The organism is Bradyrhizobium sp. P5_C11_2, from assembly GCF_054049755.1.
In genome coordinates this window covers 1-40,643 of sequence record NZ_JBFULT010000010.1, presented here as the reverse complement: position 1 = coordinate 40,643, position 40,643 = coordinate 1, and the positions used below count along the sequence as shown (strand labels likewise).

General features: G+C 64.1%; 36 protein-coding genes and 5 pseudogenes. 22 read left to right on the top strand and 19 right to left on the bottom strand.

The window, feature by feature from the left end:
- Positions 1 to 417: 417 nt before the first annotated feature.
- From ACXJL8_RS02330 to ACXJL8_RS02310, 5 genes are all read left to right on the top strand, one after another.
- Positions 418 to 1,827, top strand: coding sequence for a site-specific DNA-methyltransferase (locus ACXJL8_RS02330; protein ID WP_456684570.1), 1,410 nt, complete (start codon positions 418 to 420; stop codon positions 1,825 to 1,827).
- 10 nt (positions 1,828 to 1,837) lie between these two features.
- Positions 1,838 to 2,374: a DUF5681 domain-containing protein gene (locus ACXJL8_RS02325; protein ID WP_456684569.1), complete on the top strand. Its 537-nt coding sequence runs from the start codon at positions 1,838 to 1,840 to the stop codon at positions 2,372 to 2,374.
- A complete protein-coding gene (gene terL, locus ACXJL8_RS02320) occupies positions 2,367 to 3,986 on the top strand; it encodes a phage terminase large subunit (protein WP_456684568.1) in 1,620 nt (539 codons plus the stop codon). The genes ACXJL8_RS02325 and terL overlap by 8 nt, the downstream gene beginning before the upstream one ends.
- A 917-nt stretch (positions 3,987 to 4,903) precedes the next feature.
- Positions 4,904 to 5,218 (top strand): hypothetical protein, encoded by a 315-nt coding sequence (locus tag ACXJL8_RS02315; RefSeq protein WP_456684567.1) that lies wholly within the window; start codon positions 4,904 to 4,906, stop codon positions 5,216 to 5,218.
- A complete protein-coding gene (locus ACXJL8_RS02310) occupies positions 5,218 to 5,610 on the top strand; it encodes an HNH endonuclease signature motif containing protein (protein ID WP_456684566.1) in 393 nt (130 codons plus the stop codon). The genes ACXJL8_RS02315 and ACXJL8_RS02310 overlap by 1 nt, the downstream gene beginning before the upstream one ends.
- Positions 5,611 to 6,042: 432 nt before the next feature.
- Here the strand turns inward: ACXJL8_RS02310 and rfbH are convergent, their stop codons facing one another.
- The 5 genes from rfbH to rfbG form a co-directional block, all read right to left on the bottom strand.
- Positions 6,043 to 7,359, bottom strand: coding sequence for a lipopolysaccharide biosynthesis protein RfbH (rfbH, locus tag ACXJL8_RS02305; protein WP_456684565.1), 1,317 nt, complete (start codon positions 7,357 to 7,359; stop codon positions 6,043 to 6,045).
- A 161-nt stretch (positions 7,360 to 7,520) separates the two neighbouring features.
- Positions 7,521 to 8,060: a dTDP-4-dehydrorhamnose 3,5-epimerase family protein gene (locus tag ACXJL8_RS02300; RefSeq protein ID WP_456684564.1), complete on the bottom strand. Its 540-nt coding sequence runs from the start codon at positions 8,058 to 8,060 to the stop codon at positions 7,521 to 7,523.
- Positions 8,060 to 8,995 (bottom strand): NAD-dependent epimerase/dehydratase family protein, encoded by a 936-nt coding sequence (locus tag ACXJL8_RS02295; protein WP_456684563.1) that lies wholly within the window; start codon positions 8,993 to 8,995, stop codon positions 8,060 to 8,062. The genes ACXJL8_RS02300 and ACXJL8_RS02295 overlap by 1 nt, the downstream gene beginning before the upstream one ends.
- Complete coding sequence (gene rfbF, locus ACXJL8_RS02290) at positions 8,959 to 9,729, bottom strand: glucose-1-phosphate cytidylyltransferase (protein WP_456684562.1); 771 nt, start codon at positions 9,727 to 9,729, stop codon at positions 8,959 to 8,961. The genes ACXJL8_RS02295 and rfbF overlap by 37 nt, the downstream gene beginning before the upstream one ends.
- A 58-nt stretch (positions 9,730 to 9,787) precedes the next feature.
- On the bottom strand, positions 9,788 to 10,876 hold the full coding sequence (gene rfbG / locus ACXJL8_RS02285) for a CDP-glucose 4,6-dehydratase (protein ID WP_456684561.1): 1,089 nt from the start codon (positions 10,874 to 10,876) through the stop codon (positions 9,788 to 9,790).
- A 213-nt stretch (positions 10,877 to 11,089) separates the two neighbouring features.
- Here rfbG and ACXJL8_RS02280 point away from each other — a divergent pair, with 213 nt between their 5' ends.
- The 6 genes and pseudogenes from ACXJL8_RS02280 (at position 11,090) to ACXJL8_RS02255 (ending at position 15,945) form a co-directional block, all read left to right on the top strand.
- Complete coding sequence (locus tag ACXJL8_RS02280) at positions 11,090 to 11,926, top strand: hypothetical protein (protein WP_456684560.1); 837 nt, start codon at positions 11,090 to 11,092, stop codon at positions 11,924 to 11,926.
- 302 nt (positions 11,927 to 12,228) lie between these two features.
- Positions 12,229 to 13,287, top strand: coding sequence for a DUF707 domain-containing protein (locus ACXJL8_RS02275; protein WP_456684559.1), 1,059 nt, complete (start codon positions 12,229 to 12,231; stop codon positions 13,285 to 13,287).
- A 194-nt stretch (positions 13,288 to 13,481) separates the two neighbouring features.
- Positions 13,482 to 13,712: a hypothetical protein gene (locus ACXJL8_RS02270; protein WP_456684558.1), complete on the top strand. Its 231-nt coding sequence runs from the start codon at positions 13,482 to 13,484 to the stop codon at positions 13,710 to 13,712.
- Between the two features lie 68 nt (positions 13,713 to 13,780).
- Positions 13,781 to 14,713: an NAD-dependent epimerase/dehydratase family protein gene (locus ACXJL8_RS02265; protein WP_456684557.1), complete on the top strand. Its 933-nt coding sequence runs from the start codon at positions 13,781 to 13,783 to the stop codon at positions 14,711 to 14,713.
- Between the two features lie 82 nt (positions 14,714 to 14,795).
- A complete protein-coding gene (locus tag ACXJL8_RS02260) occupies positions 14,796 to 15,032 on the top strand; it encodes a hypothetical protein (protein WP_456684556.1) in 237 nt (78 codons plus the stop codon).
- Positions 15,019 to 15,945 (top strand): annotated as a pseudogene (locus ACXJL8_RS02255) (NAD-dependent epimerase/dehydratase family protein). Before ACXJL8_RS02260 ends, ACXJL8_RS02255 begins: the two are co-directional and overlap by 14 nt.
- A gap of 172 nt (positions 15,946 to 16,117) precedes the next feature.
- Here ACXJL8_RS02255 and ACXJL8_RS02250 read toward each other — a convergent pair.
- From ACXJL8_RS02250 to ACXJL8_RS02225, 6 genes and pseudogenes are all read right to left on the bottom strand, one after another.
- Positions 16,118 to 17,533: a phosphomannomutase gene (locus ACXJL8_RS02250; protein ID WP_456684555.1), complete on the bottom strand. Its 1,416-nt coding sequence runs from the start codon at positions 17,531 to 17,533 to the stop codon at positions 16,118 to 16,120.
- Between the two features lie 187 nt (positions 17,534 to 17,720).
- The gene (locus ACXJL8_RS02245; RefSeq protein WP_456684554.1) at positions 17,721 to 18,041 is read right to left on the bottom strand and encodes a hypothetical protein; all 321 of its coding nucleotides are present in this window, start codon (positions 18,039 to 18,041) and stop codon (positions 17,721 to 17,723) included.
- A 14-nt stretch (positions 18,042 to 18,055) separates the two neighbouring features.
- Positions 18,056 to 18,808, bottom strand: coding sequence for an FkbM family methyltransferase (locus ACXJL8_RS02240; RefSeq protein ID WP_456684553.1), 753 nt, complete (start codon positions 18,806 to 18,808; stop codon positions 18,056 to 18,058).
- A gap of 49 nt (positions 18,809 to 18,857) precedes the next feature.
- Entirely contained in the window at positions 18,858 to 19,199 is a 342-nt protein-coding gene (locus ACXJL8_RS02235) for a hypothetical protein (RefSeq protein WP_456684552.1), read from the bottom strand.
- Between the two features lie 126 nt (positions 19,200 to 19,325).
- Entirely contained in the window at positions 19,326 to 20,120 is a 795-nt protein-coding gene (locus ACXJL8_RS02230; RefSeq protein ID WP_456684551.1) for an ABC transporter permease, read from the bottom strand.
- Between the two features lie 729 nt (positions 20,121 to 20,849).
- Positions 20,850 to 21,134: pseudogene (locus ACXJL8_RS02225) on the bottom strand (integrase core domain-containing protein); the annotation flags it as partial.
- 248 nt (positions 21,135 to 21,382) lie between these two features.
- Between ACXJL8_RS02225 and ACXJL8_RS02220 the strand changes: the two are divergent.
- Complete coding sequence (locus tag ACXJL8_RS02220) at positions 21,383 to 22,609, top strand: IS110 family RNA-guided transposase (RefSeq protein ID WP_456684550.1); 1,227 nt, start codon at positions 21,383 to 21,385, stop codon at positions 22,607 to 22,609.
- A 95-nt stretch (positions 22,610 to 22,704) separates the two neighbouring features.
- On the opposite strand, the pseudogene ACXJL8_RS02215 reads toward ACXJL8_RS02220, so the two are convergent.
- Positions 22,705 to 23,442: pseudogene (locus ACXJL8_RS02215) on the bottom strand (DDE-type integrase/transposase/recombinase); the annotation flags it as partial.
- A 138-nt stretch (positions 23,443 to 23,580) separates the two neighbouring features.
- On the opposite strand from ACXJL8_RS02215, the gene ACXJL8_RS02210 reads away from it, so the two are divergent.
- A complete protein-coding gene (locus tag ACXJL8_RS02210) occupies positions 23,581 to 24,528 on the top strand; it encodes an IS110 family RNA-guided transposase (protein WP_456684549.1) in 948 nt (315 codons plus the stop codon).
- Positions 24,529 to 24,640: 112 nt separating this feature from the next.
- Here ACXJL8_RS02210 and ACXJL8_RS02205 read toward each other — a convergent pair.
- Positions 24,641 to 25,762, bottom strand: a pseudogene (locus tag ACXJL8_RS02205) (type I secretion system permease/ATPase); the annotation flags it as partial.
- Positions 25,763 to 26,283: 521 nt separating this feature from the next.
- On the opposite strand from ACXJL8_RS02205, the gene ACXJL8_RS02200 reads away from it, so the two are divergent.
- From ACXJL8_RS02200 to ACXJL8_RS02180, 5 genes are all read left to right on the top strand, one after another.
- Positions 26,284 to 26,808 (top strand): hypothetical protein, encoded by a 525-nt coding sequence (locus ACXJL8_RS02200; protein WP_456684548.1) that lies wholly within the window; start codon positions 26,284 to 26,286, stop codon positions 26,806 to 26,808.
- A gap of 166 nt (positions 26,809 to 26,974) precedes the next feature.
- Positions 26,975 to 27,220, top strand: coding sequence for a FitA-like ribbon-helix-helix domain-containing protein (locus ACXJL8_RS02195; protein ID WP_456684547.1), 246 nt, complete (start codon positions 26,975 to 26,977; stop codon positions 27,218 to 27,220).
- Positions 27,217 to 27,636, top strand: coding sequence for a PIN domain-containing protein (locus tag ACXJL8_RS02190; RefSeq protein WP_456684546.1), 420 nt, complete (start codon positions 27,217 to 27,219; stop codon positions 27,634 to 27,636). The genes ACXJL8_RS02195 and ACXJL8_RS02190 overlap by 4 nt, the downstream gene beginning before the upstream one ends.
- 423 nt (positions 27,637 to 28,059) lie before the next feature.
- On the top strand, positions 28,060 to 29,412 hold the full coding sequence (locus ACXJL8_RS02185) for an IS701 family transposase (RefSeq protein WP_456684545.1): 1,353 nt from the start codon (positions 28,060 to 28,062) through the stop codon (positions 29,410 to 29,412).
- 152 nt (positions 29,413 to 29,564) lie between these two features.
- Positions 29,565 to 30,194 (top strand): hypothetical protein, encoded by a 630-nt coding sequence (locus tag ACXJL8_RS02180; protein ID WP_456684544.1) that lies wholly within the window; start codon positions 29,565 to 29,567, stop codon positions 30,192 to 30,194.
- Positions 30,195 to 30,669: 475 nt separating this feature from the next.
- Here ACXJL8_RS02180 and ACXJL8_RS02175 read toward each other — a convergent pair whose 3' ends face one another.
- Entirely contained in the window at positions 30,670 to 31,875 is a 1,206-nt protein-coding gene (locus ACXJL8_RS02175; protein ID WP_456684543.1) for an HNH endonuclease, read from the bottom strand.
- A 617-nt stretch (positions 31,876 to 32,492) separates the two neighbouring features.
- On the opposite strand from ACXJL8_RS02175, the gene ACXJL8_RS02170 reads away from it, so the two are divergent.
- A complete protein-coding gene (locus tag ACXJL8_RS02170; protein ID WP_456684542.1) occupies positions 32,493 to 32,780 on the top strand; it encodes a hypothetical protein in 288 nt (95 codons plus the stop codon).
- A gap of 143 nt (positions 32,781 to 32,923) precedes the next feature.
- On the opposite strand, the gene ACXJL8_RS02165 is transcribed toward ACXJL8_RS02170, so the two are convergent.
- Both ACXJL8_RS02165 and ACXJL8_RS02160 read right to left on the bottom strand, forming a co-directional pair.
- Positions 32,924 to 33,214: a hypothetical protein gene (locus ACXJL8_RS02165; protein ID WP_456684541.1), complete on the bottom strand. Its 291-nt coding sequence runs from the start codon at positions 33,212 to 33,214 to the stop codon at positions 32,924 to 32,926.
- Between the two features lie 43 nt (positions 33,215 to 33,257).
- Complete coding sequence (locus ACXJL8_RS02160; protein WP_456684540.1) at positions 33,258 to 34,568, bottom strand: alpha/beta hydrolase; 1,311 nt, start codon at positions 34,566 to 34,568, stop codon at positions 33,258 to 33,260.
- Between the two features lie 314 nt (positions 34,569 to 34,882).
- On the opposite strand from ACXJL8_RS02160, the pseudogene ACXJL8_RS02155 reads away from it, so the two are divergent.
- Positions 34,883 to 35,168: pseudogene (locus ACXJL8_RS02155) on the top strand (IS66 family transposase); the annotation flags it as partial.
- Positions 35,169 to 35,421: 253 nt separating this feature from the next.
- Here ACXJL8_RS02155 and ACXJL8_RS02150 read toward each other — a convergent pair.
- The 3 genes from ACXJL8_RS02150 to ACXJL8_RS02140 form a co-directional block, all read right to left on the bottom strand.
- Entirely contained in the window at positions 35,422 to 36,015 is a 594-nt protein-coding gene (locus ACXJL8_RS02150; protein ID WP_456684539.1) for a hypothetical protein, read from the bottom strand.
- A 182-nt stretch (positions 36,016 to 36,197) separates the two neighbouring features.
- Positions 36,198 to 37,043 (bottom strand): hypothetical protein, encoded by an 846-nt coding sequence (locus ACXJL8_RS02145; protein WP_456684538.1) that lies wholly within the window; start codon positions 37,041 to 37,043, stop codon positions 36,198 to 36,200.
- Between the two features lie 667 nt (positions 37,044 to 37,710).
- Complete coding sequence (locus ACXJL8_RS02140; RefSeq protein WP_456684537.1) at positions 37,711 to 38,328, bottom strand: IS110 family RNA-guided transposase; 618 nt, start codon at positions 38,326 to 38,328, stop codon at positions 37,711 to 37,713.
- Between the two features lie 582 nt (positions 38,329 to 38,910).
- On the opposite strand from ACXJL8_RS02140, the gene ACXJL8_RS02135 reads away from it, so the two are divergent.
- Positions 38,911 to 40,086, top strand: a complete 1,176-nt coding sequence (locus ACXJL8_RS02135) for an FkbM family methyltransferase (protein ID WP_456684536.1) — start codon at positions 38,911 to 38,913, stop codon at positions 40,084 to 40,086.
- Between the two features lie 214 nt (positions 40,087 to 40,300).
- A partial coding sequence (locus tag ACXJL8_RS02130; RefSeq protein ID WP_456684535.1) for a hypothetical protein occupies positions 40,301 to 40,643 on the top strand: 343 nt, incomplete at its 3' end.

Sequence of the window (40,643 nt, the reverse complement as noted above, 5' to 3'; positions counted from 1 at the left end):
CTATTTGTCTGCCTGATACCTGCAGATCAAGAAAATAAAAATTGCATACTATTTGCGCCGCCGCTTCGAAACGGTTTGATTTTCCCTGCCCGCAAGACCATTCCGGTCGTCCCGCCTAATTTAAGCGCTGGTCATTGACAAGCCGATCGGCGGGCGGTAGCTCGGAGCTCAACCCTGATCTATGCGGGGCCGTTGGAATTCGCTGGGTTCCGCACCGTCTGGGTGCAACCCGTCGTAATCCTACCCTTCAAGGAACTTCCCGCAGTGCGGGAAGTCCGGGCATTCTGACTCCGCCTCTGTCTGGCGGACGAGGGCAGCGCGGAACTGACTCGGACGTGCTGCAGCGCTGAGCTGCAGACCGCTCGAGGCTGAGTTCCCTCACCCCTTCGTCCTGTCGGCCGCGGAGCTCATTTCCCCATGTCTTCTCATGTCTCTCCGATCCGGACCCGCCACCGTGCGGTTTCGCCGGTCCCGTCGTCGAACTCCGGTTCGGCTGCGCCCGGATCCAACCTTACCGTCACAAACCAGCCCACCGCCGCGATTCAGCCGTCGAAGCAGGCGGTGCGCAAACGTGGCCGGGGACAGGTCGAGCGCCTGGCCGCCAACATCGAGCGGTTCGGCTGCCTCGTCCCGATCCTCGTCACGGGTCGCGGCGAGATCATCGACGGCCACGCGATCTACGAGGCCTGCCGGCGGTTGGGTCACACGACCGTCGCCACCATCATCGTCGACCATCTCTCCGAGGATGAAGTCAGGGCGCTTCGCCTCTCACTCAATCGCATCACCGAGAGCAGCTCCTGGGATCCAGACGCACTAAAGCGCGAATTCACTCACCTGCTGGCCTTCGAGCCTGATCTCGTCGCGTTTAGCGGCTTCGATATGCCCGAGATCGATCTCGCTCTCAGCGCCATGGTCGTCGACGATTCCGATCCGGCCGACGCGATCCCGGAGCTGCAGGGAGAGCCCGTCTCTCGCACCGGTGATCTGTGGGTCTTCGGCGAGCACAAACTCCTATGCGGAAACGCTCGTGAACCGGAAAGCTACGCGGTTTTGCTCGCCGGTCAGCGCGCACAGAAGGTGACGACCGATCCGCCTTACGGCTGCTCGATCCGCAATCACGTCAGCAGCTCGCACGGCGAGTTCGTCGAGGGCTCTGGCATGAGCGAGGGTCAGGCTGAGGCGTACTTCGAATCCTTTCTCGACGCGATGATCCCGCACGTCGCGGATGGCGCGATCGTCGAGATGTTCATCGACTGGCGCGGCATGCAGGCGCTGGTGAGCGCTTCCCGCGGCGCGGGCCTTCAACAGCTCACGACCTGCGTGTGGGACAAGGGCCTGGGCGGCATGGGCTCGCTGTATCGCCAGCAGGCCGAGTTCGTGCTGGTCATGAAATGCGGGGCCGCCCGGCACATCAACAATGTCGCGCTGGGTCGGCACGGCCGCAATCGTACGACGATCTGGTCGGCGCGCGGCCTGAACGGGTTCGGGCCAGGACGGGAGGCGGCGCTCGCCCTGCACCCGACCGTGAAGCCGGTCGGCCTGATCGCCGAGGCTCTTCTCGATACCTCGCTGCGCGGCGGCCGGATCTTGGATCCATTTTGCGGCTCCGGCACGACCTTGCTCGCGTGTCACCGGACCGGAAGGATCGGTTACGGGATCGAACTCGACCCCGCCTACGTCGACGTCGCCGTCAGACGGATGGAGGCGCTGACGGGCTCGCCGGCCCGCCACGCTGCCACCGGGCTCACCTTCGCACAGGAAGCGGAGCGGCGTGCGCAGGAACCGAAACCTGCGCGGGCGGCTGATGCCGTCGCGGTAGAGGCGTGAGGAGGCCCCGATGTCTGACGATGCGATCAGGGCCAACGGTACCGAAGCCACTCACGCCGACGAATCTGTATCCGAGATGCCCGCGCGGGAAGAGGCTGCGGGCGGGCATGGACCGCAGGCCCGCACGGCGACCGGGCGCTTCCGCCCCGGCCAATCGGGAAATTCTCGAGGCCGGCCTCGCAAGGAACCCGAGCCTGTCTTCGCGATGATGGCGCGCGTCCTGGGCGAAGCCGTCCCGCTCACGCGCGGCGGCAAGGTTGTCGAGATGTCGTGCAGCGAAGCGATCTTTCGCGCGATGTGCCACAGGGCGATGACCGATCCGCGCCTGGGCAGGGAGGTCTTCCGGCTGGCCATAGCCAGGGAGGCCGCCGTCGATACCGCCGATATCGACGCACGCTTGGCGCAGGGCGAGGCGGCCCTCGCAAATTTCATCGCGCGGGTGCGGCGCCAAGCTCGAATCGACCTCACGGCCGAGAGCGAGACCGAGCAAGATTCTGTTGGCGACAACGACAATCCCCCATCCGATCCGGGGGCGAGCCATGAGTGAATCGATCGACATGATGTCGGCGGCGCTGCGCGCCGACCTCGCGCTCTTCGTCGAGCAGGCCTTCGCCACGCTCGAGCCAGGTACGGCATTCTCACCGAACTGGCACTACGAGCACCTGTGCTGGGCGCTGATGCGTGTGCTGCGCGGCGAGGTGCGCCGGCTGATCATCAACGTACCGCCTCGGTCCGGCAAATCGATCATCGCGAGCGTCGCGCTCCCGATGTTTGCCGTAGGGCACGCTCCGAACCGCCGGATCATCTGCGTGTCTCACACCGAGGATCTCGCGCGGAAGTTCAGCATCGATCGGCGCGCGATCGCTCAGTCGTCCTGGTTCGGTGCGGCCTTTCCCGCCTTTCGTCCGACGGGACGGCGCCCGCGCGATCTGGAACTGACTACGACACAGCGCGGTTCCGTATTGGCGGCCGGCATGGGCGGGGCGGTCCTCGGGCGCGGTGCCGATCTCATCGTGATCGACGACCCGATCAAAGCCGTGGACGCACTGTCGCAGGCCGAGCGTCGGCGGGTCAACGAGGCGTTCGACAGCACGTTGCTGACGCGCCTGAACGACAAGCAGCGCGGCGCCATCGTGATCGTGATGCAGCGGCTGCATGCCGATGATCTCGTCGGTCATGTCGTCGAGCGGGATGACTGGGAGGTGGTCTCGCTGCCCGCGATCGCGACCGAGGACGCCTGTCATCGCCTGAGCGATGTGCCCGGGGATTTCTATCGCCGCCCCGCCGGTGAACTGTTGCACCCGGCGCGCGAGCCGATGGCTGTCCTCGAGGAGATGCGACGAGCCCAGGGCTCGTTGACGTTCCAGGCCCAGTATCAGCAGGATCCCACGCCGGCCGGCGGCAACGTGATCCGCCGCGAATGGCTGCGCACCTACGATATCCCCCCAGCCCGATTCGATCGGATCGTGGTATCCTGGGACACCGCCTCCACGCTGTCGGAGGCCAGCGACTGGTCTGTGGGAACCGTATGGGGTGCAGTCGGGCTCGACTATTATCTGCTCGACGTGGTCCGCGATCGCTTAGAGGCGCCCGATCTGCGCGAATCGATCATCGCGCTCACCGAGAGGTGGCGCGCGGATGTGACCTTGATCGAGAAGACCCACCTCGGGCACGCCTTGCTGCAAGATCTGCGTCGCTCTGGGGCTCTCGCGCCGATCCTCATCGAGCCGCGCTACGACAAGGAAGCGCGGTTGTTAGCTCAATCGGCTCGGTTCGAAGCGGGTCAGGTTCATCTGCCCGCCAAGGCGCCCTGGCTGGGGGCCTTTGTCGGAGAGCTGCTCTCGTTCCCGAATGGGCGCCATGACGATCAAGTCGATGCGACGACGCAAGCGTTGCATCACTTGACGGCACATCGCGCGCGGGTCGAGCCGCGGGTCCGGCGGAGCCGTGACAGCATCCGGGGCTTGCGCGCCTCTCGGCAAGTCGCCGCCACCGCAGCTGCAGCCCGCGACGCGGCCGCCGATGACAGGCCGGACTCCGGATCGAGCGGACCGCGCATCATCCGGATGCCCGCATCAACCGCGACTCCGATGCCCGACGAGAGCGAAGTCCGCGGTCGCCCGCGGCGGCGTTCTGCGGGTGACGAACGCACGGCATGAGGGGCCGCTCCCACCTGCAGATCTCCGGTAGGCCGGCGTACGACCACGCGTCAGATCTCGCAGTCGCCGCGATCACAGACGTCTGATCCTGATCGAGCTCCAGCCTTCAGTGAGTGGGACGACACCGCATCAGTACGGCGTTGCCCATGCGGAGACAGGATCAGGTGCTGGAACATCAAAGTGCGTTTCAGAGACGCCGGGAAAGGAGCGGTCAGGTCCCGCTCGACCGACCTTTGTAGATTCGCAGCCGCCGTCTTGGGTAGCAGCTTCGAGCGGACGCTCGAACCGCAGATGATCTTCCAGCGATCGAATCGATGCCGTTGCTCCAACATTCGACTGGACTCCGACAGCGATTGGAGCGTGAATGAGTGCGCTACGAAGCATACGGCTTCGCGAAATCTAGGCGAGAAAACCGTGACGATGGCTGGCTCAAGTGTTTCACCTATGCGCCTACGGTTGACCTGCAGCCAGAAATGACTCGCCTCGTAATGCGGACCTTCTCCGATCCGATCGCGGCGGTGGCGTCGAGCTGAGGCGGACTGCGCGAAAGCAGGCGTGCAAATTCGGCGATCGGGTCGCCCCGCAGGCTCATCAGGCCGCGTGCGGGGTCATGGCAGTGGCGGGGCAGATCCCGCCGCCAGCCCGAGGCGCGCCATGTACTCCCGTTGTCCAAGTCAGCTCGGCTCTCTCCTGTCTGCGTTCGACCGTCATTCCGGAGAGCAGGCGGTTCGCCGGCCTTCGGCTGGATGCCTGACGCTATCCTCCACCCCGGCGGCTTGAGGGTGGTCATGTCGAACCGCAGGATTTCGTGGGCCGCGGCGCTCCGTGAATTGAAGACCGATCGTGTCGTCCGTTGCGCAGTACGCGAGGAGCGCTTGCGCACGAGCGCAGGTCTGCGCGGTGCGCCGAGTCTCGCCATGAGCGTTTGGCGCGGACGCTCCGGTCGCCGCTACGTCGTGGTCATCCAGCCCCTCAATTCTCCCGATTTGGTTGCGGATCAGGCGGCCGTCATCCTCGCGGTCGCTCGCGATCCACACGGGCAGGCCAACCTCGTCGCGGCCCGCGCTTGCGAGGCCGGCGATCCGGGCTTCCTCGGCTGGCTGGCCGCCTGTGCCAATCTTGGCGCCGGCGAGGTGCACGCATACCGGCTGTCCGAGGCGCGGTCTGAGCGCATGGCGATCGCGGCGGACCTGAACGGGCCAAGGCCGGATGCCATTGCGGAGATGGCGTGATGGCGCGCCGCGAGTTCAGCAAGGCGGTGCTGCGTGCCGCTCTCACCCGCGCGGACGGGCGCTGCGAGGGGCAGCTCACGGATGAAAGTCGCTGTCCATGCAGATTGCAGATCGGGCGCTTCCAATTTGACCACATCGTTCCCGCCGCCCTGACGGACGACGCCTCTTTGGACAATTGTCAGGTGCTGTGCCGCCCCTGCCATGCGGCCAAAACGGTGAACGATGTCGGCGTGATCGCTCGGGTGCGACGGATTCGCGATCGACATGCGGGCATCGCTGACCCACACCGCCGGCTTTTGCCAGGCAGCAGGGCTAGCCCGTTCAAGCGGCTGATCGGCGGCGGGATCATCCGCCGTGAAACCGGCGAGCGGCTAGATCGGGGCGAGCGATGAGAAGCTGCTGATCCGTGCCTTCCGCCGAGCAGGCACGCGTGAGCACAGCATTTCGGCCTTCCTATCGCATTCTGCATCGACAATCGTTGACTAAGGTAGAGGTCGCGTCTGCTCCTTTGTCGATTCTTGTCTCGACGAATGCTCGGGAAATTCGCTGGCCTTCACCTCATATGCAGGTGAACATCCGCGGCATCCCCCATCCTTCCTAACAATTACTGCGATGCGGGAGTTCGTTGCATATGGATGTCGCCAATGTTCGGCGGGTAACGGCACGACTGGAGTTGAATTTGCCGTGCTTCAGTCTTGAGCTGCGGCCGGCTGAAATTCTCTTTCCACCTGACGCTCTGTAATCCTGTGGATCAATATTGGGATGATTCTTAGGAATTATTCGATGATCTGAACATTCCAAAAAGCACGCCGAACTTCAGCTCTTCAGCCGCCGAGATCACGCGTGACCGTCAAGAGCATGTCGGCCATGTAGTCGAGCATTGGCTCGGTGACGCCCGGCCAGACCCCGATCCAGAAGCTGTCTCGCATGATCTTGTCGGTATGCGTCAGGATCCCGTGCACCCGGTACGTTACATCCCGGAAAGCGGGTTGCCGGGTCAGGTTCCCGGCGAAGAGTAGCCGGGTCCCGACCCGCTTCTCCTCGAGCCGCGCCACCAGGGCATTCCGGTCGATGCCCGCTCCGTCCCGCACCGTCAGCAAATAGCCGAACCAGCTCGGCTCGGAGCCCGGCGTGGCCACGGGCAGATGATACAGCCGGTCGAGACCGCGTTCCCGCAACCGCCGCTCGAGACCGTCGAAGTTCTCGCGACGGCGCGCGACGAAATGATCGAGCTTGGCAAGCTGGCTCACCCCGAGAGCGGCCTGCATGTCGGTCATCTTCAAATTGTAGCCGATGTGGCTGTACGTATACTTGTGATCGTAGCCGTGCGGAAGGTCACCAAGCTTCCAGCCGTAGCGGTTATTGCACGTGTTGCTGACCCCGGGTTTGCAGTAGCAATCCCGGCCCCAGTCCCGAAAGGACTCGGCGATCTTGGCGAGGGGGCCGCGCTCCATCAGCACGGCCCCGCCCTCCCCCGTAGTGATGTGGTGGGCAGGGTAGAAGCTGAGGGTCGCGAGGTCTCCGAAGGTGCCCACGCCCTGGCCGCCGATCTTCGCGCCGAACGCGTCACAGCAATCCTCCACCAGCAGGAGACCGTGGCGGCGGCAGAGTTCGGCCACTCGCACCGCGTCGAAGGGGTTCCCGAGGGAATGCGCGATCATGACGGCGCGGGTCTGCGGCGTGATCGCCGCCTCGAGGAGTGCGACATCGACGTTGTGCGTCTCGAGGTCGACATCGACGAAGACGGGGACGCATCCGGCCTGGACGATCGGTGCGACCGTCGTGGGGAAGCCGGCCGCCACGGTGATTACCTCGTCGCCCGGCCTGATCCGGCGCTCCCCGAGCTTCGGCGAGGTCAGCGTCGCGAAGGCGAGCAGGTTCGCGGCGGACCCCGAGACGGTGAGCTTCGCGTAGCGGCGGCCGAAGGCGGCGGCCAGCTCGGTCTCGAACCGGTCGGCATAGCGCCCCGCGGTCAACCACATATCGAGGGACGCGTCGATCAGGTGGGCACAATCCTCCGCGTCCATGACCTTGCCGGACGGGGGGATGTAGGTCTCTCCGGGCACGAACGGCGCTTGCGCGCGCGCTTCGAAATGGGTCCGGGCGAGGGTCAGGACTTCTTCGCGCAGGGCGTCGGTCATCGGCTTACGGCCTCTTCTCGTCCAACATCCCGGACGCGGCAGCGCGTCCGGGTTGCAACATCGCTCCAGTCGCCAGCATTGGCTTTTCGTGGAGTGCGCGCTGCGTGTTCATTCGTGTCCAAGCACCAGCTCTCTGGTGCGCGGGACGTCCCATCGGCCGCTCAGAACGGGGTGACGAAGGCGTCGAGACCGGGGTGTCCGCGGTCCCGCTCCGAGAGGATAGGCCGCGGGATGCTCCAATCGAAGCTGAAGCTGTCCCAGCGGATTCCCCGGTCGGCGTCCGGGGCGTGAACTGAGGTCACCAGGTACAGGAGCGTCGCCTGCGCTGAGCGCACGGCGAAGCCGTGAGCGCAGCCCTCCGGCACGTAGACGCCCGTGGGGCCATCGCCGCCGATCTCCAGGGCGACCGCACGGCCGTAGGTGGGCGACCCGCGCCGGAGGTCGAGGACGACATCCGTCGCAGTGCCCGTGAGGCACCAGACGAGCTTCGCGTGCTGGTGGGGCGGGACCTGGAAATGCATGCCGCGGATCACATCGCGCACCGACGTGGAGCAGTACACCTCCTTGAAGTCAGCCCTGATGCCATGGGCCGCGAGGCCGGGAGCATGCATGAGCTTGTGGAAGCTCCCGCGCGGGTCGTGGCCGCCCGGCGCGTGGAGGGAGACGACATCCGCGAGGTCGGTTGGATGCGGGTCGAACATCAGGGTGACTTTCCTAAGAGCCCGCCGAGCCCCGTCTCCAGATCGATCGCGGCGGACCAGCCGGGGAGGAGCGGACCGAGCCACGGACGTATCACCTCGCGGGGACGGTAGGGCCGTCCTCCCCAGTTGGCCAGGACCGGGCGCCCGCCGAGGTGCTCGATCCGGGCGACCAAGCTCCGGAGAGAGAGCGTCTCCGGCCCGCACAGAGCGAAGCTCTCGCGCGTTCCCGCTGCCGCAGCGCGGACGCGCGCCAGCCCGACGCGGACGCCCGCGACGACGTCATCCACGTGCAGGAGGTTGATGCTCTGCTCGCCCGGCGAAAGGTCGAGGCGGGTGCCAGCCCGCTGGGCCTGGAGCAGGGCCGAGACGAGCTTGCCCCGAAGATCCTCCGGCCCGTAGGTATCGGTGAGCTTCAAGGTCAGGACGGCGAAGCCCTCCGCCTCGATGTAGTAGGCGGCGATGTCCTCGAAGGCCTGTTTGGTCGCCGCGTAGAGCGTCGCTGGATTGTAGCGATCGCCGTCGAATTGTTGCCAGACCGTGCCAAAATTCACGAGGCGGGTCACCCCGCAGCGCGCCATCGCGTCTAGAAGCTGCGTGCCGAACAGCAGATTAGCCTCGACGAGCGGGATGATGTGGGCGGGTCCGTGAATCCCGACGAACATGGTTGCCGCATGGATCACGGCGTCGGGCGCGAAGGCGCGCACCAGATCGTACAGGCCGTCCGTCGAACCATCGTGGCGTAGGATCGTCGCCCGCGGATCGACGCGGGCGACATCCGAGCGCGCCCGCACGAGGGCGCCAACCGCGCAGCCGGCATCGGCCAGTCCTCGCACGAGCCGGCCGCCGACGAATCCGGTCCCGCCCGTGACGAGCAGGCGCTCCGGCGGCCCGAACGGCTCTACCAAGTCTTCCACGGTGCCCGCCGGGACGCCCATAGCGTCTCGAGATTCGTCCTGTCCCGCAGCGTGTCCATGGCTTGCCAGAAGCCGTCATGGATGAACGCTTGAAGCTCGCCCGCGCGCGCCAGATGCTCGAGCGGGACCCGCTCCCAGATGGTGTCGTCCCCTTCGACCAGATCGATCACCGAGGGCGAGAGCAGGAAGAACCCGCCGTTGATCCAGCCGCCCTCATTGGCGGGCTTCTCCTCGAAGGCCGTGACTTGCGTGTCCTCGAGGGCGAGATATCCAAAGCGCTTGTCCGGGCGAACCGCCGTGACCGTGGCCTGCTTGCCATGGGCTCGGTGAAAGGCGATCTGGGCCGTGAAATCGACGTCGCACACGCCGTCGCCGTAGGTGAGGGCGAACATCTCCTCGCCCTCTAGGTGGTGACGGACCCGCCTGAGCCGGCCGCCCGTCATGCTGGTCTCTCCCGTATCCACGAGCGTCACGGTCCACGGTTCGGCGGTCTTCCGATGGATCTCCATCCGGTTGTCCGCGACATGAAACGTGACGTCGCTCATGTGCAAGAAGTAGTTCGCGAAATATTCTTTGATGATGTAGCCCTTGTAGCCGAGGCAGATCACGAAATCGTTGATGCCGTGCTGGCTGTAGCCCTTCATAATGTGCCAGAGGATTGGCCGACCGCCGATCTCGACCATGGGCTTCGGGCGCGTCGTGGTCTCCTCGGACAGGCGCGTCCCGAGACCGCCTGCCAGGATGACGGCCTTCATCGCCCGGTCTCCGGCCCAGCGCGCTCGGTGCGAAGGCGGAACGGATCGGCAGGTGCGGTCACGGATGGTTCCTCCCGCTCGGTGCCGCCGCCACGGCCCGGCGATAGGCGGCGATCTGTGTCTCGACGAGATCCCGGGCGGCTGTCGGCTCCTCGCAATAGCTGCGGTACCATATCATCGTCTTCTGCACCGTGGACGCGAAGTCGAGCGAGGGGCGCCACCCTAGATTCGCCTCCGCCTTCGCGGTGTCCAGCTTGAGGATGCTTGCCTCGGCGACGGTCGCGGGTTCAATCACGACCGGGATCGGTTCGCCGCCCCACGCCGCGAGGGCCTGCTCGACGAGGCGCCGCACTGTCACCTCGCTCGCCCGGGGTGGACCGAAATTCCAGGCCCCGGCCGCACCGTCGTCGCCCGCGAGGAGGCGCTCGCCGAGGAGGAGGTAGCCGTGCAGGAGTTCGAGCACGTGCTGCCAGGGCCGGACGGCCTCCGGATGACGCAGCACCAGCGGTGCGCGCGCGCGGATCGCCCGCACGAGATCGGGGACGAGGCGGTCCTCCGACCAGTCGCCGCCGCCGATGACGTTACCGCCCCGCGCCGTGGCTAGCCGCAGGCCGGAGCCCGTCAGCAGGGTCTGACGGTAGCTGGATGCCACGATCTCGGCCGCGGCCTTGCTCGCGCTGTAGGGATCTTTGCCGCCGAGCGGATCCGTCTCGCGATAACCCCAGACCCACTCTCGGTTCTCGTAGCACTTGTCGGACGTGACACAGACAACGGCCCGCACCGTCTCTGTGTGCCGCGCCGCTTCCAGCACGTGGGCCGTCCCGATCGCGTTGACCGCGAAGGTTCCGAGTGGATCCGCGTAGGAGCGGCGCACCAGCGACTGCGCCGCCAAATGGAAGACGATCTCCGGGCGGAAGCCGCCGAGCGCGGTCTGAACAGCATCGAAGTCGCGGATGTCGACGATCTCGGAGCGCATGCGGCTGCCGAGATCGAGATCCCGGAAGAGGTTGAACCTGTCGGGCTCGGGCGCGAGCGCCAATCCGGCCACCTCCGCCCCGTCCCGAAGGAGACAGGACGCGAGCCAAGCGCCCTTGAAGCCCGTATGTCCTGTCACTAGGACGCGCACACCGCGATAGGAATTAAACATCGAGACTGGATCCTGCCTGAAGCATTGCACTCCGGCATGGTAGATAAATGGTTAACTGAAACAGTGTACCACCCAGCCTCGCGACGTTTCTGCAGCCGACGGGGGCTCAGCAAGCCTCGATCGATCGGCGCCGGAAGAATTCCGAGTTGGCAACCATAAGGTGGGCAATTATCGCAAGATTCGATCAGGGCGATGTAGCCGGGGTGATGTAACGTGCACAATATCTCGAATACAGAGCATGCGCATCCTTGCGCGAAATCGCGCGACGCGGGTGTGGCTGCGGCTGCGCTGAAAGATCTGATGCCCAAGCTCGCGGGTCTGAGGCCGGGCAAGATCGCCGTCGTCACGCCCTATTATCGGGAGAGCCTCCAGGAACTCCTCCTGGCGCACCAGAGCGTCATGGCGCAGGATGCCGCTGTCACGCACATCATGGTGGCGGACGGGCACCCGAATCCGGCGGTCGCGGGCTGGAATTGTCAGCATCTTGTCCTGCCCTCGGCGCACGGTGACGCCGGGAATTTCGCGCGGGGCGTCGGCGCRCTCCACGCCTTTCAAGGTGGAGCGGAGTGCGTGTGCTTCCTCGACGCCGACAATTGGCTCGAGCCGAACCACGCTTCGAGCCTCTACAGTGCCATCACAGCGACGGAATCCGATGTCGGGGTCAGCCGCAGGGCCCTGCGGCGACTCGACGGGAGCGTGCTGGACCCCCTGGATCCGGAGAGCGATGGATTCCGGTTTGCCGATACCGGCACCGTGATGCTGCGCCGGTCGGCGCTCGAAATTGCTGCGCTGTGGGCGACCCTGCCGGCCGAACTCAGCGGTGCCGGGGACCAGTTCATCTGGGCGGCGGTAAACAATCGGGGGTTTAAAGTGGCACGGACCGATACCCCGAGCATGAATTATAAGACGAGATGGGCTGTTCATTACGTGGGACGCGGAGAGGTCCCGCCGCGCGGCGCCGTCGATCTCACGATCGTGCGGAAATCGGAGGCTCACTGGCAGGCCCTCACGGACGCGGAGCGTCGGCGTATCATCCTCGGCCACCGGTGAGGGCGATCGATGGCAAGGCGACGACCTCGTGCTGCCGCCGCACGGTGGGTACCTCGGTCCGCTGAATGCCATCGATGCCGTGCGCGCGATCCGGGACGTCCAGTCCGGCGTGGCGCCGCATCGCGCCGTTTGATCCGGAGTGGGGATCCCATCGAGCGTCAGGATCGATGTCCGCCTGAACGGGTGGATATCGTAAAGGCCGGATGCAGGATCCGGGTCGCGAAGCGGGCTGGCGAGAAAATGCAGGTCAATTACTTGGCGCAAAAATTCGCGTTATACTGTTCGATGGGTCTGAATGAATCATGAGCGCAAATTCGACGGCGGTTTCGCCTGAAAATTGGATCGATCGGGTCGCAGATCATCCCTGGATTTTCGGAAGATTAGATGGTCTGCTGATATCGCCTTACGTGCTGCTGTATCGCGACGGGCACATTGGTGGTCTCGACGACCGCCGCTTCCGGCGCTGGACAGCCCAGGGTGGCGGTGTCGCGTTCCTCGACGAGGCCGGCGCCTGCGCGATGACGTTCCTGATGGGCGAGCCGGGTCCCGAATCCCGAACGCTCCTCGTCGAGAACGCCGCGCAGGCCGATGCCGTCCATTGCCTGATCGAGACCGCGTCGTTGCTCACGGAGCCGGAAAAGGAGATTGCCTGCACGCTGGCGCCTCTTTCGCAGCGACGGCCAAACCTCGTCGTCCTCCGTGCCGGGACGGAGTCGGTGCATCCGTCGTGGCCCCGGGACATCGCAAACTGCGACCGGAACTGGGATCTCTGCATCAGCTGGTACGACAGCGCCGAGAGCTTCTCAGGCTGCGAGCCGGCAGAGTACAGCGTCCTGCAGAACACGACGCGAAAATACCAGAGCTTGCACAAGCTCCTGTACCCCGGCAGCCCTCTACTCCACTACGACTACGTCGCCTTTCCCGACGACGACATTCAAATGAGTTGGCGCGACATCAACCACATGTTCGAGATAGCGCGCTGTCACAACCTGGCCCTGTGCCAGCCCGCCGTGCATCCTGCGAGCTTCTTCTCGCATCAGATCACCGTTCAGCAGGCGGACAAACGGCTTCGCTTCACGAATTTCGTCGAGGTCATGTTTCCGATCTTCTCGCGTTCCGCGCTCGGGCGCTGCCAGGGCAGTTTTCTGCTGTCCGGCAGCAGCTGGGGACTCGATCAGCTCTGGCCGAGGCTCCTCGGCGGCCATCGCTACCAGATCGGGATCATCGACGCTGTCGCGGTCAAGCATATGCGTCCGGTCGGAAACTCGTACGACATCGCGGGCGCGTTCGCCGACAAGCATCGGCTCATCCAAACATTCGCCGCCCCCGAGGATTACCGGGAATTCGGCCTGATTGTATGATGCACGTCCCCTGTGCTCCGGCGGACGGGCACGGGACGCGGGGCGGCCGGGACGCCGTCCGCATTCGGGCCGGCTGCGCGTCGTCGGCCGCCACGCCCGGCACCGTCGAGCGGAGTGGCAGACCGGAGTGGCCGCAAGTGCCCCCTGGAATGCCTCCGCTTCGTAGCTAGGGTCCGTCGACGAAGAGACGGACGATGAAGAAGAGCCGGTTCTCGAATGCGGTGCTCTACGACCCGTTCGAGGCAATCATCGCGGCGGGAGCGTATGGTGCGAAGTTGTGCGGCGCGGGCGGCGGCGGCTTCTTCCTCGCGCTCATTGATCCGGATCGGCTTCCGGCGCTGACCGAGCAGGTGGCGCCGCTGTCCGTCGTTCCAATCTGCATCGATGTCGACGTCTCCACCTTGATCTATCGTCAGACTCGCTGAGCGGCGACCTCAGATCATTCCAGACATGCCGTAGGCGGCCTGAGGTCTCATCGCGACGAGAGGCGACGATGCGAATTCTGATCACTGGCGGCGCTGGTTATATCGGGACGATCCTGGTGCCGATGCTCCTCGAGCGCGGACACCACGTGACGGTGCTCGACACGTTCAAATCTGGCGCGCCAGACCTGTTCTCGGCTTGCCAGTACGACACGTTCGAGCCGATCAAGGGCGACGCGCGCGATGCGCGCATCCTCGACGAGCTGATCCCGAAGCACGACGTGCTCATCCCCCTCGCGGCCCTAGTCGGCGCCCCCCTGTGCAAGGTGGACACGATCGGGGCCACGACGCTGAACCGCGACGCAGTGATCGCCCTGGTCCAGCGCGCGGGCGGCGAGCAGAGGATTGTCTACCCGACGACCAATTCGGGCTACGGCGTCGGCCAGGCGGGCAAGTTCTGCACCGAGGACTCGCCCCTGCGGCCGATCTCGCTCTACGGCACCACCAAGGTCGAGGCCGAGAAGGCCGTGCTCGACAGTGGGCGCGGCGTCAGCCTGCGGCTGGCGACAGTGTTCGGCATGGCGCCGCGCATGCGCCTTGACCTCCTCGTCAACGACTTCACGCACAGGGCCGTGACCGACCGCGCGCTGCTGGTCTTCGAGGGTCACTTCAAGCGCAGCTACATCCACCTCCGCGACGTCGCCAAAGGCTTCATCCACGCGATGGACAATCACGACCGGATGCGCAGTGAGGCGTACAATCTCGGCCTGTCGAGCGCCAACCTGTCGAAGCTGGAACTCTGCGCGCGCATCAAGACGCACGTCCCGAATTTCGTCTACGTCGAGGGCCCGATCGGCGAGGATCCAGACAAGCGCGACTACATCGTGTCCAACGCGAAGCTAGAGGCGACCGGCTGGTTCCCCGATTTCGACCTCGACCGGGGAATCAAGGAGCTGATCAAGGGCTTCCGGATGATCCGCAACTCGCGATTCGCCAACGTGTGATGCGAACGGCTCCAGTCCAGCAGCGATCGCCCCGCCGGGCGCCCCGACAAGTCGGCCGGCGCGCGAACGGACCGAGGTGCCCATGAGCGCGATCGTCGATTTTCTCACGCAGACCCGCGACACCTTCCAGGCGGCCATCGACGATTCCCGCTTCAAGGCAATCCTCGCCGAGATCGCCGACATGGTGACAGCGTCCCTGCGCGGTGGCGGCAAGCTCCTGACCATCGGCAACGGCGGGAGCGCCGGCGACGGGCTGCGGCCGACGATCGCGTGGTATCGCGAGGCCTATCGCGACGGGGCTCACCATGCCGGGGCCTGAGCGCGACATCGTCATCGGGGCGGACGGCTTCCTTGGGCGCAACCTCGTCCCGCGGCTCCGGGCCGAGGGCCGCGAGGTCGTCGGGATCGGTCGGGCGGCGGGCGACCTCTCCGAGTGGGCGAATGTCGAGCGGGCTTTGCGCGCCGCGCCCCCGGCCGCCCGGATCTTCCACGTGGTTACCCGCCAGCGCACCGGCGCGGTGCAGTACGACATCCAGGGCGAGCTCCTGGCGATCAACGCCCGGGTCCACCTGAACGTCCTCGAGGCGTGGCGCCTGTACCACCCGTAGGCCAAGCTCGTCTCCACGGGCTCGTCCTGCACGTATCCCGAATCGGCGGAGCCGCTTTCCGAGGCGCGCTTCGGCCAGGAGCCCACGCACCCGTCCGTGATCGGGTACGGGCTCGCCAAGCAGGTCCTGGCGACGGGCTCGGCGGCCTACGCGCACCAGTACGGCCTGAGCTTCCTGCACTGCGTGCTGGCGACGCTCTACGGCCCGCACGACAACAAGGTCTCCGACCGCAGCCACTTCGTCGGCGCCCTGCTCGACCGGGCCGTGCGGGAGAAGGCAGCGGGCGCGCAGCAGTTCGAGGTCTGGGGCAACCCGCAGACCGTCCGCGAGGTGCTGTACGTCGACGACCAGATCGACGCGATCCTGGCGGCCGACCGGGCGTTCAACAACGAGATCCTCAACCGCGCCGCCAACACGCCCGTCACCGTCGAGGCGGTGGCGCGGGCGGCTCTGGCCGCCCTCGACTGGTCCGTCCCCCTGGTGAGCCCGCCCGGCTCGTTCCAGGGCGCGGCCTACAAGATGCTCGACTCGATGCGGTTCCTCGACCGGACCGGCTGGCGGCCGCGCATCGATCTCGAAGCGGGCCTGCGCAGGCTCGCCGCGGCGGAATACGCCGACCGGTAGCGAGCCGCCGCATTCGGTTGTCGGAGGCCCAGGCCCGGTCTCGCTCGCGCGGCCCTGTCTTCCGTGCTGCTGCCTCGGGGGAGGCGAACGCCGCCAGCGCGCCTTCGAGAAATCTCCAGGTGACGCTGGCGACGCGCGATGCGAGGGCGTCGCTCCAGGGCCTCTCGGGGGTTCAGGCCTTCGCCATGGAGGCCGCGGCGGCATGAAGCCCCCAGCGGACGAGGTCATGCGCCTCCTGCGCCGTCTTGGCCTCTGCGTAGCACCGCAGCTCGGGTGCATTTCCCGAGGCTCGGAAATGGATCGTGCGCCCGCCATTGAGCCCGATCCGAATCCCGTCCTGCTGGTCGAGCGAGTCCGGTGACCCGATCGGCTCGAGGAAGGCGGCCCTGAAGTCCGCATCCCGCAGTCGTTCGAGGAAAGCGGCGCTCGCCTCGGAAGGGGTGTTCGGCAGGCGATCGCTGGCCATCTCCCCGGCATCGAGGGACGCCACGAGATCCGCCAGGGAAGTGCCGGCTGCGCGGGCTGCGGCGAGGGTGGCCAGGATCGGCAGCATCGCATCGCGCGTGGCCAGGGCGGGCAGTGTCCTGCCGTCGACGGTAACGTCCGATCCGAGCAGGAACCCACCGTTCGCCTCGAACCCGACGACGATCCGCGCCCCGGCAGACGTCGCCTGCTCCATGCCGGCGATGACGAAGGGCGAGCCGACCTTTGTGCGCACAACCGTCCGGAAGCCCCCGGACTGCTCGAGGGCCGAGCCGGCCGTGACCGGCACCACCACGGTGTCGGCGCCGAGGTAACGGGCGGTGATGAGCCCGAGCACGTCGCCCCGCAGGATCTGGCCCGTGCCGTCGGCCACCAGCGGCCGGTCGGCGTCGCCGTCCGTGGTCACGAGCGCGTCGAAGGCGCCCGGCGCCATGACGTCCCGGATGAAGGCGATGTCCTCGGGACGATGGGCCTCGGTATCGATCGGCACGAAGATCTGCGACCGGCCGATCGGCGTCACCTGCGCGCCGAAGGCGGCGAGCAGATCGGAAAGCAGGTCGCGGGCGACCGAGCTCTGCTGATAGACCGCGATGCGCAGGCCCTTCAGGATGCCCGGCGCGAAGGCGGTCCCGTAGCGCTGCTGATAGCGCGTGATGGCGTCGGGCTCGGGCGTAGCGGACGACGCAGCCGGTTTATCGTCGCCGGCCGGGACGTCCGCCAGGGCGGATAGGATCGCCGCCTCGTCGGCTTTGGTGATCTCGCCGTCGGGGCGGTAGAATTTCAGGCCGTTGCGATCCTCAGGGATGTGGCTGCCCGTGACCATGACCGCGTAGGCGCCCCGCCGCATCGCTTCGAGGGCCAGGGCTGGGGTGGGCAGCGCGCCGCAATCGATCGCGGTGAAGCCGGCGGCCGCGGCCGCCTCCGCCACCGTGGCCGCGATGCCGGGGCTGCTGTCGCGCAGATCCCGCCCGATCACGACGTGGCGGCGGTCACCGTCTGCCGAGACGGATCGAAGGAACGCGCTGGCATAGGCATAGCTCGGTCCGCCGACGAGGTCCGTCACGAGACCCCGCAGGCCGCTCGTCCCGAATTTCAGACTGCTCACGGTCGCTCCATCATCTCCGCATCGATGCACACGTCCGAGATCGATGCCGCAAACCGCGAGCGATCACAACGCCGCCCACCGGAATGCTGCTCTCGCTGAGGCCGAGGTTTCTTCTCCGTCGGACGCGCCCGGTGGGGGCCGCTCCGGGGCCGAATCCCCAGCGCGCCGTACCGCATCGGTCATAACATCAAGAGGCCGTCAGCTGCTGTTCGAGATGCGCGCGAAGGATCGAGTAGTGTCGGACGAGTTCGTCGAGCCGCTCCGCGTTCGCCGTGCCGGTCGCCGCCGAATCGAGTGGCGGACGGTAGGCGGCCGCGTAATGGGCGGCCTGCGCCTTGAGCTTCGTAGCGACGAAGTCCAGATCGGCCGACCAGACGGCTTCCGCCCGGACTAGTTGGAGGCGCCTGGAGATCTCGAGCCAGTTCAGATCGAGGGCGATGCCGCTGCCCATCTCCTTGAACAGGTCGAACATCGAATCGAGGATCGCGATCGCGGTCTGCGCCGACATGGCCCTGCCCTCCGTCAGGACCGCGCGGCCACGAGGTCGGGGCGCGCGTACCAGTCGTCGAACAGGGAGAGCTGACGGAACCGCCGCCGGTAGCCCTGACCGGTCAGCAGCGCGTCGATCGACTCGCGGCTGGCCGAGAAATTGTGCTCGACGCTGATCAGCGCGATGTCGTGACGCGTGAAATCGAAGCTCTGCAGCACGTCGAACTCGCCGCCTTCGACGTCGATGCTCATATAGTCGATCCGCCGGGGCGCGCGGGCCTCCGCCAGGAACCGCTCCAGCGAGATCGTGACGACCGGGTATTGCCGGCGGTCCTGCCGGAACTGCGCGTGGAAGTCGCCGCCGGCGAAATCCTCCATCCCGGAGAGTTCACCGATGTTGACCTCGTTGAACAGGACCTCGATCCCGTCGGTCTTGTAGACGCACTTGTCAGAAATGTAGCAGGCGCGGTTCTTCCGCAGCGCCGCATGCCAGGCCCGGGCCGGCTCCGCGAGGGCGCCTTGCCAGGCGTAGGTCTTCTCCAGCAGGAGCGTGTTGCTGAGGCTGACGCCGTCGCAGGCGCCGAACTCCACGAAGTAGCCGTTGCGCTTCTCCTGCAGCTCGTACAGCACCCACAGGTCCTGCAGCAGCTGTGCGTTGGAATACGGCGCCATCCGCGTGGCGAAGGACAGGAAGTCGAGTTCGGCGTCGAGGATGTGCGGCCGCGCGTCCAGATTGTCCCTCAGGTTGATCAGGGCATTGAACACCGTCAGGAGTTCGACATCCATGGTCTTCGGCTCCAGTCCTCGGACGGAATCGCGCGCGAGCTTTGGGATTTCAGCTGCGTGCCGACGTTTGCACCCGCGTGCGCGTGGCTGCCAGGATCCGGTTCGATCCTTCGAACAGGACACCGTGCTGGAGCGCGGCGGGTCCCTGATCCGGTACGGTGCGCGCCGCGTTGCGGATCGCGGACAGGAAGCGCTTGCGACTGAACCCGTAGGGCCGCAGGCTCCCGATGAGCGCGTCAATCAGGGTCGACGTCGCCTCGGACCGCGCCCGGGCCAGATCGCGCTCGCGCAAGACGGCGTCGCGCTCGGCCTTGAGGAGGGTCAATTCGACCTGCTGCTGCTGGATCCGGCGGATGTAGGCGGTCTCGATGGCATGAACGGCATTCGTCATCGTGCAGCAGCCCTGACCCGGAGCGGGTTAACATTTCGATGCCGAACCATCGGTCGGCGGCGCCCGGGCGGATGATCACGCCGGCTTCGGATTGCGCGGCTGTCAGCTACAGGCGCAACCCCCTGCTCATCCCTGCATCTTGCTGACGACGTGCTTGACGAGTAGAAGGCCGATGCTGGCGCAGGTCAGCCCGAACATGATCACGTACAGATAATCCACTTGGATGCCTGCATAGGGATAGTAGGCGGACCTGACCCACTCTGCCAATTGCATGGCGGGGTTGTACTTCATCCAGTAATATACCTTGTCGGGCATGTAACTCGGAAGGAACATAACACCGCTGGAGACGTACAGGATGATGCTGAACAGCGCGTAGCCGATCAGCCAGCCAGGAAAGAAGCCGATGATCGCCACGTTGATCGTCCCGATCCCGACGCCCAGGATGATGGCGGCGAGGTAGCCGCACATCGCCGTAAAGGGTTGCGCGGGGATCGGGTCGGTCCCGATGACGATCAGAATGGAGCAGACGACCAGCAGCGCGAGGAAGCCGGTCACGATCTCCACGAGGATGCGGGCGAGGATCACGTCGAACAGCTTGACCTGCGGGTAGTAGGTCAGCGGCCGGTTCATGATCACCGCCTTCATAACCTCGCGGGAAATATACTGGAAGACCAGGACCGGAACCGCACCCGTCGCGAAAAACAGAGCCCGATTGTCGCCGAGCGGCGCCGCCAGCTTCTGGAAGGTGTAGATGGCGATCAGCATGAAGACATGCACGCAGGGCCAGAGCACGACCACGCCGTAGCCCCAGAGCGAGGCGCCGAAACGGGTGCGCATATCCCGCAGCATTAGGGCGTGCAGGACGTGCAGGTAGGATTCTACGGGGCTCTTCGACGTGGCGGCGTTGGGCAAAGTCGGCATCGGGGATCAATCCCTACTGGTCCCCTGCTCTGTGCCGACAAAAATTAGGCCAAAGTGCGTTGGAAGGCGCGAGACGCTCTGCGATTTGAACGCTCGGTTTTGGAACCGGCTTGGTTCGTGCACTCATGCAACCAATTGTTGTTGCTTGTGTTTTCTTCCTGAGTTCGGCGTTTCCAGCGAAGGAAGATTGCGTCGCGGAGATGGTCGGGCTACTGTCACGCAGATTGCGCCCGATCAAGACTTCGCAGCGGTCGTCACCGGCCGGGACCGATCGGAAGAACGCCCGGGTATATGCTTCGCTTGGGTCGCCCAGGAGATCTGTTACGAGCCCCCGGAGGCCACTCGTCCCGAATTTCAGACTGCTCACGGCGCTTCCATCTGGCCCGGCGCTGTCATGCGCTCCTACGGCGGTGATGCCGTGAAATGCTCTCAATCACACCACCCGGCGGGCGGGTGCGACGCCCGAATGCGGTCTCCGCTCTTACGGAGCGTAATCCTTTTAACCTCTGCCAACGCCGCGCGCCTTGCTCCGATCCACCAGCCGCGCAGTGGTGAATGGCTTCGTTTTGCCAAATGACAGACGGGAGGCCGCCCAACTGGCTGTGCTACTGTGCGAAGCGAAGCGCCTGAGGCCTCCACGCAGGTCGAGATCTCGGTCCAGCTCGATGGATCGGGTTCTATCCGACCACCTCCTCCTGAGCATAGTCTGCTTGCGGCAGCAGAAAGCCTTCAACCAAAATGCCGGCAGGTGCGCTCGACAGCGCGACCATTCCAGGTGTATGGTCCCGGAATGTGGTGTGACGGATCGAGCCTGAAGCGTTCGGGCTCTTTGGTCCAGACCTGAAGGACATGCTCGTAGGGCGTGAGACCGCGCAGGGTCTTCAGCCGACGGGCATAGTTGTAGGCGTCGACGAACAGCTGCAGGTGCGCCCGGAGTTGTTCGTGGGTCTCGTAGTGGTAGCGCTTGACCGTGGCGTCCTTGATGGTGCGGTTCATCCGCTCGACTTGACCGTTATCGGGCATGATGGCCCCGGTGCCCTCGCGTTCTGCTGATCGTCAGATGAGCGTTATGGTGAGCCCATCCGGGACACGGGGCACCGGGAGCACGCGAGTGCGGGCAGGCCGACGCTTGTACCATGGGCTGCGAGCCCGAGCCGTTATTTGGCCGCCCCTGCGGCTCGCCCGGATGCGCTGCGAGCGCGGATCCGTAGTTGCCGTGTTGCCCGCCAGCTCCCGTGAACGAGGCACGAGGAGACAGGCTCATGCGAGTTGTGGGATTGGACATCCACCGCATCTTCGCCGAGGCGGTGCTGCTGGATGATGGAACGGTCCGACGTCTTGGCCGGATCGGCATGACGCGCGATCACCTGACGGCGTTCGCCAAGTCACTGACCCATGACGACCACGTCGTGGTCGAGGCGACGGGCAACGCCAGCGCGGTCGCCGAGGTGATCCGGCCGCATGTCGGCCGGGTCGTGATCGCCAACCCCCGCCAGGTGCGCCTCATCGCGGAGGCGCGGATCAAGACCGACGTGATCGACGCCACCGTGCTGGCCCGGCTCTATGCCAGCGGGTTCCTGCCCGAGGTCTGGATCCCAGACGAGGCGACGCTCGGTCTGCGGCGCCAGGTGACGCGCCGCACGCAGATCGTACGGCAAAGGACGCGGCTCAAGACCATCGTGCAGTCGATCTTGCACGCGCATCTCGTGCCGCCTTGTCCGCATGCCGATCTGTTTGGGCCGCGCGGGCGGACCTGGCTCCTGGTGCAGCCAGTGCCGCCGGACGAAAGCGATGCGATCACCCGGCATCTGCGCGAGTACGACCGGCTGAGCGAGGACCTGAAGGTCGTCGAGCGTGAGCTTGCTCGGGCGGCGCGCACCGACGCGAACGTCACGCGGCTGATGACGATCCCGGGCGTCGATATGGTGGTGGCCGTCGGGCTCATTGCCGCGATCGGGCCCGTGGCACGGTTCTCCGGTCCAGATCGCCTCGTTGCCTATCTCGGGCTGAACCCGAGCGTACATCAGTCTGGCTCTGGCAAGCCGCGGCATGGGCGCATCACAAAGCAGGGCCGCACGCACGCGCGCACCATGCTGGTGGAGGCGGCTTGGCAGGCGGTGCGAGGACCCGGGCCGCTGCGCGCCTTCTTCCAGCGCGTATCAGCACGACGCGGACCCCACATCGCCGCGGTGGCGGTCGCGCGCAAGCTTGCGGTGATCATCTGGCACCTGCTCACGCGGGGGGAGGATTACGCGTGGGTGCGTCCAGCGCTGCACGCCAAGAAGCTGCGCGAGTTGGAACTGCGTTCGGGTGAGCCGGCTCGGCGCGGCCAGCGTGGGTCAGCCTACGCCTACAACCTGACCCGCGTGCGCCAGGAAGAACGGCGACGCGTCGAGCAGGCGGAGGTTGCCTATCGGCGGCTGACCGAAGGCTGGAGCCGACGTGGACGGCGGGTGCCCACGGGCGCCGCAAAGGAGGAGCGACTATGAGGACGGCGCGGCCGGGCTTGCACCTCAAACCCGGCTCTTCGTCACGTGGTCACCCGTGGGCGGCAGAAAAATAGCACGATCCGCGAAGAAAGGGGCTGTTCAACCTCATCCGTGGTCCAGGGATGGTTGGGCTTGGTCAGACGATGCTCAATGCCGTGCTCGTGGCAGACGCGGTCGAATATGTGCCGGCTGTAGAGGGCTGTCGGGCCTGAGCGGTTGCGCGGGGCATGGCAGAATTGCACCCCATTGTCGGTCAGCACCGTGTGGATCTCGTACGGCACGAACGTGACCAGCGCGTGGAGGAAGTCCGATGCCGTGTAGCGGTTGGCTTCTGCCTCCAGCTTGGCGAACGCCAGCTTTGAGGTTCGGTCGATAGCCACAAACAGGTAGAGCTTTCCTTCCTTTGTCCTGACCTCGGCGATGTCGATGTGGACGTAGCCGATGGGGTAATCGGCAAAGCGCTTCTTCTTGGGCTTGTCGCCCTCCATCTCCGGTAGGCGGCTGATGCCGTGCCGCTCAAGGCAGCGGTGGAGTGACGAGCGGGTCAGGTGCGGGATCGTGGGCTGCAGGCCGTAGAGGCAGTCGTCCAGCGGCAGCAGGGTATGCCGGCGGAAGGCGACGATGATCGCCTCGTCCTCCGGTGTCAGGACCGTCGACCGAGCTTCTATCGGCCCCATGGCGGCATCGGCCGTCGACTGCCGTCCGCGCCATTTCTGGATCGTCGTCGAGCTGACGCCGTAGCGCTTGGCCGCCGCTCTCACACTCTCTTGACGTAGCTGTATTGCGCGACGGATCGCCTTGTATCTTGAAGTTGCCCGCTGGCGCGAAGCCAGCGAGGCTACATGGTGAGGGTCAGCCCGCGTTCGCCTTGGGCTTGTGAGCCCGTGACAGAGCAAGGTGCGGCCCTCACTCCCACAGTCCCGAACCCGGACAGCCGCTCGGGCCCGAGCCCGCATTTGCAAGGTAGGGTCATGGACGAACAACGCACCATCTTCGTCGGCATCGATGTGTCCAAGGACCGTCTCGACGTTCACCTCAGACCCTCGGGCGAGGCCTTCCATGTCGCTCGGGACACCAAGGGGCTGGAGGTTCTCGCGCGCCGCTTTGGTAGCCTTCCAGTTGCCCTTGTCGTCCTGGAAGCCACGGGCGGCTTCGAGGCGAGCGTGGCTGCCGTGCTCGCAGCGGCCGGACTGCCGCTCTGCATCGTCAACCCGCGCCAGATCCGCGACTTCGCCAGAGCCATGGGCCGCCTGGCCAAGACCGACACGCTCGACGCTGAGGTGATCGCCCTCTTTGCCGAGCGCATGAGACCGCCGGCTAGACCCCTGCCGGAACCGGAGAGAAGCCAATTCGCCGAGCTCGTGAGCCGGCGGCGACAGATCCTCGGGATGATCAACATGGAGACGAACCGTCGTGATCAAGCTGTCGACGGGCAGCTGATCCGAAGGCTCAGCCGCCACATCGCCTTTCTGGAGAGGGAGCTGTCGGAACTCGACCGCGACATCGGCCAAGCCATCAAAGCCTCTCCGGTCTGGTGCGAGACAGAGACATTGCTCAAGTCAGTCCCCGGAGTAGGCGACGTCACCGCGCGCACGCTTCTGGCTCAGCTGCCTGAACTCGGCACGATTGGGCGCCACCAGCTCGCGGCTCTCGTCGGCATCGCCCCGATCAACCGCGACTCGGGCCTGATGCGGGGCCRCAGGTYTATCGCGGGCGGGCGAACCTCTGTGCGAGGTGTGCTGTACATGGCTGCCCTGACCGCGATCCGACGAGGCTCTTCCTTCCGGCCCTTCTATGAGCGGCTCACCCAGCGTGGCCGACCAAGGAAGGTTGCCCTCGTGGCGGTGATGCGAAAGCTTCTGGTGACGCTCAACGCCATCGTCCGCGACCGCACACCCTGGCGGCCACTGACCACTTGACCTTCAACACAGCCGCTCCGTCGTGCGGGCGCTGCCGTGGAGAATTTGGCCCATAACGCATCCCTCGCCGCATGGTGGTCAACCGTACCACCACATCGCGGGATCAAACACCTAGGCTCGACTTGCCCGAGGCCGAGGGACCGATCACGCCCATCGCTTGGCCGGCCGCGAGCCGGAAGCTGGCGTCGTACACCACGGCGCGCCGCGTGCCCGGCGGCATCAGGCTGACCGCCTCGACCGTGAGACTCGTGCGCGGGGCCGGCAGGGCGAGCGGCTCGGCACCCGCCGGCAGCCGGTCGAGGACGAGCGACAGACGGGTCCAGCTCTGGCGGGCGGCCACGAAACCCTTCCAGTTGGCGATGGCGAGTTCGGCCGGCGCGAGGGCGCGCGCGACCAGGATCGAGGCGGCGATGATGATGCCGCCAGAGACCTGGTTGTTGATCACCAGCCACGCCCCGAGCGCCAGCACGCCCGATTGCAGGGCCATGCGGCAGGCTTTCGAGACTGCGCCGAGGCCGCCGGCGACGTCGACGCTGCGCTGCTGGGCGTCCGTGCAGTTGTGGTGGGCCGCCTGCCAGCGCCGGCACAGTGCGCGCTCCAGGCCCATGGCGGCGATCACCTCGGCGTTGCGGCGTGCTGCCTCGGACACGGCTTGGCGGCGCCCGGCATGCGCGGCAGACGCCCGGGTCGGGCCGCGGGTGGCCAGATCGGTGAGCAGGGTCAAGCTGGCCAGGAGCACGGCGCCGCCGATGGCGACGGCGCCGATCAGCGGGTGGAACAGGAAGCACAACGCTACGTAGACCGGCAACCAGGGTAGATCGAACAGGGCGGCGGGTCCGGAGCCGCTCAGGAAGGCGCGGATCTGGTCGAGGTCGCGCAGAGGCTGGCCGGCTTCCTCGGGCCGGGCTCCGCGCAGGGGCGCCTGCACGCTCAAGGAGAACACGCGTCGGCCGACGTCGGCGTCGAGCGCGGCGCCGATCCGGGCGAGGATGCGCGCGCGCAGGGCTTCTAGCGCGCCTTGAGCGGCGAACAGGGTGAGCGCGAGCACGCACAGGCCGACCAGCGTCGGGATTGAGCGGCTCGGGATGACGCGGTCGTAGATCTCCAGCATGAAGAACGACCCGGTCAGGGTGAGCAGGTTGAGCAGCCCGCTTATCCCGGCCACGGCGAGGAAGGCGGTCGTGCTGCGCCGCAAGGCGCCGTGCAGCTCGCCCGATGGCCGGTCCTGTCTCAAAGCTTCCCCCCAAAGTGCGTGACGACGCTGGATGCCGCGCACAGTGTACAAACCTGCACGGAACAGCCACTCGTCAGTCCGTATTAGGTGCTTGTTTAGCACCGCGGAGAATATGTCATCATTGATTTGAATGGTGCTRCGATCAAAATTGCCTGCTCTTGCACCGTGGTGACTACGCAGGCGACCGTCGGTGTATATCTAGACACACAGATTAGCCTCTGCGCGTCCCAGCATCGAATAAAGTCCGCATCGCCATTGCGCGTACGAAATCCGTCATTTTTGAGACCTGCCGCTCTGTTCATGCAAGTGAACAGTGCATCCCCGCCACGGCGGTACAGCAAATGCTCTGCGGCGGCAGGCGATCGCCTGCGCTTCTGAGGCGCGAGGGCGTGATGCTCTCGAGTCCAGCCGGGCCGAGGTCCTGACCGATCAGACTGACATGCTGGCCGACGAGGACTGGATGGTAGACCACGCCTTCGGGTACACACGTTGCGCGACGTCTACCGCTTGGGATGCACCGAATGAGGCTCATTCAGATCACATCGCCTGAAGGGGCTGTTTCGTTATTGAACGTTGATCAAATCAAAATCATCATCCCATTTGGAGATGGCAACGGCTGTACAATACAAATGATTGGAGATCCGGATTGGAAGAAATACAAATGCGGTTTGAATTATCATGTTTTCATTGAGCATTTGAAAAATTTTAGCGTCGACGTTTGTTATCCTGAAAACGAATTGCCGGCCAAAATAGCCGAAAATGATGCCAACGTTGAAGTGGAACCGCTTCATGAAAGCAGCGATCATCTGTCGGTCATCGAAAATTTGACCAATGAACTTGAAGCGGAGAGGTCGCGAGCGCTGGGATTTAGGATTGTTCTTTGCTCTGTTCTGACAAGTATTGGGCGAAGATCGCTCGACTCGAAGAGGTTTTCATCGATAATCACAAAGGCGATTGAGGACGTTCCCATCAGTGGACCGTCATCGTCGCGGAGCGCGGTGCTCCAATTAGGTGAGCAGATGGTACTTCGTAGCACCGGTAGGTGACACGATCTCCCTGCGTTAAAGGTTGCGGCTTGAGCGCGGAGCGATTTCCGCTTGCGTAGGGGCAAGCGCAACAGGATCTGACCGATCCTCCGGCCAGGTGTTGCCCGCCGGAGTTGATGTGGCGTCGACAGTCCGATATCATGATATCGAACAGCGGAGGCTTGAGATGGCTCAGCTCGTCGTTCGCAACTTAGACGAAAACATCAAAGTCGGCTTGCGACGTCGGGCTGACCGACATGGCCGCAGCGTGGAGGCGGAAGTCCGAGAGATCCTGCAAGCCGCCGTCGGAGGCGAAGGAGACGTGCAGGTACCGCTTGGCAGCCGCATTGCAGCGCGCTTTGCTCGTGTCGGCTTCGACGAGGAGATTCACGAGCACCGAGGTATGCCAGTCCGGCCGGCTGCGTTCGAGTGATCGTACTCGATACCAATGTTCTTTCCGCCTTGATGCACATCGAGCCGGATGGCGCCGTCCTGTCCTGGCTCGACCGACAACCCGCCGAGTCGATTTGGCTCACGTCAATTACGGTGTTTGAGACCCGCTTCGGCCTTGAAATTCTGCCGGAAGGGCGTCGGCGGAGGCAGCTTGAGGGTGCTCTAAGCCGAGTGCTGTCAGAGGATTTTGCAGGACGAATTTTATCGTTCGATCGTTCAGCAGCCGAGCAGGCCGCAATCTTAGGCGCTCAGCGCAAGCGCACCGGCACGCCTGTTGACTTCCGCGATACCGCGATCGCTGGCATTGTTCTAGCGCGCCGCGCGACGTTGGCGACGCGAAACGGGAGGCATTTCTCGGACGCCCGAATCCCCCTTGTCGATCCCTGGAACGACTGAGTGGTGCCCGCGCGCCGACCCATCCTCGTCACCGAGGCGCTCGCGAGCCTCGACCTGCCCGCCCCTGTTGTACGCCCATCAGGGTGACAGCCAGGTCTCAATCACAAAGCACGGGACGAAAGCGAACGCACGGACGTTGTGGGTCACGAGGGTCACGGCGCGTGCGAGGTACTTGGCTCGTGCAACCGAGTCTGCGCAGTCTGATGGCCACTGTCTAATCGGCCTCGCCGAGCCGATCAAATCGGCGCAAGCGTGCGAATGGTTGCGCTGTCGCTGGACCGCGTCAGAAACCAAAACGGACCAGAAACTTTAGTTGGCGTCCCTTAGCTCGACTTTGGCCAATTGGACGGGTGATCGAGGGTGTGAGGTGACGAAGCAGGCGTGACGGATAGGCTGGTGGCGTCCCCGCCAAGAGACACCGCCATGCTCCCCCTGCCCACCCGCTTCGCCGCGATCATCCTGGCGTTCGCACCGCTGTTCGTCCACCGCTCGTGGCGACACGCCCAGAACCTGCTGGTCGGCGCGATCCTCACGCCGGGGCAGCGCACCGTGACAAGCGTCCTGCGCATCATCGGCCGCGCGCAGGAGCGGCGGTTCGTGAACGTCCACCGCATCCTCAGCCGGGCGGCGTGGTGCCCGCGCTCCGGCAGCCGTATCCTGCTCGGGCTCCTCGTCGATGCGTTCGCGCAACGCGGCCCCGTGGTCCTGGGACTGGACGATACGATCGAGCGCCGCCGCGGCAAGCGGATCGCCGCCAAGGGTATCTACCGTGATCCGGTCCGCTCCTCCGACAGCCATTTCGTCAAGGCGAGCGGGCTGCGCTGGATGAGTTTGATGTTGCTCGCCCCGATCCCCTGGGCGGGGCGCGTCTGGACGTTGCCGTTCCTGACCGCGCTGGTGCCGTCCGAGCGCGCCTGTCGCGAACGGGGCCGTCGGCACAAACCGTTGCTCGACGTCGGTGGCCAACTCACCTTTCAGGTCCGCCGCTGGCTGCCGGGGCGCGACCTCGTCGTGGTGGGCGACAGCGGCTTCTCGGCCTTGCTGTTCCTCGACGCGATGCGCCGCACTCGCATCACGGCGATCACCCGCCTGCGGCTGGATGCTGCTCTCTACGATCCCGCCCCGCCGCGCCCGCCCGGCACGATCGGGCGCCCGCGGACCAAAGGCGTGCGGCTGCCGACGCTCGCCGCGATCCTCGCGGCCGAGGACACGCGCTGGCACGCGGTCGTGGTGCCCGGCTGGTACGGGGCAGGCGAGCGCATGATCGAGATCGCCTCGGACACCGCGGTGTGGCGGCACGGTGGCTTGCCCGTCGTGCCGATCCGTTGGGTCCTCATCCGCGATCCCGAGGCGCGCTTCCCGCCCCAGGCTCTGCTCTGCACGGATCCGACGCGCGAGCCCACGCAGATCGTAGGGTGGTTCGTGCGGCGCTGGACCATCGAGGTCACTTTCCAGGAAGCGCGTGCCCATCTCGGGGTCGAGACGCAGCGGCAGTGGTCAGATACGGCGATTGCCCGCACCACACCCTGCCTGCTCGCCCTGTTCTCGATCGTCACACTGCTGGCCGCATGCCTCTCGGCTCGCCAACGCCGACGCGTCGCGACGGCCGCGTGGTACTCCAAACCGCGCCCGACCTTCGCCGACGCTCTGGCCGCCGTGCGCTGTGCGATCTGGCGTGAGCGGACTTTGGCGACATCACCGCGCCGACGCGCCCGAACAAAACCCCGCTTCCGTTTGCCAGCGCCCTGGGCCTATGCGCTTTGCCACGCCGCATGAATGGCCAAAGTCGAGCTTAGGCCAGGAGTTCCGTTTTGGCGAAGAGGTCAACCCCCCACGCACTGCGGCACGGCTCGCCCGCGCGAGCGAGGTGATCGAGGAAGCTGAATTCGCCGAGGTCGAACGAAGCGACGGTCAGAAAGCCGGCTACGATGGTCAGCGACCGTAAGCGCCAGGCCAACCGTACGAACGCCAAGCACAGCACCGGCCCACGCACAGCCGATGGCAAGGCCCGTGCCTGTCGCAATGCGCAGCGGCACGGGTTAGCAGCGCCCTTATCAGCCAACCCGGCATTCCAAGCGGAGGTCGACCAGCTTGCGCGTGCCATCCTTGAGAGCTGCGGTCCGGACGCCAGCCTGGCGCTCGCCACACGAATAGCTGAAGCCCAAGTGGACTTGAACCGAGTGCGCCGTGCCCGACACGCGCTTATCAGCCGCACGTTGCAAGTGAAACCTGCCAGTGATGATTGGCAGGCCGCTCTCAGTAGAAGACTCAAAAACCGCGGCATGCGCAAGCTTGTTTCTGAGATCAGCGCTCGCCATCATCTAATGACCAAGCTGATACAAGAATTTTCGTCTCAAAACGCTGCCGAATCACCCGAGGAGAACGAGATTCGTGCGCTGGTGGACATTGCCAGAGAGCTGAGCGCGCTCGACAGAAACGAAAAACGAGCCTTATCCCGCCGCAAGTTCGCGATCCGGGCGTTCGACGCCGCTTTGGCGGAGCCGCCGCAAACAGCCGCCGCTCACCTCAAGGCCGCGGTTGGTCGCACTCGGCAATAGGATGGTCAACCCCGTATGCCGAGCCTCGGGTGGGCCACCCTACCCCATATTGACCCAGGCACTCGTGCCGACAAGTTAAGCGCTGCTGCCGACAGGGCGCGTGAAAGTCTGGGGCGTGCGAGAGCGGAGTCTCGGGACGGGCGCCGTCGCTGCGACGCGGACCGCTGGCGATCGGCGTCATCTTGGATGTCTTGACGCGCTGAAGCTGGAGCTGCGCCTCGGCCACAGCGCGTGCGGATTCCAAGACGGCCGCCTCACGGCGGTGCTCGCCCGCAATGAGCTCAGCGAAACGCTCGATCTCCGCCTCTGCTCGAGGGTTCAGGCCCACCGCCGAGAGACCGTGCTTGCGCGCATTTTGTCCTGAGCGCGCCTTTCCCGCGCGTTTGCGCGGGCCAGTACTGGACTGAGCGTTGCGGCGATTGGCCGGGATGGCACGCTTGAGGGTCATGGCGCCCTCAAACGTCGCAGCAATAGCTCACGGCGTCTCTGTGTGCTCGACATCAAGGACGTCCGCGGTGGCAGTCCGTACTTGCTGGGCAAAGCTCGCCCGCTTGCGTTCGATCTCGCGTAAGAGTGCTTCCCGCCGCTGGTCTGCCGTCAATGATAGTCGATCGATACGTTCGATGGCCGGGAGGTTCATCAAGAATCCATGCGCCTTAACATCCTCCGCCTTAAGGCCGCGCTTCTGCAGAATTTCCTCAACTCTATCCTTTTCGATTTTACCGCCGGCCATCCAGCCCGCCGCAAGGTACTCCGCGGAGGGGCCTCCGAATCCGGATAAATCTAGAGGGTTCGTGCCGTGAAGACCTGGCGCGATCAACTCCTCGACGGCTTTCAGCTGGGCTTGAACCAGGATCTGCCCTCGCCACCGGCGCAGCCGTATGGCCTCCCAGATGAGGTCGACGATATCCTTGACCCAGATCGCTTCGATCACGTCAGCGGGTTCGACCTGCTGGACGATGCTGCGCAGGAGGGCGTCGTACTGCTCCTCATTTTCGCCCGGCAACAGGGGACGATCGGCAAACAGGAAATCGAGATGGGCCGGGATCGCCGGTAGAATCTCGCCTGACGCGGGAGCATCCCCGTCATCCTCGTCAGCGTCTTTCGGTTTCACTGTCTTCGGTCGATTCGCCTTCTGATTCGCCGTTCCCGCCCTGTTCTCCTGAGCGGAAGGCGCCGGCGTGCGGCAAAGTCGAACAGCTCTGTCGAATGGAGAACCCGCCGCAAATGTCTTCGGTTTGGGGCTCAGCGCCCTACCCTGCCCCGCTTTCGGCTCAGCACCGGTGCGCAGACGGGCATGGGTTTCGCGCAAGATGACGGTGCCGTTGACTTTGCGCTTGAGAGCGCACGCTCGCGAGCCCGGCAGCGGACGAGCGGGGCCGACATCGGCACCCAGATGGCGGATCTTCTGCCGCTTGGCCTCGGCGGCGCGGGCGTGGTCGTCCCGCGTCTTTTCCCGACCGCACGCTTCGTGCGCCGGTCCCATGTTCTCGAGGTCATCAGCTCCGCCGAGTTCGAGGGCCCGGATGTGCTCGACGGTCCAGCGCTCGCGCACGCCGTCGATACGCTGGCCACAGATGACACAGGTGCCGGCCGTGCGTTCCCAGGCTTGGAGCCGCCGACGCCCCGATAAGGAGCGGCGCTGCGTCGTGCCGACATCCTCAGGAACGACGAAGGGCATCGTGGCGCTCACTGCGGGGAATCGGGCGTTCAGCAAGCGCCTTGAGCGTGCGGTGGGTCAGGTGCTCCCAATCGCACAGGAGCTGCTCATAGCGCTCGATGAGTGCCCTGAGCTCCGCGTCCTCCTCGCGAGCCACGAGCCTCACTTGGAGGCTCAACGACGCCACTGTGGGGTATGCGGGATCAGCCGCGCGCCTGCGCGGGCTCTTCTGGGGCATAGTGTGCCTCCTGGCTCAGCTCGGATGATGAGAAGCTTTTTTGAGGCTGAAGCGGCCCTGCTGCCGGGCGCTGCTTCAGCAGGGGGGCGCGATCTAGCCGACAGCTGCGTTTGGGAGGCCTCGTACCAACAGACCGAGCGGTGAGCGCGTCAGCGGGGCCAGTGGTGACGTGTCACTATGGCTTGCGTCACTCCCCTCGCCTTCTCCCCTGATGAGCCGAGGGCGCACGCAGCGCGAGGCTTTCCGAATCCGCTCGGCAGGCGCATGCTCTCGCACCATCGTTGAGAGCCAGTCAGCCTTGGCGGCCCGCCACGCGGCGGTGAGGCCGACCGGCATACTGACGGACCAAGGGGCGCCGGTGCGGAGCTGATGGGCTTTCGCTGCCTCGACGGCTGCCGCCATGATGGTGGCGCGGACGAAGGCGCCGGCCGGGGTGACGAGACGGGTGCGGCGGATGCGTGTGAGGCCCTGGATCAACGAGCGCGCCGAAATGATGCCAGGGGCTGTTCGGGTGCGATCGCTACGGATGTCGCGAAGAGCGGTGTTCCAGGAGATGCAGCGCTTTAGCAGCATGGCGCGGATCCGTCGTTTTTCGATGGATCGGACGGTATTCGACGCATTTCGTTTGATCAAGCGCTTTTTGCCTGAATTGGCGTTTTTCGACGGCTGGGGCATACCGAAGGCATGATCTCACCCGCTCAATGTCGCGCTGCTCGCGGCCTGCTTTCCTGGACTCAAGCCGATCTCGCGAAGGCGGCGTCTGTCGGTGTGGTGACGGTACGTCAGTTCGAGGGCGAGAACGGTGTTCCGCGATCGGCAACGCTTACAGTCCTACGCCAAGCGTTTGAGGCGGCCGGCGTCGAGTTCATCCCGGCAAACGGTGGCGGACCAGGGGTGCGGCTTCGAAAAAACCGCGGAGGCTAATTGATGCCTTCGGTCCCGGGTCGCCGCGGCGAAGCTCTGGCCCGGTCGCTGCGTCAGCATATCTGCGAAGTGCATAGCCAGAGCAGCACTGACTGCCAGCGCCGGCACATCCGCGCGCAACTGCTCGACGAAGCGGAGATCCGCTTCGTCGAGGGGGCGTGATACGGCTTCGAGGAGCCTCGCCGTGCGGTCGACCAATGGCGGCCGCCAGCAAAGTCCTCCCATCGGCTGCGGAATGCCGTCAGCTGTCCGCTCGCAACATCGCACGGCCAATCTCAAAATTATCTGACCTTCTGCGGATCACCAGAATCTGGTCCTCAGTTCTGATAAGCGGTGGGTCGATGTCCCAAATAAACCCATGAAGAGCGCAACCAATGTCCTTAGCTCGCAAATCATGGCGCCATAGATCTGCTCGAAGTCTTTTGACGTGAAGTTGGTTGATAAAAATTTCAACTTCAACTGGTTTATCAGGAAAGCTGGGGTCAAAGGCCCAGCCACGAACGTAATCGTGTCGAAATTCGTCTATGCGGCCGTGTTGAATCGGTGCATTGCCAAGCGGGCAAGCGTCCTCATTAATTACGCGATCGCGCAGGCACTTTGAGCCTAGCGTCAGAGCAAAAATATCGTAAACACCTGCGAAATCATTCGCCATGAGAAACTGGAAGTGGGTTCGGAACGGTCGCCGGTCGACCTTGCGGTAGGTTCCTGGCGCCATGATGTTGCGGAATCTAGCCGAGCGGATAATGGGATTTGCAATTTTCGCCGCGGGCACGCGAAGGCGGAGGTTCCGCGACGGATCGAATCCGGGAAAGCTCATCCAGTCCTGCGGAGCTTGGAAATCCACCCAGACAAGGCGCTGCGAGGCAACCAAGCCCTCGATCGCCGCTCTGGTCGAACAAGCTCCGGGCTGCATAGCCACCATCGGCATGCTCGAACCGAGTGTTAAAAGGGACAAGGCCGGCCCAGCGCAACCGAGCACGTCGTCCCGGAGTAGGAGGCGAGCCGCGAGTTCTGCGGCCACCAGCGCGCCAGTGGAATGGCCGACAAGCATGATCTCGTCGGCCTCTATCCCACGTATCCTGGCGTGGACGTGATCCGTGAAGGCCTCCAGTCGGGTCACGTAGTCAGGGCGGCGTCCATTGGCGTGCTGCCAGTGGAAGATCCCGTCGCTCATAAGCTGCGGGAGAAAGGCGCGCGCCAGCCAAGGCCCGAGCCCATACAGTCCGGCAAGGCCAGCAGTCGTTCCGAGCGCCAGCGTGGCCCAGGCTGGCAGGCCGAGGCCGGTGCTCAGCAGGCTGTGACTCAGCCACATCAGCATGAGCACAGTCCCTGAAAGCAGGAGTGTCGTCACAAACGGGTAGAGAATGAGACTCCCGCACTTCCAGCTCGCGCGATAGAGGCGGACGAGCGTGCCATTGGCTGCGACGTGCAGGAGAGCGAACGCGTTGAGAATGGCGCTCACGAAGAGTGGGCGGCCCATATCGCGTCGTACCAGATCGTCCCAGAGGAGCACCTCGTAGATCGTTTCAACTTCCTGGCCCGCGTCGCCCACCCTGACGGTCCAAGACTGTACCTGGTTGTCCGTGCTCGAAGTTGCACTGGAGACGCGAGATTGGGCAACACCGAAGCGCTGGGCATAGCGCCGGAACTCCCGCACGAACAAGGTTCTGTAGCGCCGCCTGGCATCAGGATCGTACCCAGGAAGGTAGAAAAGGATCCGCCTTTGGACGGATGGCAGAGGCCGGGATGATAGGAGTGGTGGCGTGAACGCAATCGGCTGTACCATTCAATCGACATACCAGGACAGACTGCAATTTCCACTCTGATCGTCGAGACAGTCGCGATCTTAAATTTTGGATACAGGACGTGGCCGCACGGAGCCGCTGTGATCTGACCCGCGATCTGCAAGCCAAGGTCAGCCGCGCTCGCGATCAGCTCCTGGTCTTCATAGTCTGTCCGGGCCAGGACGAACCCACCAACAACGGTTCTGAGCGGCTGCTTCGTCCGACCGCCGTGCAGCGGAAGGGGGGGCAACGGTTAACGCGCCATGTGGGTCGCAAAAGGCAAGGCAGCCATTCGCACCCTCGTCGACACCGCGCGCATCATAGGCAGCAGCGTCTTCAGCACCGCCCTCAAAATTATCGGCGCGTGAAACCTGCAATCACGGGCGCGGATAATTACACGAAGACGCTTTTCGCCCAGCAGACGACTGAAACAGCATAGTTCTGCTTGGTGGGCCGTATTTTCTAACGCCGCTGTAAAATCTATGAGCCACCTCAAGGATCATATCGTCTGCCCGGCAGATCAATCTGGCCTATGAGGAGCTTGTCTACGGCGCGACGCACCACAATTATGTGATCATGATAGGGGCTGAGCGGCGGCTTGAACTCGAATTTGAACCCATGTCACCCGTTGCCGAAACCCAACTGCTTTATGTCGGAACGAAGCACATCCCCGATCGCAGTACCAATTAGCGTTCCATCAAGAAAAATTTCCACTTCGGCTACAGAGTTCGGGGAGACAGCGCCGAGAACCCAGCCTTGGACCACGTCGTGGAAAAGCTCATCTACATGTCCTTGTGGGGGACGAGATACGCCTGAACCTTCTGAGCCGAACCTCTCCTGCAGCATCTCAAAGGCTCCGGCTGACGCAGTCTCTGGCGGCGCAAGCTGCCGGCACGGGTATGGTGCTGGTAAGCTGGGTACCTTTGCGAAGCCGGCGCGCCCCTCGGCTAGGCCAACGTTGACGAAGTGCAGCAGCGGGTTGTGGCCCGCTTCGGCAACGTCCGGGTTGGCTATGAGATAGCCTGAGGTGCTGAAGCCGGCGCTGGGGTCCCGACCTTCCTTCCAGCCTTGGTCAAGGTAGTGGCGTATCGGATCGAGGCCCATCAAGCGCACGTCCGGGTACGAGGCGAGGTAGAAGCTCGAATCAAATCCAGGAAGCGGCGTCCTGGTCAAACTACCACGGTGCTTGAACGGGTTGTGCAGTCGGAGCTGCATCGGACAATCGCGCGATGTGAAGTGTTTGATCGATCCACCATCACGCTCGGCGACGCAAGCCCAGGCCACCCGGTTCGCTAGCGCCGCCGTTTTTGTGCCGTTGGGCGTCCTGACACTGGCCCGGCAAACTGGATGAGGATCGAAGTTGTGGCGTGCCAAACATCAGCTAAGCGACCATGCGCCTAATCAACCTGAAGTTCAGCGTCCAAATCTATGGCGCCCCCCTGGCCGGCAATGAAAATCACAGCAGGGCGACCGATGTTGAGAGGGGATGTCAATTGCAGATCAGCCTCCAGCCACTCTGCTGTGACGTAGTTAGCTGCAATACTTTCGGCTGCTGCGATGCTGGTCCCGTCAAAGACCTGCAAAGTTCCCAACAAAGTAGCGGTCGGAACGGCACGCATTTGCACCGGCAATGGCATCCCGCATCGGCCAGCAACACTCCCGCAAATTACTCCGCGCAGGGGCGGCTCAATCAAGCGGATGAAGTAGCGCTGGCAGCGACGCAACTCATCATCTCGGCGCTCGAACACCGTGGGCGTCGAACCTGGCTCGAGCTGAGCAAATCGGAGTGAGACTGGCTCCGCCTGAGGCGGGAGGCTGAACTCAATCAGAGCATCCGATCCAGGCCTCAAGCCAGAAACRACGACCGGTCCGGCCGTGAACTCTGCGAACCTGTCCGGTGCGACCACGCGTCCAACTGCGGTACCTTGCCAGGACAGACAATAGCTATCACCCTCGGAAAGATAGAGTCCGCCTTCGACCAATTGCAGGACCGAGCCGGCACCGATGTGAAGCGTTGTGTCGCCGTTCGGCGCGATCGCGCAAGCAGCAGTGCAGCCAACTGGTCCAGCTCTCCAACGATCCCGGATGAAAGCGCCGGGTTTATATACTGTTGGATTATCGGGCGATGCACGCTGATTGATTGTTAGCCCGCCATTGACAAGGCGGTTGCGGAAGGAAACGGCCGCGACGCCGTTAAGGCCCAGGCTGAAAAGCAGTTGGGCGATTGTGTCGGCAGGTTGCATCAAAATCGTCGAGCACAGTACTGGTTGCGGCCTACACGGTGTACATCAGCGCCGACGTCCAACTTGCGTAGGTTGAGCGCAATACGAACCGGTCTTAACGCACGCCTAGGAGAGCGATCCGAGACAGCGTACGCGAGCACCGATAGCGGTGGCTATGGTATCATTGCCACAGGGGCGAAGGCTGTTCGATCTGCTTTCGCACTTTATCTGAGAGCCAGAACAGCGGTTCTCCCGCACTTTGATATCGGTTGCGAATTCGTCGGCCCGGGTCCTGCGATGAGAGGGCGGTCCGCGCGCCGCATCTCAGTAATGAAGGGCGTTTCTAAGTCGGCCGGAGGTGAGTGATGTCACTCGCTGCGAAGGGCACGTACGTTGTTCCGCGCTAGGGGCCCTCTCTGATTGGGGTCACTGAGGCAAGCAGCTCCTGATCCTCATTGGTCCCGGACGTATCGCTCCCGCAGGTCACGCGTTTCTCTTCGCGGTCTGCGCGGACGGCCGCCGGATGATGGGGTCACAAGAGCGAGGTGTCTCAATCTGTCCGACGACCTTACGGCTGTGCCGCAGGCTCTTGGCTCTCAACGAGATCGCCTCACCCATCGTCCCCGCGGGAACGATCCGGTTCACCCTTGCGGGCGAAGTCTGGCCTGCTCCAGCAGGCGTGTCTCCTTCATGCGGCGGCCGGTTCCGGCGCTTTGCCGAAGCGGAATGAGGTCTCTTCCCGCCACATCGTGTGCAGGATGACCGCCAACTTCCGGGCGACCGCTACGCGGGCACGGGCCATACCCCGATGCTTGGCCACCCGCATGCCCCAGGCTCGCAGGCTCGACCAATTGCGCGAACGCACCAGCAGGGAATGGGCGGCCTCGTAGAGCGCGGTGCGGGCGAGTTCATCGCCGCAGCGGCTGATCTTGCCCGTGATGTCGGTCTCTCCTGACTGGTAGCGGGCCGGGGTGAGACCGAGATGTGCGCCCACGTCCCGCGAGTGGCGGAAGCGTTCGGGCTGATCGATGGTGGCGCGGAACGCGAGTGCGGTGATCGGGCCGACACCCGGCACGCTCATCAGCCGTCGGCAGACCGCCTCGCCGCGTACGATGACGAGAACCTGCCGGCTGAGCTGATCCAGTTGCGCGAGCATGGCCGCGAGCACCGCCAGGAGCGACTCGACGAGGGGCATGACCTCGGGATCCTTGCCGGCGGCTCGCGTACACGTCGGCAAAGGCTGTCCGAGCTGGCGTGCCGAGCTTGATCCCGCCCTCGCGCAGGATGGCGCGGACGACGTTCTCAACCGCGCGCATTTCGTTGAGCAGTGTCCGGCGCGCCACCAGGGGAGAGCGCCAGACGCGGGGCTGGCGCGACTTGACGTGGACTTGCCGGTACCAGCCGATGCGGATGATCTGGGCGGGGGCGCGAGCGTCGTTGCGGTCGGTCTTGTTGGGCATCGTCTTCATCGCCGCGTTGGCGACCCGCGTCTCGATGCAGATCGCCGGCAGACCGGCCGCGCGCAGGTCATCGTGCAGCCAAGCCGTGAGCGAGCAGGCCTCCAGGCTGATGCGCTCCAGCGGTAAGCCGAGTTCCGTCAGGGCCGTGAGGCCCCGGCATCAATGGCGGCGATCACCCGCTCGCGAAGATCCTGCAACAGGGCTGCAGCCGTGGTGCTCCTCTCTCATCCGAACACCACGGACTCACAGCACCGGCCACCACGCTACCCCGGTCGACTCAGACTGAACGGCACCACCTGTAGAACGCCGCCTGGTTGCCTTCGTCGAGCTCACGGCGCCGGGTTGCCGCTCGCGGAATGTCTGCGGGATTGCGTTGCGTTCTGGTTCGGATGTACTGGGCCTTCGACCGGAATTGGACGCACCGCCACATGAATGAAAAATCGCCTCACAATTATCTGCGTACAGCCGACGCGCTTCTAAACGAAGGCAAGGCCTCTGAAGCACTTCCTTATGCTCAGGAGGCAGCCCGCGAAATGCCGGAGAACTATTGGGCGCACTTCCTTCTGGGGCGAACGTTACTAGCCTCCAGCCAATTTGAAGCTGGTCTCGACGCTCTAGCCAAAGCGATGGCTCGTCCAGATCCGAGCCGTATTGGAGCCAAGTTTATATACTGCATGGAAAAGGCCAAGTCCGGCATCATTGATTTCGAAGACATCGTATCTAGCGCAATCAATGAAGCTGAAGCCACCGATCAGAAGCGCTGGTATTTTTCTAATCTTTGTATGTTGCGCGCCATCAGTCAAGTCGCCCTGGGGAAGCCGCTAGCCTTTGCTGAGCGAGATCTGCGAGCGGGATATCAGTTTCTGTCATCTGTGGACGAGCGGCCATTCCGTCTTCCGTGGGCAACTGAAGCCTTGGCCCCACTGGATCTGTCTGGTTTTCCTTATCTGGCCCATCTACGGAACGCACTGACGATTGCCTCGGGTCCGGATTATCATGCCGAACTTAAACGCTTAGGCGGAAATACGATTGTTCTGGAAATCGGCGCTAATGACGGCGTAAAAACCGATCCGGTGCGCGAATTTATTGTCAAAAATAATTGGAGCGCCATCCTCGTTGAGCCGGTCGCATCATCATATAATCGTCTGTTGGAGAATTACGCTGATCATGAGAGGGCCAAATGTTGTAAAGTTGCGATCACGGCCCGGAGCGGACCGATCGTAATGAACTTAATTGATCCCTCCAAAATGGGCATAGACGGGCTTGATCCGCAATGGGCAGAGGGAGTCTCTTCAATTAGCACGTCAGGTTCTTTGCATTTTTACAGAAACCACCTCATTCAAGAGGAAGTAGAGGGAATTACGTTCGCTGAATTTGCAGAGAGGGAAGGTATTACCCGCTTCGACGTTCTTCAGATTGATACCGAGGGGCACGACTTCATCGTCTTCGATCAGATCGACTTGGATCGCTATGGCGTAAAGGTGGTGCAGATCGAAATTAACAATCTGCAGCCACCAGATCGCCTGGCGATAATTGAAACATTAAAAGCGCAGGGTTTTAGGATTTCATACGATAGCATCGATCTAACGGCTTCGCGAATCTGAGCTTTCTATGCTAGGGAGCCTGAATAGCGCCATGCTTGGAACGGCTGTGGTTGCACGTCTGAACTTTGCTAGGGTGATGATAGCAACCCTGCCGTTATAGGGAAGAAGCCGAACGGAACGGACTTTGCGCCGCTGCGGATCGGCTGACAAGTTGAGGCAATCAGTGTCACTGTGTTGACGCGGATACCTTACGCAAAATGTGGGCGACTACGCAATGAGCGACTTGTGGATTCCTCCGTATCACCGAGACCAAATGCCGGAAGGAACTGACAACAGCGAATTCGGTGAGGTTTTGTCGCTAGCTTCGCCTCTTGAATCAAATAGGGAACTGTCGATCCTCGATACTGCTTATGAGGTCACAAGGCATTTTCATGCGTCAGGAATTTTTCCGAAGAATGCAAATTCGGGCCGAAATGTATACTCTGCCTGCGATGCTACCATCGAAAGAGTAATTTGTAGGCCATTGCCCACTACCCTCTTCTTCCCAGACAATGCCGCGATTGTTGCCACAGATGACGGACAGAGGCTGATTACGGAGAGCCTCTGGCATTCAGAAG

What these genes read in the sequence shown, in the direction of transcription:
- ACXJL8_RS02330 (WP_456684570.1), top strand. Translation starts at nt 418, where the DNA reads ATGTCTTCTCATGTCTCTCCGATCCGGACCCGCCACCGTGCGGTTTCG.
- ACXJL8_RS02325 (WP_456684569.1), top strand. Translation starts at nt 1,838, where the DNA reads ATGTCTGACGATGCGATCAGGGCCAACGGTACCGAAGCCACTCACGCC.
- terL (WP_456684568.1), top strand. Translation starts at nt 2,367, where the DNA reads ATGAGTGAATCGATCGACATGATGTCGGCGGCGCTGCGCGCCGACCTC.
- ACXJL8_RS02315 (WP_456684567.1), top strand. Translation starts at nt 4,904, where the DNA reads ATGAGCGTTTGGCGCGGACGCTCCGGTCGCCGCTACGTCGTGGTCATC.
- ACXJL8_RS02310 (WP_456684566.1), top strand. Translation starts at nt 5,218, where the DNA reads ATGGCGCGCCGCGAGTTCAGCAAGGCGGTGCTGCGTGCCGCTCTCACC.
- rfbH (WP_456684565.1), bottom strand. Translation starts at nt 7,359, where the DNA reads ATGACCGACGCCCTGCGCGAAGAAGTCCTGACCCTCGCCCGGACCCAT.
- ACXJL8_RS02300 (WP_456684564.1), bottom strand. Translation starts at nt 8,060, where the DNA reads ATGTTCGACCCGCATCCAACCGACCTCGCGGATGTCGTCTCCCTCCAC.
- ACXJL8_RS02295 (WP_456684563.1), bottom strand. Translation starts at nt 8,995, where the DNA reads ATGGGCGTCCCGGCGGGCACCGTGGAAGACTTGGTAGAGCCGTTCGGG.
- rfbF (WP_456684562.1), bottom strand. Translation starts at nt 9,729, where the DNA reads ATGAAGGCCGTCATCCTGGCAGGCGGTCTCGGGACGCGCCTGTCCGAG.
- rfbG (WP_456684561.1), bottom strand. Translation starts at nt 10,876, where the DNA reads ATGTTTAATTCCTATCGCGGTGTGCGCGTCCTAGTGACAGGACATACG.
- ACXJL8_RS02275 (WP_456684559.1), top strand. Translation starts at nt 12,229, where the DNA reads ATGAGCGCAAATTCGACGGCGGTTTCGCCTGAAAATTGGATCGATCGG.
- ACXJL8_RS02270 (WP_456684558.1), top strand. Translation starts at nt 13,482, where the DNA reads ATGAAGAAGAGCCGGTTCTCGAATGCGGTGCTCTACGACCCGTTCGAG.
- ACXJL8_RS02265 (WP_456684557.1), top strand. Translation starts at nt 13,781, where the DNA reads ATGCGAATTCTGATCACTGGCGGCGCTGGTTATATCGGGACGATCCTG.
- ACXJL8_RS02260 (WP_456684556.1), top strand. Translation starts at nt 14,796, where the DNA reads ATGAGCGCGATCGTCGATTTTCTCACGCAGACCCGCGACACCTTCCAG.
- ACXJL8_RS02245 (WP_456684554.1), bottom strand. Translation starts at nt 18,041, where the DNA reads ATGTCGGCGCAGACCGCGATCGCGATCCTCGATTCGATGTTCGACCTG.
- ACXJL8_RS02240 (WP_456684553.1), bottom strand. Translation starts at nt 18,808, where the DNA reads ATGGATGTCGAACTCCTGACGGTGTTCAATGCCCTGATCAACCTGAGG.
- ACXJL8_RS02235 (WP_456684552.1), bottom strand. Translation starts at nt 19,199, where the DNA reads ATGACGAATGCCGTTCATGCCATCGAGACCGCCTACATCCGCCGGATC.
- ACXJL8_RS02230 (WP_456684551.1), bottom strand. Translation starts at nt 20,120, where the DNA reads ATGCCGACTTTGCCCAACGCCGCCACGTCGAAGAGCCCCGTAGAATCC.
- ACXJL8_RS02220 (WP_456684550.1), top strand. Translation starts at nt 21,383, where the DNA reads ATGCGAGTTGTGGGATTGGACATCCACCGCATCTTCGCCGAGGCGGTG.
- ACXJL8_RS02200 (WP_456684548.1), top strand. Translation starts at nt 26,284, where the DNA reads ATGAGGCTCATTCAGATCACATCGCCTGAAGGGGCTGTTTCGTTATTG.
- ACXJL8_RS02195 (WP_456684547.1), top strand. Translation starts at nt 26,975, where the DNA reads ATGGCTCAGCTCGTCGTTCGCAACTTAGACGAAAACATCAAAGTCGGC.
- ACXJL8_RS02185 (WP_456684545.1), top strand. Translation starts at nt 28,060, where the DNA reads ATGCTCCCCCTGCCCACCCGCTTCGCCGCGATCATCCTGGCGTTCGCA.
- ACXJL8_RS02180 (WP_456684544.1), top strand. Translation starts at nt 29,565, where the DNA reads ATGGTCAGCGACCGTAAGCGCCAGGCCAACCGTACGAACGCCAAGCAC.
- ACXJL8_RS02175 (WP_456684543.1), bottom strand. Translation starts at nt 31,875, where the DNA reads ATGCCCTTCGTCGTTCCTGAGGATGTCGGCACGACGCAGCGCCGCTCC.
- ACXJL8_RS02170 (WP_456684542.1), top strand. Translation starts at nt 32,493, where the DNA reads ATGATGGTGGCGCGGACGAAGGCGCCGGCCGGGGTGACGAGACGGGTG.
- ACXJL8_RS02150 (WP_456684539.1), bottom strand. Translation starts at nt 36,015, where the DNA reads ATGCAGCTCCGACTGCACAACCCGTTCAAGCACCGTGGTAGTTTGACC.
- ACXJL8_RS02135 (WP_456684536.1), top strand. Translation starts at nt 38,911, where the DNA reads ATGAATGAAAAATCGCCTCACAATTATCTGCGTACAGCCGACGCGCTT.